Annotated in this window: 35 protein-coding genes and 1 pseudogene; 17 read left to right on the top strand and 19 right to left on the bottom strand. The window is 42.7% G+C overall.

Features of this window, described 5'->3' with window-relative positions; translation table 11 throughout:
• The first annotated feature begins 225 nt into the window (after positions 1-225).
• Positions 226-720: a hypothetical protein gene (locus tag IEY03_RS16475; RefSeq protein ID WP_188843704.1), complete on the top strand. Its 495-nt coding sequence runs from the start codon at positions 226-228 to the stop codon at positions 718-720.
• A gap of 68 nt (positions 721-788) precedes the next feature.
• A pseudogene (locus tag IEY03_RS17110) lies at positions 789-1,124 on the top strand (transposase); the annotation flags it as partial.
• Positions 1,125-1,389: 265 nt separating this feature from the next.
• Here the strand turns inward: IEY03_RS17110 and IEY03_RS16465 are convergent.
• The 7 genes from IEY03_RS16465 to IEY03_RS16435 form a co-directional block, all read right to left on the bottom strand.
• Positions 1,390-4,113, bottom strand: a complete 2,724-nt coding sequence (locus IEY03_RS16465; protein ID WP_188843701.1) for a TonB-dependent receptor domain-containing protein — start codon at positions 4,111-4,113, stop codon at positions 1,390-1,392.
• 86 nt (positions 4,114-4,199) lie between these two features.
• The gene (locus tag IEY03_RS16460) at positions 4,200-7,034 is read right to left on the bottom strand and encodes a beta-helix domain-containing protein (protein ID WP_188843699.1); all 2,835 of its coding nucleotides are present in this window, start codon (positions 7,032-7,034) and stop codon (positions 4,200-4,202) included.
• Between the two features lie 367 nt (positions 7,035-7,401).
• Entirely contained in the window at positions 7,402-10,590 is a 3,189-nt protein-coding gene (locus IEY03_RS16455; protein WP_188843697.1) for an efflux RND transporter permease subunit, read from the bottom strand.
• A gap of 9 nt (positions 10,591-10,599) precedes the next feature.
• Positions 10,600-11,841, bottom strand: coding sequence for an efflux RND transporter periplasmic adaptor subunit (locus IEY03_RS16450; RefSeq protein ID WP_188843695.1), 1,242 nt, complete (start codon positions 11,839-11,841; stop codon positions 10,600-10,602).
• 126 nt (positions 11,842-11,967) lie between these two features.
• Positions 11,968-12,411, bottom strand: a complete 444-nt coding sequence (locus IEY03_RS16445) for a hypothetical protein (RefSeq protein WP_188843693.1) — start codon at positions 12,409-12,411, stop codon at positions 11,968-11,970.
• Positions 12,412-12,432: 21 nt separating this feature from the next.
• A complete protein-coding gene (locus IEY03_RS16440; protein WP_188843691.1) occupies positions 12,433-12,609 on the bottom strand; it encodes a DUF3012 domain-containing protein in 177 nt (58 codons plus the stop codon).
• A 63-nt stretch (positions 12,610-12,672) separates the two neighbouring features.
• On the bottom strand, positions 12,673-13,038 hold the full coding sequence (locus tag IEY03_RS16435) for a SpoIIAA family protein (RefSeq protein ID WP_188843710.1): 366 nt from the start codon (positions 13,036-13,038) through the stop codon (positions 12,673-12,675).
• A 138-nt stretch (positions 13,039-13,176) separates the two neighbouring features.
• Between IEY03_RS16435 and arfB the strand changes: the two genes are divergently transcribed.
• Both arfB and aroQ read left to right on the top strand, forming a co-directional pair.
• Complete coding sequence (gene arfB, locus IEY03_RS16430; protein ID WP_188843689.1) at positions 13,177-13,596, top strand: alternative ribosome rescue aminoacyl-tRNA hydrolase ArfB; 420 nt, start codon at positions 13,177-13,179, stop codon at positions 13,594-13,596.
• Positions 13,597-13,695: 99 nt separating this feature from the next.
• Positions 13,696-14,151, top strand: coding sequence for a type II 3-dehydroquinate dehydratase (aroQ, locus tag IEY03_RS16425; RefSeq protein ID WP_188843687.1), 456 nt, complete (start codon positions 13,696-13,698; stop codon positions 14,149-14,151).
• Between the two features lie 5 nt (positions 14,152-14,156).
• On the opposite strand, the gene IEY03_RS16420 is transcribed toward aroQ, so the two are convergent.
• Together IEY03_RS16420 and IEY03_RS16415 are read right to left on the bottom strand one after the other, a co-directional pair.
• On the bottom strand, positions 14,157-15,110 hold the full coding sequence (locus IEY03_RS16420; RefSeq protein WP_188843685.1) for a LysR family transcriptional regulator: 954 nt from the start codon (positions 15,108-15,110) through the stop codon (positions 14,157-14,159).
• Complete coding sequence (locus tag IEY03_RS16415) at positions 15,097-16,074, bottom strand: LysR family transcriptional regulator (RefSeq protein WP_188843683.1); 978 nt, start codon at positions 16,072-16,074, stop codon at positions 15,097-15,099. The genes IEY03_RS16420 and IEY03_RS16415 overlap by 14 nt, the downstream gene beginning before the upstream one ends.
• Positions 16,075-16,577: 503 nt before the next feature.
• Here IEY03_RS16415 and IEY03_RS16410 point away from each other — a divergent pair.
• Complete coding sequence (locus tag IEY03_RS16410) at positions 16,578-18,755, top strand: OmcA/MtrC family decaheme c-type cytochrome (RefSeq protein ID WP_188843681.1); 2,178 nt, start codon at positions 16,578-16,580, stop codon at positions 18,753-18,755.
• Between the two features lie 201 nt (positions 18,756-18,956).
• On the top strand, positions 18,957-20,012 hold the full coding sequence (locus IEY03_RS16405; protein WP_188843679.1) for a class I SAM-dependent rRNA methyltransferase: 1,056 nt from the start codon (positions 18,957-18,959) through the stop codon (positions 20,010-20,012).
• 76 nt (positions 20,013-20,088) lie between these two features.
• On the opposite strand, the gene IEY03_RS16400 is transcribed toward IEY03_RS16405, so the two are convergent.
• Positions 20,089-21,849, bottom strand: a complete 1,761-nt coding sequence (locus tag IEY03_RS16400) for an alkaline phosphatase D family protein (RefSeq protein ID WP_188843677.1) — start codon at positions 21,847-21,849, stop codon at positions 20,089-20,091.
• 387 nt (positions 21,850-22,236) lie between these two features.
• On the opposite strand from IEY03_RS16400, the gene ohr reads away from it, so the two are divergent.
• Positions 22,237-22,659, top strand: a complete 423-nt coding sequence (ohr, locus tag IEY03_RS16395) for an organic hydroperoxide reductase Ohr (RefSeq protein ID WP_188843674.1) — start codon at positions 22,237-22,239, stop codon at positions 22,657-22,659.
• Between the two features lie 362 nt (positions 22,660-23,021).
• Here the strand turns inward: ohr and IEY03_RS16390 are convergent, their stop codons facing one another.
• Positions 23,022-23,546 carry a DUF3087 family protein gene (locus tag IEY03_RS16390; RefSeq protein WP_188843672.1) on the bottom strand — a complete coding sequence of 175 codons (525 nt, stop codon included), beginning with the start codon at positions 23,544-23,546 and terminating at the stop codon, positions 23,022-23,024.
• 301 nt (positions 23,547-23,847) lie between these two features.
• On the opposite strand from IEY03_RS16390, the gene IEY03_RS16385 reads away from it, so the two are divergent.
• From IEY03_RS16385 to IEY03_RS16370, 4 genes are all read left to right on the top strand, one after another.
• The gene (locus IEY03_RS16385; RefSeq protein ID WP_188843670.1) at positions 23,848-24,270 is read left to right on the top strand and encodes a YeeE/YedE family protein; all 423 of its coding nucleotides are present in this window, start codon (positions 23,848-23,850) and stop codon (positions 24,268-24,270) included.
• A 1-nt stretch (position 24,271) separates the two neighbouring features.
• A complete protein-coding gene (locus IEY03_RS16380; RefSeq protein ID WP_188843669.1) occupies positions 24,272-24,718 on the top strand; it encodes a YeeE/YedE family protein in 447 nt (148 codons plus the stop codon).
• A 165-nt stretch (positions 24,719-24,883) separates the two neighbouring features.
• Positions 24,884-25,420: a hemerythrin domain-containing protein gene (locus IEY03_RS16375; RefSeq protein WP_188843667.1), complete on the top strand. Its 537-nt coding sequence runs from the start codon at positions 24,884-24,886 to the stop codon at positions 25,418-25,420.
• Between the two features lie 91 nt (positions 25,421-25,511).
• Positions 25,512-26,009, top strand: a complete 498-nt coding sequence (locus IEY03_RS16370) for an AlbA family DNA-binding domain-containing protein (protein WP_188843665.1) — start codon at positions 25,512-25,514, stop codon at positions 26,007-26,009.
• 56 nt (positions 26,010-26,065) lie between these two features.
• Here the strand turns inward: IEY03_RS16370 and IEY03_RS16365 are convergent, their stop codons facing one another.
• The 7 genes from IEY03_RS16365 to lptM all read right to left on the bottom strand — a co-directional run bounded on the left by IEY03_RS16365 (position 26,066) and on the right by lptM (position 31,471).
• Positions 26,066-26,557 carry an Sbal_3080 family lipoprotein gene (locus IEY03_RS16365; RefSeq protein WP_188843663.1) on the bottom strand — a complete coding sequence of 164 codons (492 nt, stop codon included), beginning with the start codon at positions 26,555-26,557 and terminating at the stop codon, positions 26,066-26,068.
• Positions 26,558-26,648: 91 nt separating this feature from the next.
• Positions 26,649-27,434 (bottom strand): HAD-IA family hydrolase, encoded by a 786-nt coding sequence (locus IEY03_RS16360; RefSeq protein ID WP_229778373.1) that lies wholly within the window; start codon positions 27,432-27,434, stop codon positions 26,649-26,651.
• On the bottom strand, positions 27,434-28,336 hold the full coding sequence (gene xerC / locus IEY03_RS16355) for a tyrosine recombinase XerC (RefSeq protein WP_188843660.1): 903 nt from the start codon (positions 28,334-28,336) through the stop codon (positions 27,434-27,436). Before xerC ends, IEY03_RS16360 begins: the two co-directional genes overlap by 1 nt.
• Positions 28,337-28,416: 80 nt before the next feature.
• Positions 28,417-29,043: a DUF484 family protein gene (locus IEY03_RS16350; protein WP_229778372.1), complete on the bottom strand. Its 627-nt coding sequence runs from the start codon at positions 29,041-29,043 to the stop codon at positions 28,417-28,419.
• A gap of 126 nt (positions 29,044-29,169) precedes the next feature.
• Positions 29,170-29,997, bottom strand: a complete 828-nt coding sequence (gene dapF / locus IEY03_RS16345; RefSeq protein ID WP_188843656.1) for a diaminopimelate epimerase — start codon at positions 29,995-29,997, stop codon at positions 29,170-29,172.
• 25 nt (positions 29,998-30,022) lie between these two features.
• Entirely contained in the window at positions 30,023-31,267 is a 1,245-nt protein-coding gene (gene lysA / locus IEY03_RS16340; RefSeq protein ID WP_188843654.1) for a diaminopimelate decarboxylase, read from the bottom strand.
• A 15-nt stretch (positions 31,268-31,282) separates the two neighbouring features.
• The gene (gene lptM / locus IEY03_RS16335; RefSeq protein WP_188843652.1) at positions 31,283-31,471 is read right to left on the bottom strand and encodes an LPS translocon maturation chaperone LptM; all 189 of its coding nucleotides are present in this window, start codon (positions 31,469-31,471) and stop codon (positions 31,283-31,285) included.
• 67 nt (positions 31,472-31,538) lie between these two features.
• Between lptM and cyaY the strand changes: the two genes are divergently transcribed.
• Positions 31,539-31,868 carry an iron donor protein CyaY gene (cyaY, locus tag IEY03_RS16330; RefSeq protein ID WP_188843650.1) on the top strand — a complete coding sequence of 110 codons (330 nt, stop codon included), beginning with the start codon at positions 31,539-31,541 and terminating at the stop codon, positions 31,866-31,868.
• A gap of 26 nt (positions 31,869-31,894) precedes the next feature.
• Here cyaY and IEY03_RS16325 read toward each other — a convergent pair whose 3' ends face one another.
• The gene (locus IEY03_RS16325; protein WP_229778371.1) at positions 31,895-34,327 is read right to left on the bottom strand and encodes a class I adenylate cyclase; all 2,433 of its coding nucleotides are present in this window, start codon (positions 34,325-34,327) and stop codon (positions 31,895-31,897) included.
• A gap of 514 nt (positions 34,328-34,841) precedes the next feature.
• Here IEY03_RS16325 and hemC point away from each other — a divergent pair.
• From hemC to IEY03_RS16300, 5 genes are all read left to right on the top strand, one after another.
• On the top strand, positions 34,842-35,771 hold the full coding sequence (gene hemC / locus IEY03_RS16320; RefSeq protein ID WP_188843706.1) for a hydroxymethylbilane synthase: 930 nt from the start codon (positions 34,842-34,844) through the stop codon (positions 35,769-35,771).
• 10 nt (positions 35,772-35,781) lie between these two features.
• Positions 35,782-36,504 (top strand): uroporphyrinogen-III synthase, encoded by a 723-nt coding sequence (locus tag IEY03_RS16315; RefSeq protein ID WP_188843646.1) that lies wholly within the window; start codon positions 35,782-35,784, stop codon positions 36,502-36,504.
• Positions 36,505-36,582: 78 nt separating this feature from the next.
• The gene (locus tag IEY03_RS16310) at positions 36,583-37,776 is read left to right on the top strand and encodes a uroporphyrinogen-III C-methyltransferase (RefSeq protein ID WP_188843644.1); all 1,194 of its coding nucleotides are present in this window, start codon (positions 36,583-36,585) and stop codon (positions 37,774-37,776) included.
• Positions 37,773-38,945 (top strand): heme biosynthesis HemY N-terminal domain-containing protein, encoded by a 1,173-nt coding sequence (locus tag IEY03_RS16305; RefSeq protein WP_188843642.1) that lies wholly within the window; start codon positions 37,773-37,775, stop codon positions 38,943-38,945. The genes IEY03_RS16310 and IEY03_RS16305 overlap by 4 nt, the downstream gene beginning before the upstream one ends.
• Positions 38,946-39,398: 453 nt before the next feature.
• Positions 39,399-41,640: retention module-containing protein (locus tag IEY03_RS16300; protein ID WP_188843640.1), on the top strand; the 2,242-nt coding region annotated here is incomplete at its 3' end.

Below are 41,640 nucleotides of genomic sequence, written 5' to 3'. Positions count from 1 at the left end.
CTAACAGCTCAAGAACTTGCGCTGTTAGATAACACTAATATCGTGTTTGCTTAACCAGATCTGAGGTTAATCACTATGCTGATAAAACATGTTGAATATGTTTGCTACTCCGGTTAATTCCAAATACAAGCCCTAATACGACCAGCAACGCCGCCGCGCAAATAAAACGGTTTACTAGCGCCGTGGGGAGGCGTATATTGTTTTTAAGTTAAAAAAGGAAATGATATGAATAGCCATAAAATAACAATTTCAGGACAGAATATTAACATAGATGAATACATAACCCCTGATTTTGCAAGAAAAATCATATCGTTAATATATTCTGATGAAACGGCAATTTTACCTCCCCCAGAGGAGGGTGTAGCAGTTAGTGTTGTAGCGCCCCAAGAAAAAAAAGTATTAAAAGAATCCAAATTTAAAGTTTTTTGTGAAGAACACGATGTGCGGCGGTATTGTGAAGTTGCTTTAGCTGTAGGTGTTTATTTAGCTAAACAGGGACAGGAATTATTTACGGTAAAGGATTATAGAGCCTTATTTGAAGAGCTTAAGAATGCAAAAGCAACAAATGCACCTTCAAATATAGCGTGGGCTATAAAAAACAATTGGATAAAAGATGTTGGAAATAAGACATATAAAGTAAGACCTGCCGGCAGAAAAGTATTAAAGGAAAAGTTTCCCGATTCAGTTAGGGGATCTACTCGAGGTGATCCTAAAAAGTAGCGAGCTATATTACTGATTGAAACTTATACTATATTTACATAATGACACTCTGAGAAAGTGCTACTGAGTATCGCTGTGGTCGTCAGTTTTCAGCTAATTTAGGGTTTGTCTCGATGGAGTTTTCTCGTGGACGGAAGCAATCGCTAGGAGCCATACCAAAATACAAGGGCAATAAATATTTAAGGCGCTTATTCATTCAAGGGGCTTAGTCGATAATTCGCTATTGTGAGAAATCGGAAGATGCATTAAGTCGCTGGGCTTACGAGGTTGTCCAACGACGAGGCAAACATAAAGCGGCAGTTGCAGTCGCTAACAAACTTGCGAGGCTATGTTGGGCATTGTTAGCGAAGAATGAGGTGTTCATATACGTACTCGCAGCGTGTCACAGCAGTGCTTACACATAAGGTTACTCATTCAATGTGACTTGTTATATTTGACCACATCTTGAAGGATTTTAAAGCGTTAGATGCGTTTGTATTAGGCGGCAATGGCTGAAGCAAACGACAAGCGCAACTGCCAACACGGTGCGAAAATAGTCCCTGACTCGCCAATAAAAAGGCCACTTTCTTGTTCCAAAAAGAAAGTGGCCATGCACCTTTTTAGTCGCAGAAATGATGAGTAAATGCGCCTAAAATTCAGTACTCGTTTTCCCTAACATTAACCCTAATCCTAGTACTCGTAGCTAAATTGCAGGGTGTATTCTGTCCCTGGGTCTTTGGCATACACCTGAATATCCTGTTGATCATATTCAGTGGTTTCTCCGAGTAAGTTTTTCGCCTTTAACTTAATCGCCATACTGGTGGTTGGGAAAAAGCTATAGGTAAAATCCAAACTGTGGAAAGGTTTTTCATACACATCATCTAAACCACCTCGGCCACCGTAAGCGATACGTTCACCAAACACGTTATAAACCAAAGTCGCGCTGTGATAACTGTTTGATGAGTCGTAACTGAGTTGCATGTTTGCCACCCATGCGGAATGACCTGTCATGCGGCGCGTATTATTAGTCGGGTCGATTTCGCCATTGGGGGCGATAGTGATTTCAGAGTCTCCTAGGGTCAGGTTACCGGCAACAAAGAAGTCTTCCCATAGGCTGCCTTCGCTGATGAAGTCTAAGGTTTGTAAAAACTCGGCTTCAAGTCCATATACATAACCCGATTCGGCGTTATAAAACTTCAGCTGACGACCGGCCTCTGATATGCGCTGAATCGGCTCGATAGGTGCATCCACATCTTTATAAAACGCGCCTAAGCTGAAGTTATCACCCGCTTCTGAGTAGTATTCCCAGCGCACATCAAGGTTATAAATATCAGAACTGGTTAACTCTGGATTACCGAAAAAATCAAACCCGGTAACGGGATCTTGAAATCGCACTGGCGACACTTCACGTAAGTCTGGACGCACTATGGTTTTACTGGCACCTAAACGCCATTGGCTAGTGTCGGTTTGCTTCCAGGTGAGTGACATGGATGGGAACCAACCGTCCTCAGCAATGGCATAATCGCTTAGGTCGTAACGGCCGCCCTCGTCTGAAATGTCACCCTCTGGGGTTATCGGCAAGGTGACACGGCGAAAGTTTTCATAACGTATCCCAGCGTAGAAGCGCCAAACGTCATCAAAATCGACATCAACGCTGATAAAGGCGGCATCATTTTTTTCAGCGGCAACATAGTCTTCGGTGTCGGTTGAGGCATCCTTTAACTCAAGACCTAAAGTGTTGTTATTGATATTGTCGTCAGAGAAGATGTTGTTGAACTCTTTTGACAAGATATCGCCATTAGGGTCTGTTGGGCTTAAATCGACATCAAAACCTAGGCGAGTGGCATAGCTTTCGCGGGTGCGCTCGTAGTATTGATAGCCGACTTTCATTTTCATAAGGGCATCATCAAACTGCACCGGATAAGCAAAATCCCAACCGTAGTTTTGGCTGTCGTCCTGTAGATTTGAATACACATATTTGGGGGCATCTTGGGTATTCAGATTACGTGATACAGGTGTGTTGGCCTGATCTAAAATCACGTTATAGGTATAAGACAACTCATTTGGGGCGTTCCGTTCTGAGCTTGCATCAGAAAACATCCAGTTAAATTCGGCATCATTGAATGCTTCAATAAAATGATGTCCCTTTATTTGATTGCTGATTAAGGTTCTTTCTTCGTAATCAATACCATAAACCTGTAACGCATTGGGCTCGCCAAGGGTGTCTATGGTTTCTTCAATTCCTACTGAGACATCATCTGAGGTGTCACGTAAGTAGGTGCTGAAGGTTTCAATTTTATGGTTGTAACCGATTTCTAAGCCCAAATTCAGCATGGCCGACATTTGCACAATTGAATCTGTGCCCATAATGTCTTTTTGGTTTTCTATTTGGGTTTGTTCGCTGTCGCCATCCAGCTCAACTTCATACTTGGTGTAGTTTTCAGCTTGCTGTTTATAGGAATAGGCCGCTAATGCACCAAATACCATGTCGTCTGACATATCCCAGCGATCGCCAATGGCTATATCGCCTCTAAAACCGGGATCGGTATTGGCGGTTTTTACTGCCATATCGCGATACATGTCTAAGGCAAGTTCACGATTCATTTTTTGGGCTGTAGGGTAATTGATCGCACCATTTGATCCGCTGACGATATCAATAGGGCTAATACCGCCATATTGATTAATGGTGTTATCAATACTGGCTGGCATGCCGCGAGTGCCGTCATCTTTGCCGGTCCAATCGTCACCGCCGCCATTGTAAGTGTAGGTATCATTGCTGTCGTTGGTATTGAAGCGCCCGCCAACAGAGGTTTTAAAGAAAAAATTAGCCGGTATCGCTTTAGTGCGAATATCCACATGGCCACCGCCAAATGCGGCAGGTTTTTCAGCTGAAGCCGATTTTTGTACCGATAATGATTCAATTATCGATGCTGGAAACATGTCTAACGGCACCACGTTTCGGGTTGGATCTGGCGATGGCACAATAGCACCGTTTAATGAGGTACTTGAATAACGCTCACCCAGACCACGAACATAAATAAATTTACCGTCTTTTAAGGTTAAACCAGTCACACGGCGTAATGCGGCGGCGGCATCGCTGTCACCCGTTCTAGAAATTTGTTCTGAGCCCATAATATCGGCTACTGCAATTTGTTCGCGACGCTCTTCGGTCGCCGCCGAAGCTGAGGTACGTAGTCGCCCGGTTACAGAAATCACTTCAATGGGTTCTATCGGAAAAGACTCACCGGCGGTTTGAGTTGATGTTTGCGTGCTAGATGTTTGCGTGCTAGATGTGGGCTCATTGAGTGTTTCATCTTGCGCGATTGCCTGAGTAGCGGCCAATGATGTTACTGAAAGCACTGATAGAATCGCGAGCGTTAATTTGTTGGCGGTAAAACTCGGCTTGGTTTTCATACGTGATAAGTCCTGTATGCGGTTCAGAGATAGCCGCCCCATATAACGACGGGGCGACTATAAACTTAGCTACTTAATGGTTTGGTTTACTGTGGAAAATAAGCCCAACCTTGACGCCAATCGTTTTGGCCATCGAACGCACCAATAAAGTTGGTAGATTCGAAGAAGTTGTCGTCTGTACTTAAGTCTTTACCTGTGCCGATTAAAGCTGCATCTGTGGTTGCTGGCATACCGTCAGTTAACGTAACTGCGGTTGTCGCGTTACCTTCTTGACCCATAAACCAAGTTTCAACATTAATAGCATCTGCGGTTGCCGCATTATCTGAGCTGTATTTGAACGGTTCGTTACAGTCAATAATTGAGTGCGACATGGTTAAGCTATTGTCGTTAACGTTGTCAACTAACCCAGCGTAACTGCCATCTAGCTCTAAACACTCGCCAGATTCTGTGGTACTTGTGCTGCCTTTACGGCCTTGCACTAACACGTTATACAGTTCACCTGCTGTGGCTACGCGCAGTAAAATACCCTCGCCTTTATCACCGCTGGCATTTTCAATGTCTGCGCCCGGTAAAATAGTGAAGTTAGCTAATTTAGGCTTAGATACTGGCGTATCTGTGGCGCCTTTATGGCTGTCACCTTCAATACCGCGGTTGGCATTGCCATCTTCATGGGTAATGTAAACAAACTGCGCTTTACCTTGCCAACCGTTAGTCCAGTCTAAGCTGTCGTCGAAGTTGTGGGTAAGGTACACGTACTTCAAGTTCACCGCGCCGCCCCAAAACTCAACACCGTCATCGCCATTAGCATGCACTTGAATGTGGTCTACTTGGGTACCACTGCCTACTGCTGCAAACGAAATGCCATTCATTTCTTGGGTGTCGTTGACTTTAAAGCCAGCATACTTAATCACGACATAGCTGATTTGTCCGCTGTTATCAGTGTTGTCATTACCGCCGTATGGGAAGTCGCCGACTTCAAATGACGCATCACAAGCGTTTTTATCAGGACAAGTATTGGTTAAGCCATTACCTAAAATCACTAGACCGCCCCATTGACCGCGCGCCCCTTCTGCACCAGCAATAACATCTTGTTGCGAGGTCATTTCAATGGGGTGAGTTGCACTGCCCTGAGCCATAATTTTTGAACCACGGCTGATGGCTATGTAGCTATTGTCGGTGGCAAATAACTTAGTGCCCGCTTGAATGGCTAAGGTAGCTGAATTGCTGTTATCGCCGCCAACAACCACAGCACCGCCATCAATCTTGTACATGACATTTTGACCAGCCAATAAGGTGGTATTACTGAGTACGTTACCCTGCAAAGTACACACTAAGGTAACTGCATCATCTTTGTATAAGCCTGCAACCACGGTTTCAGCCGTTGTGCCAACAGGGCAAGAGGTTAATGTAGGTAATGCTGTCGGTGCTGGAGTGGCATCGTCATGAATCGCAGTCGTCCAACCCACTGTCCAGTCATTTGTACCGTCAAATGCGCCAATATATTCGGCATCAACTAAACGGTCATCCAAGTTACTTAAATCTGCTTTACCGGCCGTTAAGGCAACCGATGAAGTGTTAGGCATATAGTCAGTTAAATCAGATGCACCGACTAAGTTGCCTTCTTGGCCGTTAAACCAGGCTGCAACATCTAACGCTAACGTACGGCCTTCTGCGGCATCGGGTTTGGCATTTTTAAATGGCTCAACACAGTCAATTAAACTATTTTCAACGGTTAATTCACCCGTATTGGCGTTATTAACAGTGTTGTCATCGTTTACTTCTAAACATTCGCCCGAGTCCACATCACCTTTTACTAATAGGTTATAGGCCGTAACACCCGTGCCAACGCGGAACAAAATCCCTTCGGCATCGTCGCCACCAGCGTGAGTACCGTTAGCCACTTGCATGGTAATGTTCGCGAGTGTGGGTTTAGACATTGGCGTTGCACTAGCACTTTTATTGCTATCAGCTTCGATACCGCGGTTTGAACCGTTATCAGCTTGGCGAATATACACATGCTGCGCGCTACCCTGCCAACCGTTAGTCCAATCTAACGAGTCATCGAAGTTTTCTGTTAGCACCACGTTAGAAATTGACACGTTACCGCCCCAAAATTCTACGCCGTCATCGTTATTTAAATGCACTTGAATGTGGTCAACCTGAGTGCCGCTACCCACACCCGCAAAGCTGATGCCGTTCATTTCTTGGGTGTCGTTAATTTTAAAACCACCAAATTCAACGCGTACATATTGGATCACACCCGAGTTGTCCTGAGTGTTATCGCCGCCATAATTATAATTACCCACTTCAAATGAGGCATCGCAATTAGCTAAATCTGGACAGGTATTAACCGGTGCATTGCCCAGTAACACTAAGCCGCCCCATTGGCCTGCTTTACCTGCTTGACCTAACGCAGTTTCAGCTGAAGTAAATACGATAGGCGCTGTTGCTGTGCCTTCTGCCATAATTTTTGAACCACGGCTGATCACTAAATATGAGTCACTGCCACCGAGTATTTTAGTGCCAGGAAGAATTGCCAACTCCACTGAATTTTCATTATCGCCACCAGCAACCACGGCACCATTGAGTAACCAAACAACATCATTACCCAATACAATTTTATCGCCGTCTTGGCCGCCTGTAGAAATAGTTGATGCCGCAGTAGACGGAGCTAATGTGCCTTTTAATTCCCAAACTTCTTTACCATCAACGGATGCAAACGTGGTGCTTTTAGTCGCAAAACCACTGTAAGATTTTTGCTGCGCCGATTCTGTTGGGGTTGTTGGTGTCGTAGGTGGAGTTGGCGTAACGGTATCGCTACCTGTATTGATATTGATATCACCACCACAACCAGCAAGGCCTAAAGTTGCAGCTAAAGCGGTAGAAATTGCGGTGAGTTTAAAAAGGTTTTTCAGTTCCATTGTCATCTCCGAAGACGGATTGCATTACAGGTTAGTGAGGTTTTATTGCGTGCCACAGGCAGACGCATTTGCTGGTGCATAAAACTAACGGGTAAAAATGACAAAAAGACTGCGTAAAAATGACATTAACATTTCGACAACATGACGGAATTATGAAAACCCTGTCGCCACGGGCTTTTCAAGGCAATTTTGAGATAATATTTTTATAACAAAAACATTTCAGTTGTATCAATTTGAAAGGACGTTTTGAAAAAGCACTCAGATAGAGCGGCAAAAATAGTATATTACTTTTGGTTTTTGGTTAATGTTCCTCGTTAAAATCATCAAGCCCACAAGGTGGGGCTTGATGATTGATACACGAATTGAATTATTTATTCCGATACAACCACTGGTAAACCGTAGGTAATACCAATAAGGTCAGTGCGGTTGAACTGAATAAACCGCCGATAATCACTACCGCTAACGGCTGCTGAATTTCGCTGCCCACTCCGCTTGATAACAAAATAGGGATCAGGCCTAATGCCGAGGTCAACGCGGTCATTAATACCGGTCGTAAACGGCCAACCGTACCTTCAAACACACTATCATATAGGCTTTCACCCGAGTGATTATCGGCACTGGCTTGCCTGCGTTGATTAATCGAGTCTACCAGCACCACGCCATTTAGGACCGCCACACCAAACAAGGTGATAAACCCAATTGAGCTAGGGACAGACAAATAGGTACCGGTAACGAACAAGGCTACTACGCCACCAATTAAGGCTAACGGCACATTAGCCATAATCAACATCACCTGCTTAATAGACCCAAACGAGAAATACAGCAGCAATCCAATCAACAGGATAGAAATAGGCACCACTAGACTTAAGCGTTTTTGGGCCCGTTGCTGATTTTCATACTGTCCACCCACCACCACGGTATAACCTGCAGGTAAATTAGCTTGTGGCACGATGGCATAAATATCGTTAACCACAGATCCCATATCGCGCCCCGACACGTTCGCTTGAACCACCACACGGCGCTGCACATCATCTCGGCGAATATTCGGCGGCGCCATTTCAACCACTACATCGGCAACTTCACCTAAACGTACCGTGGCGCCATTTATCCCTGTGAGTAATAAATCCCGCAAAGCATCGGGTGAATTGCGCTGTGTTTCAGCCAAGCGCACATTGATATCATATCTGGCATTGCCATCAATCACCTGCCCAGCGCTAACACCACCAATTCCTTGGCTGACGAGGCTCATCACCTGATCAACACTGATCCCATAACGCGCTAACACATCCCGTTTTGGCCGAACAACAAGCTGCGCTTCACCACTGACCTGTTCTAACGACACATCGACAGCACCATCAATCTTTTGTACTAATTCAGTGAGTTGCTGACCTTTAGCCGATAACACAGCTAAATCTGGGCCAAATATTTTAATGGCGAGTTGCGCTTTAACACCTGACAACAGCTCATCTACCCGAGTGGCGATCGGCTGTGAAAAGGTCAGTAATAATCCCGGAAACACATTTAGCTTTTGCTCCATTAAACGCTGTAATTCAAAGCGGTCACTGGCACTTTGCCATTGTTCAAGGGGTTTCAAGCCAATGTAAATTTCAATATTGCTAACAGGTTCTGGATCACCGCCTAACTCTGGCGCACCAATACGGCTAAGGGCGTAGTTAACTTCAGGAAACTCAAGTAATAGCTTCTCAAGCTTGGGGGCAATGTCAGTCGAGGTTAGTAAACTGGCTGTAGGTGCCAGCGTTACCCGTAAATTTAAGGTACCCTCTTCGAGTTCTGGCACAAACTCAGTGCCTAAACGTGGCAACAAAGCCATACTGCTGATAAACATCAATGAAGCAATGGCAATCACGGTTTTAGGCCTTGCCAATGTTGCTTTTAATCCCTGACGATAAACACGTTCCACTGGCATTAGCAGCCAGCTTTTTCTTATCACCACCCCACGCTTAAAGGCATAAACTGCCAGTGCTGGCACAGCAAATAACGCCACAATCAATGCCGCTATCATGGCTAAAATAATGCTCGTTGCCATCGGCTGAAACAATTTACCCTCTACCCCTTCAAGGGCAAACAGCGGGGCAAACACCACTATAATGATGGCGGTGGCAAAGAAGATTGGACGGCACACTTCTTTAGCGGCTAACCATACTTTATGACTAATCGAGTTTGATTCGCCGCAACGTTGAGCCTCGCTATCTTGCCTATTAGGTGAATGAGTCAGACCCTGTGAAGTATCATGCTGAGTGAGATGCTTAAAAATATTTTCAACCATCACCACCGAGCCATCCACCAGCATACCTATGGCAACAGCCAAACCGCCTAATGACATTAAGTTAGCTGACATACCAAAATAAGCCATCACCATTAACGCCAGCCCGATTGAAATCGGTATCGATAACAGCACCAATAAAGTGGCGCGGATATTGACTAAAAACAGTGCCAAAATAACCACAATGAACACAAAGGCCATCAGTAAAGCATCACGCACAGTATCAACGGCCTGCTTAACTAAATCCGCTTGGTCATAAAACACCTCAAACGTCACACCTTGTGGCAAAGCCTGTTCAATTAAGCTGATGCGCCCATTGATATCATCAATGGTTTGCTTGGTATTGGCCCCCATGCGCTTAAGCACCACGCCAGCCACTACCTCGCCCAATGGGTTTGGCTCACCGCTGGCTTCTCTGCGTGTCATGGTGACAGCGCCAACGCGAATTTCACTGCCATAATCGACATTAGCAATGTCCATTACTCTGATGGGCGTACCATTAAACTCAGTCAACGGAATATGCTTAATCGCTGCTAATCCGGCATTACCTGATGGTAATAAACCATATCCCCGTACCACTAACTGCGATTGACCTTGGTCCATAAACCAGCCGCCCGCATTGCGGTTATTGCTTTCAAGTGCGTCAATAACTTGCTCCATTGAAAGTGAATAACTGCGCAGCTTATTCAAGTCAATTTGCACCTGATATTGCAAAACTTCACCACCAAACGACAGCACTTCAGTCACGCCAGCGACTGGCATCAAAATCAGCTTTACCAGGTAATCATTGAGACTGCGAAGCTCGGCAGCGGCCACGCCAGACTCTGGCGTGGCGCGTAAAATGTATTGATATATTTGTCCAAGGCCTGAAGTATTAGGGCCAATTTCAGGTGTGCCAACCCCTGCAGGAATTGACTCTTTCGCAGCTTGTAGCTGCTCAAACACTTGCTGGCGCGCAAAGTAAATATCTGTGCCCTCTGCAAACACCACGGTCACAATTGATAAACCGGTACGCGATAACGATCGCACCTCGGTGACCGCAGGTAAGGCATACATTGCCGACTCAACCGGGTAACTGATCAGTTTCTCCACTTCTTCTGCGGCTAAACCTTCGGCGGCAGTGTTAATCGCCACCTGCACATTGGTAACATCGGGAAACGCATCCAAATTCAACTTGGGTAAAACCGCTATACTGCCAAGCATTGCCGCCAGTAACGCCAATACCACAAGGAGTCGCTGGGTTATCGCCAAGCGAATGAAATTTGCTAACATGCTAAACTCCTAGTGGTTATGAATATCAAAGCCAGATTTAGCCAATTCAGAGGCTAAGAAAAACGCCCCTGACACCACCACTTTTGAACCACTTTCTATGCCGTTGACAAGATTCAACCCACGTTGACTTTGGACGACATCGACTTCAACGGCTTCAAAGCCATCTTGATCTTCAATAAACACTTGCCAGTCACCGTCGCTGCTGCGGGTTAATGCGTCATCAGGCAAAATGATGCCCTGCAAATTACCCATAGTATGGGTATGCCCAGCGGCAGATTGCTTGCTGTCTGGCATGCTTTGCTGAAAATACAACTCGGCAAACTCGCCTGCATGCAACACATGTTGCGGATTAGGCATGCTGATCCACACCTGTTCTGTGCGGGTAATGGCATTTATTTCGTGGGAGCGACCAATGACCACGCCGGTAACGTTTCGCTGCCCAACTCGCACTAAGGCCGATTGACCAATGGCCACACGCTCAGACTGCACAGGTGTTAATTGCGCCTCCACCCATAAGTAAGACTCGTCAGTAAGCTGCATTAATGGTGTTCCTGCATCTAATACTTGCCCTAACATGGCGGCATCTTGCTGCACCCGTCCTGAAATGGGCGCTAATAATTGAAACTGGCCAATCGATTGCGGTGAGGTTGTCAGGGCACTAATTTGCTCTGGCGTCATCATAATGGCATTCAGCACCGCACGTTTAAGTTCGGCGTTAACTTGAGTTCGCATCTTCTCGCTGGCACTAATGGTGCCTTTAGCCATACGACTTACCCGCTGCCACTCTGTAGCCGCATTTATATAATCGGCTTGAGCTTGCGCAATGTCAGTGCCACCTATGGTTAACAACGCTTGCCCTTTTAACACTTGCTGCCCCGGCACCACATGACGCTTTAATACTTGCATGGCTAACTGCGGGGCGATGGTTACGGTTTTATCCTTGTCTACCACCAGCTGGGCTGTGGCGACTGAGGTTAAATCAAAAGGGCTACTATTGAGGGTTTCAACACGAATATTTGCTAGCTCGCGTTGCTCAAGCGTTAACGTTAATGCCTCGTCATGTTGATCCTCATCCTCTTGCAGATGAGCTGCTGACGGCTGTGGTTCATGATCATCACTTGCCATAACCATATTGCTAAAAAGCATTAAGCCAATGCTAATAACGGCTAGCCACACTAATTGTCGAGAGAACAAACTAAACGATGCTAAAAACCGAGTCTTTATCGGCAAATTGATAGCTGGAATTGTCATAAATAAATCCTAGAACTCAAGCATGACCAAGTTGAAATACCTCGATAAGCATTCAATTTAGCCATAAAAATAATTAAGCTTGTCTGTTTTAACAGCAAACCGTTAATGAATGAATTTAAACAGGATTTACACTATCGGGGGGCGGTACGTGGCACCTAAAGCTGGGGCTAAATAAGATTGAGCGATTTGAAGCGGTTGTTGATTAGCTTGATCTACCGTGTAGAGTTCTTCGGGAAACACTATGGCCACTAAACCACCGTGACACTGGCAATCTAGGCACAAATCAACAGTCTTGTTTGTTGGCGCGGGGTGAGAATGATCATCGGATGGCGCATGTTCGCGGGCACCGTCTGCAGCGCAACTGCATTGTATACATTCAGCCAGCTGGTTGAGGGCGGCAATATCTATACTTGGCGTGAATTGAACATGGGCATGATTGCCTTTATCTTCAGCACTATTGCCAAGGTGTAATTGATGGCCACCCAAATTCGCGCCGGCAAATTGCAGCACAATAATCGCGATCAAGCATTTAATGGATCGCATCATTGAAAATGAATGCAGGTGACTCATGTTAATCCGCTAAAACAGCGGTTATTTGAACACGCAGTGTTTCGCATAATCAGCGGCTTCATTAGCAGACCAATCACCGCTTGGTTTATCTTTCATTTGCTTACACCAAGCTTCGCTGCCCACTTCTGGTGCGCATGCTGTTAAACCTAATGTAAAAATACCCACAGCGGTTAGCGCTAAAAGTTTTTTGAATAACATAATACTTCCTTGATTGAGTTAACAATAATCCCTACTTAACCAGCTTGTAGAGGATCATAAATCTTAATGTTGTGATCGCTTAGTGATCCAGTTTATCGCATCTTGTTTTTGTGAAAGCGGAAACCAAGCCACCTCACCTTGCATAAACGGCCCCATTAATCTGACAGAGTTACCTACCCAGTCAGGGCCGCCAACAAACACTAATGCATCAAATGCGGGCAATTGCACTTCGCCACTGCCCGTTAACGAGCCAAACTCCCAGCCCTCTAGCAAAACATCAGCTTCAATATACAAGCACACCTGTCCCCAGTCTTTGCGGTAAGATTTAATCGCTGGCTGTAAACGGCTTCGGTAATCTTGTGCCGATAATCGCCCACTTACAAACAGGCTGATAACCCCTTTGGTGATATCAGTAATTTGGCATAACATAAACAGCTCCGGAGTCATGCTGACTAACCGCTAAAAGTCGATTAGCAACGCATTCACTTCAATGGCGCAAATCATAACAAATATTACCGCCGCCAATATATAACTATTTTTAATCTAAAAAGTGATACCCTTTACACTATGATAAATATTTCCAATAGTGTGACAATCGAAGACAAGGAACTTGAATGGCAATTTGTGCGTTCAAGTGGCGCGGGTGGCCAACACATTAATAAAGTGTCTACCGCTGCGCAGTTGATTTTCGACATCAATCAATCGTCTTTACCAGATTTTTATAAACAAAAATTATTGGCAAAGGCTGATCATCGTATTACCCAAAGCGGTAAAATCATCATCAAGTGCCAGCAATCTCGCAGCCAGGATTTTAATCGTCAACTGGCGTTAGAGCAGTTTATAGAACTGATAAAAAGTGCCACTATTGTGGCCAAAAAGCGCATCGCGACTAAGGCAACTAAAGGCAGTCAAAAACGGCGCATTGACACCAAAAAGCAACGCGGCGCCACCAAAGCATTACGCCAAAGTAAGCCCAAATTTGATTAATGAGAAAATTTAGGTTTACTGAACCACTAACTTGGGTTAAAACCAAGCTAAGTAAAATGCTGAATTAGCGCACTAAGTTGTGATTGCCAAAGGATTATCATGAGCCAAACTGCAAAAATATTATTAGTCAACGGCCCAAATTTAAACTTGCTCGGCCGCCGCGAACCCAGTCATTATGGCACTCAAAATTTGGCGACGATTGTGGCTGAATTACAAAGTGCTGCAAGTTCTGCCGGTGTTGTGCTGGAACATATTCAGTCTAATGCAGAGCATGAAATTATTGATGCCATCCACGCTACTGATGCCCAGTTTATTATTATTAATCCTGCCGCATTTACCCACACCAGTGTGGCAATTCGCGATGCTATCCTGGGTGTGGCCATTCCGTTTATTGAAGTGCATTTATCCAATGTACACGCCCGAGAGCCATTCAGGCATCACTCGTATTTTTCAGATAAAGCCCTTGGGGTCATTTGTGGATTGGGCGCGCAAGGTTATCAGTTTGCATTACAAGCTGCGCTTAAACACGTACAAGATAACAACGCACCCCACTAGGGCCTTTATTGATGTGCTTGAATGATGTAATCCTCTAAACAGCGTTGCAGCCAAAACGGGGTTGTCACTTTGCCGCTGGCATCCAGCTTCAGCCATAAATACACTGTAGGATGGCTGAAGTTTTCTAAGATGGATTGATCTTGTACTGAGTCAATTTTTTGCGCCACTAAGCCATTCACATTATTGAAAAAGTTTACCGCCTCTTTTACCCCTATCACAATGATCGCATCGGACTGAAGCAAGTTACTGGCAGCGGTGCCAAGATCTGGCACTGTGGCATAAAGCTGTAACGATTTACCTAAGCGCTTAGCATAACTGCCCAAGGGGGATTTATTGGCCGGGAACGGCATAGTGATTAACTTGATCAATGGATAATTAATCATGTTATCAATACAGGGATTATCCCAAATAGGATGGTGTTTGCGCGCCACCAAATAACCACCCCGGTGCTGAATGATCGATTTGGATAAAATGGTATGGCTTGGTGCTCGTTCAAAACAAATGGCGGCGTCAATTTCATCATTCAATAATTGCTGTGCTGTACTTACTCCCCATTGCGTGGTTGAAATCATGATATCGGCCGCGGTTAATTCCAATACTGCCTGTTTAACCGTTTGAATTAAATTAATCTGTAATTGCGGCACTGTAGCAACTTCAACCACATCAGCAATAATACCTGCTGGGCCGCGCATCAAACCATCCAGAGTTTGCCGACATTGGATCATGTCGGTGAAAATCGGATATAGGTTATGGGCAACATCTGTGGCCTGAAATTGATTTTCACGGCGTAAAAATAATGGATCATCAAACACGCTTCTTAACGCCCCAAGGGCGCGACTCACTTTGGGCTGAGATAAGTCCAGATGATTTGCCACCTCGATAGCATTTTTCTTGAGGTATACCTGACAGAATATTTCAATCGTTTCTAATGAAATATCGAGTAATTTATCTTTTGGCATCTGTCTTCCCTTCATAATTTAAAATGACATTGCCCTGAATATACGAGGTGATTTCATCTGCTATCCATTGGGGTTTATTAATGCTTTCCCGCAGCATGGTTAGATAGTGTCTATGTCCGTCAGCACGTTGATTAAGCAGTCTATTTTGATCTTCTGGTAATGACATTGCTTGAATATTACCTTTGGTACACAAGAACTCAACCGCATCGCGATAACACACCAAAGTTAAGGCGTTGCTGCGCTCAAGCTGGATCATCAAGTCTGCCAATAAGCTAATTTTAGCTGCTACATCTACCCTATAGTGTTTATCCAGTGCATATAGCAATAGAGGGTCGTGTCCTTGGTCAAATTCATGACCGTTAAAACTGATATAGGGATACTTCATCATGGTATCGATATCGACAAAATCATTACCATGAAATATAGGATGTTCGGCATTGCCTAATAGCACATAGGCATTGGCTTTTGCCACAAAAGTGGAGGCCAAACGCTCCGAGTTGTACGCCTCAAAAGTAATGGCATAGTCAACATCAAAGCGATTTAGCAGCTTGTCGAGATTGTGGCTGCCAGGCTTAATATTAAAGGTTAACGGCTGTTTGAGCTGTGAGGCTTTATCTTGCAAATAGCTAAGTAAATTCAATGACAATGATGGCGGACATGCAATCATGATCTCTTGCTTAATGACAGCACTGTTAGGTTCGGACAAGGCTAAACATTGCTCAGATAAAAGCAGCATTTGTTTCAATTGCGGATAAATTGCCTGCGCAAAGGCTGTCGATTCAAATCCATGTTGTTTACGAATAAATAGCGGCTCATCAAAAGAGTGGCGTAATGCTTTAAGGCTGCGACTAATTTTAGAGGCTGCCACACCTAATTGTTGAGCCACTTCTGAGGAGTTTAAGGTTTCAAATAGTAATACAAAGACTTTGATATTAAATAGCGTATTAGAATTAAGCCTGCTCATGCCTCTCCTTGGTAAACATCATCTTTAGCTGTCTCAATGTGAGTTATGCAATTTCACGCGAGTTGATAATAAACAACTTTGTACAGCGCAAACTTGATAACATTAGTGATGCTTATTTTACATAGACTGCAGCGAGTATTCCTGTGCTTAGTGTATAAGTGTGAAGCCAACAGAGATAATAAAAAGCTAATATAAACATAGTGGTAATTGTATTTATGCAAAAAATTAAAAATGCATGATTGTGATTTGCTGAATATAGATATTAGAGTTTCACTTTGTAGAATTTGACATAAAACACTACTAAAGTACGGTTTCGACAGCAAAATCTTACCCATTCGACCATAACAACCAAAAAATCCCTATAAATCACTTTAAAACCATCAAAATACAGCACAAAAAGTCAGCCAATTTACATTGGTTTGAGTGATGGGCTTCATATCAGAATTCCTACCAATCTTTAACATTTATACCTGTGACACCTAGAGTGAACATTGGAGATAAAGATGATGATAAAAACAAAAACCACCACACTAGCACTGCTTATTGCATCAACCATGATGTTGTCGGCCTGCGGTGATGGCAACGATGGAAAAGACGGTGTAGACGGAAACCCTGGCAGCCCTGGAGATCCTGGTACACCTGGCACTAGCGGTTTACATATTGATATGGCTAATAATGCTATCGCCAATATTACCCAAGCAAGCTATAGCAACGGCATTATTAGCGTTGATTTTGAATTAGAAAACCAACAAGGAGTGGGCTTATTTGGGTTAAGTGGTACTAACCCTTTTCATGATTTCCGTTTTTCATTAGCTCAGCTGCAAACGACTGAAGGCAGTGAATTAAAACAATGGATATCGTTACTTAACGAAACCACCAATGATGCAGGCACAACCTTCGAACAAGGTTTTGAAAAAATTAACAACTGCGTCGAATGCTTAGTCGATCATAATAACGGCACTTATACCTACACCTTCAAAACCGATCTTACGGCAACTGAAGATCCTGCAGGAGTGATTTTTGACCCTGCACTCACTCAACGTATAGCCATTGAAATGCAATTTGAGTACGACTCAGGAAAAGAGTTGGCTGAAAATGCCCATTTTGATTGGATACCAGCAACAAATGCCTCTGAGGGTATTGAAACCCGTGATCTAATGACTTTACAAACCTGCTATACCTGTCATCAGCCAGACAGCCTTAAAGCCCATGGCGGTCGTCGTTTAGACATGGAAAACTGCCAATCTTGTCATAATGGTATTGTGACTGATCCTAATGCAATATCTGTTGAGCTAGGCCATATGGTTCACGCGATTCACATGGGACCTAACCGTGAAGGTAAAGATGAACAAGGCAATATCGTGCCGATGCCATATACCATTGCAGGTTATGGCGGGGATCATGCCTTTGATTACCCTGCATTCCCAACCAAACCCTTTATGGATTGTGCAACCTGTCACGTAGAAGATGAGACCTTAGCCGATAAAGACCTGTGGCTGGCAAATGCCAATGCTAATGCCTGTACTGGTTGTCATACTGATTCACCAGCACAGCATAAGTCGGATAAAAACCCACAACTGACCTGTACTGACTGTCATAGCGCTGCGGTGCATGACAATCACGCTAAGCCCTATAAAGCAGCGAAAGAGTATGGTGTAACTGTCAGTAATGTCGCGATCAGCGCCGCAAATGAAATCAGCTTCGAAATGAAAATTTTGGATGACACTGGCAATACAGTCGCCCAAAATGAAGTGTATAAAAAAGGCTATAGCAAGCCCTATGTGGTGATCAGCTGGGATGTTGAAAAAGACTATCCTGATTTTGACCAATCCCCCTATAGTGAGCGTCGCATCGATATTAAAGATGCCAACAAAGCGACGTGGAATGCGGATAACAGTGTGAGTGTCAAAGTAAGCATGAACTTCCCTGCGGACATTGCTTCTCGCTCTCTTGAAGTATTACCTGTAGTTAAAGTGTGCTTTATCGAAGGAACATCAACCCGCACAAGTTGTGATAACACCGAAGCTTATCCAGCTTATGTACAAACCCCCGCATACCGCACTGTGTTAGCTGACAGTGAAGCCGTCGTTGCTATGCGCCGTGCAATTGTTGATGACCAAACCTGTCATAGCTGTCATAGCTTTGAGTTTTACCATGACTCAAACGGCGTAAACTGTATTGCTTGCCACACCAATGATAAAAAACTCGGTGCGGTTGAAGACGCTAATGGTGATGCCGTGGCATGGGGAGAAATGAAATCAACTAGCTTTATGTACAAAGCCCATAAAGCCAAAGGACATGATAATGGCCACGGTGGTAGTGGCACCATACTCAAAACCGACTGTATGACATGTCATGCTGAAGTAGAGGGATGGGGCGGTAAAGCTTATGGATTTGAGTTAGGTCGCAATGCTGGACAGGCGCATGTTGTACCAAGCTTTATCCCTGGTAAACAAAACGATCCTAGCCTAACACCCGTTGAAACCTGGTACGCATCATCCGATGCAGCATCATGTATTAGCTGCCACCAAAAGTATCTATCAGATGCAGCAATGGCGCATATGCAAAGTAATGGCGCGTACTTTGGCCCAGACAAACAGCAAGCTAAATCGGCTAAAGAAGCCTGTGCGACCTGTCATAGCCCTGAGAAAATTATGGAGCATCACGGTCACAAGCTATAACCCATCGGCGTTAGGTGATGCCTAGCGCCAGTCATTCATTCACCCGCAACAACCCAAGTTAGACCTTTCGGTGCCTTTATTTTATAAAGGCACCTTTTTTAACCTGCCCATACCCAAATCCACGGATGACTTTGACTGCTTCCTGTATAAGACTCTGATATAATGACGAGCTTTCTACCCTAACTCAGCGGCCTTTTTCCTATGACAACCCCAACTTCTTCTTGCATTGCCACACCAGAAAAAGCGGCAATCGATTTTACCCAAGCGCTCGCTGCTGCCATTACCCGACGAGAAAGCTTTTTTGCCTATGCAAAGCAGCACAATACCGACTGTTATCGCGTATTTCATGGCACGGTAGAAGGCGCTAATGGTTTGAACATCGACCGCTATGGCGATGCATGGTTAGTACAATCTTTTCACGAGACATTATCAGAGCAACAGCTTGCACACATTAGCCAAGTATTGATTCAGCATGGCGATTTTCCTGTGGTGTACAACGACCGCTCACAAAAGAATTCCCGCGTAGCAAATAGCTTGTTAAATGAAGCACAAGACTACGCCATGTCTGAACAAGTGATGCATGAAAATGGAATCGCCTTCACAACAAAGCTGCGCCATGAAGGACAAGACCCACTGCTATTTTTAGATATGAGGGTGGGCAGAGAATATGTGCGTCAGCACAGCAATAACAAAACGGTATTGAATTTATTTTCATACACTTGCGGTATTGGTACTGCCGCCGCAGTGGGTGGAGCTAAGCGAGTGATGAATGTCGACTTTTCTTCCTTTGCACTGGCTGCTGGTAAGAAAAATGCTGAGTTAAATCAGGTTGAAAACGTATGTGAATTTGTACAAAGCGATGCGTTTCCGGCATTACGCCAATTAGCAGGTTTACCTGTTGGCGGCCGTCGAAATCAAAAGCTGCCCAAGTATCCTAAACTTGCTAAAACCACCTTTGATCTGGTGTTTTTAGATCCGCCTCGTTTTGCCAAAAGTGTCTTTGGTGTGGTCGATTTAATCAATGATTATCAAGGCTTATTTAAACCCGCCATGCTAACCACAAAAACTGGCGGCACCATTGTTTGCTGTAATAATGTTGCCAAAGTGGAACGCAAAGCTTGGTTAGATAGCTTAGTACGTTGTGTTGAAAAAAATGGCCGTCAGGTCAGCCAAATTGAATGGCTGGATTGTCATGAGGACTTTCCCGCTTTTGATCAAAATCATCCACTGAAAATCGTTGCGTTAACCATAGATTAAACTAGCCATTTATCGTCTCAGACAATGACCTCTTCAGCCAACATCGCCACTAAATATTGGCTGAAGAGTGAGATTATTAACCCATAATAACCTTCGGCTGTTGGACTTTAACGGTTGCAAATGCAGAGCGCTCAACTAATGTCGTGAATGACTTATCTTTAATAGTATTCACATAAAGCCACTCGCTACCTGCCTCTTCGGCATTAAATGTCAGTAACAAGTAACCACGATCTTTCACGTTAGCATATTTTAAGTCATTAATAAGATTAACTATTGCAGCTTCCGTTGCAGGCATTTCAGCATCTGATAAACCAAGATAATATTCCAACCCCGGTGAAGACACTGAGCTGGTTGCAAACTCAACCCCAACCGTATCTCCCTGACTATCAACAAGTTCATTGGCCCAGGCATTGTGAGTGTCACCGGCCACGACCACAAGATTGTGTTGCATCGATTTTGCAGTCGCTAAAATAACTTCACGCTCATAGGCATATCCATCCCAAGCATCTAAATTATAAGGAATTGACGGCAATTGTAGTAAGGCTATCACCTCAGGAGTCAACTGGCTTTGATTTGCTTGTAAATACGCGAGTTCTTGCGCAGACAATGTCGGATCGCCAGCCTGTGCACGCGCAGCTAATTGAGCTAACATCGCTAACTCGGCAAATTGAGGAATGCTCATTTGTTGTGTCGCTATTGCCGCTGGTAGCAACATTTTACCCATCAACACTTGTTGCCCAAGCACCTGCCACTTAGCTGTAGACTCAAGTAATGTTTGCTGCAACCATAATAATTGTGATTGGCCTAACATGGTGCGATTAACATCCGTTACATCACTTGAAAAGGCGGCGCTATTAAATGCCTTTGTTGCAGGGTCCATATAGTCAGCATAGTCGAGCTGTTTGTCTCGTCCCAGCAATCGAGTATCTAGCATATGTAAATCCACTAAATCACCATAGTTAAAGCTACGGTAGATTTCTTGATGGTTACCTTCGCTCCAAGGGCGGATTGGCAGCCATTCAAAATACACTTGCAGTGCGGCTTGCTTACGTAAATCAAAATCCCCTTCATTGTCATTGTGATTTTCAGCACCTTCTCGCCAGGTGTCGTTAGCCACTTCGTGATCGTCCCATACCGTAATAAAAGCAACTTTGGCATGCAGTTTTTGCAAACTCATATCACTACGATATTGAGCGTAACGCGTGCGGTAATCATTAAGTAATAATAATTCCCCCGCAGGCAACACTTCACGGCCTAAAGTCGCTGCATCTTCACTGGCATACCCGCCACGACCATATTCATACAAGTAATCCCCTAGATGAATAACCGCATCTAAATCATCACGCTGAGCCGCTAATGCGTATACATTGAAATAACCTGCAGGATAGTTTGCACATGACATCACTGCCAATTTCACTGAATCAACCGTGCCTTCAGGTAAGGTTTTAGTCATGCCAACTTCTGAAATATATTTACCCGATTTAAAGCGATAAAAGTATCCTTTGCCCGCCTCAAGGCCAACCGCATCAATTTTCACCGTATAGTCACGTTTGGCGTTGGTTTTCATTACGCCGTTAGTGACGATTTGGCTAAAATTAGCATCTAAGGCCACTTCCCATGACACTGTGATATCAGCTTCAACGTCTGGAGTGACTCTGGTCCATAAGATCACAGCATCTTTGGCTGGATCGCCACTGGCAATACCCTGCAAAAATTGGCCAGAGTAGCTGGCTTCATCATCGCTGTTACAGCCCATTAATCCATATGACACAACGACCGCACCAACCCCTTTGGCTGACATAGCTAAAAAATCGCGACGACTTACCCCTATTTTCATTCGATATTCCTTATTAAACTCATGATGATGTCTGCCTATTAATGCCCCCTACAGGTCAGACAAGTGCGGCTATTGTGCTAATACAGAATGACAATCAAATGACAGAATAGTTACATAAAAGCTTTATCATCGAACTTTAGTTAGTGTTGAGCCATAAATGCCATCACTAAGGTTGGTATATGACTATCCACTGGGCTGAGATATCCAACTTGATTGGCCTAAAAATTCACCTTTACCTATGAGGTTATATTAATAAAACTGTTGGATTGATAATTAACACGAAATTAAATTGCGCACAATTTAGTTGCATCATGTGCACATATCATTTACAGTCAACACAATTAAATTGTGTGCAATGTATTTTATTTTCTCTTTGAGGTATTATTAATGTCAACTCTATATACAACATCTGCAACGGCTTTAGCGGGTCGTAATGGTCAAGTCACAACTGATGATAACAAGCTTGATTTAGGATTAAGCTACCCAAAAGAAATGGGCGGCAGTGGCGAACACACTAATCCTGAACAATTATTTGCTGCAGGTTATGCGGCTTGTTTCTCCAATGCTATTTTACATGTGGCTCGTGAAATGAAAGTGGCACTTAAATCTGCGCCAACGACGGCGACAGTCGGTATTGGTCCAAATGATAATAAAGGCTTTGCATTAACCGTAGCTCTGGCCGTTGAATTAGATTTACCTCAGGAAGATGCTGTTAAACTTGTTCAAACCGCTCATCAAGTTTGTCCATACTCCAACGCGGTGCGCGGTAACATAGATGTGAAGTTAACGGTAAATAACGTGGCGATTTAAACACTCGACCATATATACCCAAACAACCTGAAGATGCTCGATTTCAGCAAGAATTTACACGCGTTTAGGCAAGGCATTGATTGCGGGTAATGGTTATTCCCTTTTCAAAATCAATAACGCAGCATAAACGCGTGTAAAACTTGCCCTCAGGGAGTTTCACCGTGTTCCCACTACGTTGTTGCGCTAATTTATAAGGTACCAACATTACCGCATTAACGCGCCTAGTATTGAAAACACGGTGAAGCTCTGAAACACGTATCTTCAAGTTGTTTGGGTATATAGACCCTAATAAAAAACCAGGAAGCATTTATGTTCCTGGTTTTTTCTCTATTGTTTGAACCTAAAATCACTTTAGCTGATGTTTAGAAATGCCCTAACAACTTGATGTCAAATTCACTCACATCACATGATAATTGGTTATCTGAAATTTGTTTCTCTAATGCCGCAATTTGCTTATTCACTTCAGTTATCGTCAGGGTGTTGTTATCTAGTTCGTAAACCAGCGCTAAACTTTGATAATAAAAACATAAAATAACCAAGGCGTCATGGTTATTATCTGCAGCAGACTTTTGCACTGAGTTAAGCTTTCGGTAAATTTTATTTTGCAGCTGCTTAAGCTGAAAAACGTAATACACGTCAGTATATTGTGATTTTACTCGGCCATACTTTACTACTAGCGTGCACAGCATTAAGCCTAAAATCACCCCAGCAAAATTAAAGTAAAAGTTGCCAGTTGGCTGCCCAACTTCTACGGATGCGGACCCCAATAGCGCAATCAATATCTGCCCAAATACCACTGATGAAATAGCTAAAATGGCAATTAATCCAACCTGTACTTGATTAGTCATTTTACGATATTGCGGTTTATCAACGTGTCTTAATCTCATAAATTTGGCTCTAACGATTCAATATTGGCGGCATTATACTCGTTTAATGTGAATCACTCATTAACCACAGCAGCTAAACACATTAACAGAGGCACAATAATCAGCTATCAATCTATCACTCAGTTCCATTCACTAAACCGGCAGTTACGTCGCAATAACAAGGCTACTCGTTATGCTCATACACACTGAGCTGGTTTTTACTCGTTTAAATAGGTAGATAAAAGACATACCTTATCTGAGTTAAGAATTACACTTTGTCCTATGGTAAACTGCGCCGTCTTTTTAATGGTTGATGGTGAATATGACTGAATTTACTCCTTTTAGTGCCCTATTGGGCGGTGTACTGTTAGGTTTAGGTGCATTGTTATTAATACTGCTTAATGGCCGTATTGCGGGGATATCGGGTATTTTAAGTGGTGCCATGCAATTCAAAAATCCTAATGCGAAATGGCGCTGGGCTTTTATTGCCGGTCTGACATTAAGTGGTTTTTTAGCTCCCGCTGTCGGCTTCACTTTACCGACACAGTTAAATACTAGCTGGACACTGACTCTTCTGGGCGGTTTTTTGGTGGGTTTTGGTACTTACTTATGTGCAGGCTGTACCAGTGGCCATGGTATTTGCGGTATTGGCAGAATGTCTAAACGCTCAATTGTTGCCACATTGGTTTTTATGTTGCTGGCAGCTGTGGTGGTATTTTTCACTCGGCATGTTATTGGGGCATAATATGAATCAGCATCCAGATACTTCCTATCGATTACAGGCGTTTGTGGCATTTATTTCAGGCTGTTTATTTGGCTTGGGATTGATCGTCTCGCAAATGGTTGATGCTAATAAAGTGCTTAATTTTCTCGATTTTTTTGGCGATTGGGACCCAAGCCTTGCGTTAGTGATGGCTGCGGGATTAAGCGTATTTAGCTTTGGATATGTGTTTGGGGTAAAACCCAAAAGTAAGCCTTTATTAGATGAACAATTTTTTCTGCCAACTAAAACTAACGTTGATAAAAAATTATTAATCGGCGCGAGTTTATTTGGTTTAGGTTGGGGGCTTGTAGGAATTTGCCCTGGTCCAGCGATGGTGAATTTAGTGACTCTGAATGGTCAATTTATCGGATTTGTCATCGCAATGCTATTAGGTATGTTGGTTGCAAAAAAACTAATAAAAATCACTTAACCATAGCGATAAGCATTTTTCACTACATTACATCCACATTTGCGTTAGTTGGCGTTGTAATTACTGGCCAATTTGTGATTAACCTAGCAAATTAGTCTGGATTACCTTGCCACACAAAAAGATGTATTTAATATTCAGCTTAAATACATCTTCTTTGGAATCGCCATGCCACCTCTTGAATTATTCTCTCCTGCACAACAAGCCCAATTGTCACAACTGGATCAGCTAAGCCTTATTGATCTGCTTAATCACATTGAAGCAAGTCACCATAAATACATTCGTGACACCGCCCCCTTGTTACAAGAGAACTTGCAAAGAATGGTGGTGGCGCATGCAGATGACCATCAAGAAATCCTCCCCTTGTCACATTGCGTTACTGAATTAATTGCAGAACTCATGCCGCACCTTATCAAAGAAGAGCGCATTTTATTTCCAGCAATACGTTCACTCAGCATGGGGCAAGAAGTGAATGGTTGTTTCGGTCACATTGGTAATCCTATTCATGTTATGGAACATGAACATGATAATGCCCATCAGATACTGCTGCAGTTAAGATCAATTACTCGCAACTACCTTGTACCAGAAGGTGCCTGCAACACTTGGCGCACCTGCTATAAAACGCTGGCAGAATTTGATGCCGACCTCCAAATGCACATCCATATTGAGAATAATCTGCTATTCCCTAAGGCTTTGACTTTATAGTTTTATCACCTGAGCATCTTTGACTTTTAACTATCTTTTTCAGTTGATTATTCATAAGCTAACTACAGAATATGAATAATTGACTGATGCTATGCCAAATCATCACTACCCTACTTTTGCCCTAGATGATATTGCCAACCTTCATGAGTCTGCCCAGGTAGAGTTTAAACTGGCTGGAGGGCGTGATGGTAATGGCAAGCTGCCAGAAGGCATGTGGGAAACCTATAGCGCCTTTGCCAATACCTTAGGTGGTGAGATTATTTTAGGTGTGAAAGAAGAACATGGAGAGTTTAGCATTGAGGGCATTGTAAACCCTATGCCTATGCTCAGTGAAATCTGGCAAATCCTCAATAATTCGCAAAAAATTAGCCATAACATTCTATCGCCAACTGACGTACAAATAATAGAAATTATGGGTAAGAAGCTGATCCGAATTCATGTCCCACCAGTGGATCTGAAACTTAGACCGATTTACATAGGCCCAGATCCCTACAGCGGCACCTATTTTCGGGTAGGTGATGCCGATATGCACGCCAGCCGAGAACAGGTTGATCAAATGAATAAGCGCAACGGTTTAAAATTTAAGTAAATAAAAAAGCCAATAAAAACAAATTTATTGGCTTCAAAGTTGGATGATAAATTTATTTATATCGCCACTTGCTGTTCGGTAAAGGAGTGAATAACTCTAAATTGATTGTTAGCTTGCTTTTGCTGTATCAATTGCTCCACCAACTCACGAATTTTAGGCTCTGCATCGATAAATTTATTCATGTTTGCTCCCCCCATTCGCGCATCATAGATAGCTTCACCATCTAGCTTACCTTGATAAAAGACCTTTATTTCTGCATACACCATATATAACGCTAAATCCCATGCCCAGTTCGCAGTGTATGTTGACGTCCACTCACAACCATTTTGAGCATCTAACTCTTGGACGATCCGATATTTAATTTGTTTTTGCTGTAATACTTTTTCAAATTCTTTTAAGAAGCCTTCACGGACATCTTTATTTTCAACAATACAAACTTCTGTCGAACTCGTCACTTCAATAGGGTCAATTTTTTGCTTAATCGAACATGCCGATAAACCTAAAAGAGATAACGCAACGATGAAACACGATCTTAATTTTGCACTCATTTGTCTTCCTTGAATAAATAGGGTTAGAGTTATAACTCAAAAATTAAAACATACAAAAGACTTACACTCAACATTTTAATAACATAATAATTTAATTACAGAAATCTAATAATTTGCTTAAATGTGTAATTTGTATTTGAGGCAACAGACTCGATGATTTTTTATCTCTGTTTTGTTGACAAGGGTTAAGCCAAACGGTCTGGCAGCCAGCCATTTTTGCCCCGACTATGTCTGAGGTTGGGTGATCGCCTATATGCAATAACTCTGAAGGTGAAATCGCTAACTGCTTACAAGCCAAGGTAAACATGTCACTGTGGGGTTTCATTTTTATCCCATAACCTGGATGTAAAACAAATTCCAATACCTGGGTCAATCCAATGCGACTAGCATCGACATTACCATTGGTGATCCCCACTAAGGTAAAATCAACTTTTAATGCCTGCAAAATGGCAATAACATCTTCTGCAACGGTAAAATCACTACGGTGATGCTGGAAATAGGCTAATCCAGCTTGTGCTCCTTGGGTTGCTTGGATTTCATTGTAACCCAGCTGGATTAATCCCTCTCTGAGCATCGCGTATCGAGCTGCTGAAGTATCATGTTTAAGTTCAGGATAAAGAGTTTGCTGTGCCAATTTGCACTTGAGCCAATCATCTGTTGTCCATTGGGTAGACGCGGGATATTCACGGTGTAACAACGCAAACGATTGTTTTACCGCATTGATAATAATCGGCTGGTTATCATATAACGTGTCGTCTAAATCGAAGCTTATTGCCTTGAATGGTTTAAGCCGCTGGTATTGGATGATGCTAGATTGAGACGGAGCTGAGGCAATAGACGCGGTAGCGGATTGACGCTTTGGGTCGAGATTATCCATCATGAACTCCCTTTATTTTTTTTGGCTCGAGGATGAGCACCATCATAAACTTTGGCTAAATGTTGAAAATCGAGACTGGTATAAATTTGGGTCGTAGAAAGGTTAGCATGGCCTAATAACTCCTGCACAGCCCTTAAATCTGCACTGGATTCAAGCATATGAGTTGCAAATGAATGACGCAGTTTATGCGGATGCACTTTGACTGATAATGCTTGTTCTTGCCCCCATTTTTTCATCCGAGCTTGAATGCTGCGGTGTGATAATCGCTTCCCCTGATTACTGACAAACAAAGCATCGTCAGCATCTTGAGTGGGCATATCGGCGCGACACCTAAGCCATGACGTTAATGCTTCCAAGGCGATTTTCCCTACCGGCACAATACGCTGCTTACTGCCTTTACCCATCACTTTCACTTCAGCATTATCTAGCTGAATGTCACCACAATTCAAACCAGCTAGTTCAGCTAAACGTAGGCCGCTTGAATAAAACAGCTCCATAATGGCTTTATCACGAATAGTGAGTGGGTCATCACCATTTATATCCAGTAAATGACTGACGGCATCTACATCCATATTTTTAGGCAAAGGTTTATTTTGTTTGGGAGCACTCAAGGTTTTTGCGGGATTAATTTCTATCAGTTTCTCGGTTAATAGAAACTCAAAAAACTGCTTTTGTGCCGACAAATTTAATGAAATTGACCTTGGACTTAAACCCTGACGATGCAATTTAGCCAACACTTGTTGTAATTGCTCGCGGTTGGCATCTTGTAATAATACCTCGTTCCCCAATATCGATTGGGCCCGTGTCAATTCATATAAATAATTGCGGATAGTGTAAGCCGACAACTGACGTTCTGACGTCAGATATTGACAATACTTGGCTTGCCAATCTGTGTGTGGCATCGTGTTCACTCCGGTTGTTCTTGAGTGAAGCACCTATCGATGATGCTAAGGTGCTCCGAGATCCAGCCACAAATACACGGTTAAAAAGTGGGTAGTAAGTGATCCAATAAGCGACGTAATTGACTGAATAGTAATGAATCCATATCGGGATAAAAATGAGCTGGGTCGCCACTGGCAATAGCAAATATGACCTGACCATTTTCATTTGATAATCGTGTTAATGCCACAGATCCAACCTCACTGCCGAATAAGCGTTTTGATTCAGATTGAGTTAAGCGACCAAAGTAGTAATTATTATGGATTCTATGACGCCATATATTGGCCAGTTCACTGTCGATATCGTGAACTGTGATTAATCGCACATGGGTGAAGCCAAATTCATTTTGTAAACCTTCTGACAAAATTTGTCTCAGTTCACCTAAATCCTCACTCGCTAGCAGTTGAAACGACAGTTCAGTGTTGAATAAAAAAATGCGCTCATTTTGTTTAGCCACATTCATTAAGCTGGTAATTTCTTCTTCCAGTTGAGTCACTTTTTGACGCAGTATCTCTTGCCTGCGCTCAACTAAAGATACCGCACCACGTTCATGGTGACTTAATCTTAACGCAATCAACAGCTCAGGATGACGATTGAAAAAATCAGGATTATCCAACAAATATTCACGAATTAAGTGTTCATCGAGTAATTGATGATCAAAATTTGCCATCATTTCAGCACTTAAATCCTGGCCAATCGCATCAATATTTAATGCGGCGTCTGATGGTATATCTTGATTTGATGCCACATCAGCGGCTGAAGTTAAGTCACTCATAAAAATTAATCTACCTGAATATTACAACTGAATTTGACCATCATATACATGTTCGGCCGGGCCTGTCATCCATAATGATTTACCTTCACCTTCCCAATTAATGGTCAGTGAGCCACCAGGTAAATCAACCCTAACCTGGTTATCTAATTTATCTTGCAACATACCAACAGCCACCGCGGCACATGCGCCTGTGCCGCACGCTAAGGTTTCGGCTGCACCTCGCTCATATACACGTAACTTGATATGGCTTGAGCTAATCACCTGCATAAACCCGACGTTAACCCCTTTAGGAAAACGCTCGTGGTTGGTTAGCATCGCGCCAATTTCCGCCACAGCAGCCTTTTCTACGTCTTCTACTTCTAATACGCAATGTGGGTTGCCCATAGAAATTGCACCACATAAAAAAGTTTGCATCGGCGTTTGCAGTAAATAGGTTTTTTCGCTCTTTTTGGCTTTAAAAGGGATCTGACTTGGGTCAATGATCGGCACACCCATGTTAACGGTCACATGACCATCACGTTCAATTCGTAAAGTGATTTTGCCAGAGCTTGTACTAACACGGATTTTGTTTTTATTAGTTAAGCCTTTATTACGCACAAAACGAGCAAAACAGCGCGCACCATTACCGCACTGCTCCACTTCGCTGCCATCGGCATTAAAAATACGATAATGAAAATCTAAATCAGGATCATAGGGCGGCTCGACCAATAATAATTGATCAAAGCCAATCCCAAAATTTCGATCGGCTAATCGACGTATTTGCTCTGGCGAAAAAAATACATTTTGGGTGACGCCATCAACCACCATAAAGTCGTTGCCTAGCCCATGCATTTTTGTGAATTGAATCAAAGGTGTTTCCTTTTCTATTGACGCATTAAGGCAGTAAGTGCTCACCTTGCCAAAGTTGAGCAACCGTTTCACGTTCACGTACTAATATATCTTGTTCGCCATCAACCATCACCTCTGCCACCCGTGGGCGTGAGTTATAATTAGATGACATTACAAAACCATAAGCACCGCTTGAACGGACGGCAAGTAAATCACCCGCTTTAACAGATAATTGTCGGTCTTTTCCTAAAAAGTCGCCCGTTTCACATACCGGACCAACCACATCATAAGCTTGGGTTGGTGCATCCGTTTTATTAACCGGAATAATATTCTGCCATGCGCTATAAAGCGATGGTCGAATTAAATCATTCATGGCGCCGTCAACAATAGCAAAACGCTTATCGCTATTTTCTTTGAGGAAAAGTACCTCGGTAACAAAAATACCAGCATTGGCAGCAATAGCACGACCTGGTTCAAAAATCAGTTTAATAGGACGTTGACCTAAACGCTCAAGTAAAGCCGCAGCGTAGGCGTCTGGGTGCGGAGGCGTTTCATTGTTATATGGCACACCTAAACCACCGCCAACGTCAAAGTGCTCGATAACTATGTCTTGCCCTGCTAAACGGTCAATCAGCGCTAACATACGATCCATTGCATCTAAAAAGGGCTTAATTTCAGTGAGCTGTGAACCAATATGACAATCTACCCCTTTAACATGTAAATGAGGCAATGCTGCTGCACGGGCAAAAACCTGTTCAGCCTCGTCCATAGCGATACCAAATTTATTTTCTTTTAATCCGGTTGAAATATAAGGGTGGGTTCCTGCATCAACATCTGGATTAACCCGCAAAGACACTGGTGCAATATAACCCAAACGACCCGCGACTTCATTCAGCAGTTCCAGCTCTGCGCTTGATTCAACATTAAAACAGTAAATGCCAACCTTAAGCGCCTGCTCCATTTCTGGTACGGTTTTACCTACACCTGAAAAAACCACTTTTTTAGGGTCGCCGCCGGCTTGTAATACGCGCGACAGCTCGCCGCCCGATACAATGTCAAAACCACTGCCTAAACGGGCTAAGGTATTCAGTACACCAAGGTTAGAGTTTGCTTTAACGGCATAGCACACTAAATGTGGATGATCAGCAACAGCCTTATCAAAAGCATGCCAATGGCGTTCTAGGGTCGCTCGAGAATAAATATAAAGCGGGGTACCATGTTTTTTAGCTAACGCACTTACATCGCAACCTTCGGCAAATAACTTACTGTCTTGATAAGTAAAAAAATCCACAATGCGTTTCCTATTTTATGGCTGTTTTTCAGCGGTTGAGTCCAATTCTACTGGTGTTATTTTGGTGTCAGCAACTACGGGCACTACGGCTGTTTGGTTATCTTCCAACGCAGGAGTTTTATATAACGGCCCTTTCTGACCACAGGCAGTAAGCAATAGGCTAGCAAGCAAAAGTAATAAAAGCAGTCTCATTTTTCTCAACATCTGTGCATCTGATCAATTATGGCCTTATAATCGCATTCATAACGCAGAAAGCAAAGGATAGAAATGCATGGCAATGACAGATACTGAGTTTCACCAATTGGCTGATGAAATATTCAGCGCAATTGATAGCGCCATTGAAACCGCTATTGATGAACAAGATGCGGATGTGGATATCGATTACAGCGGTAATGTAGTGCAGCTGAGTTTTGAAGATGGCTCGCAAATTGTTATCAACAAACAAGAGCCATTACATGAGATTTGGCTTGCTACCAAAACAGGTGGATATCACTTTACCTATCAAGACGGTAAGTGGTTAGACACCCGAAACAACATTGATTTTGTGCCTTTTGTACTAGAGTCAATTGCCAAGCAAGGCGGGATTGTGATCAGCATCTGATCACCATTTTGCAATAATAGGCTCAGTTAGAACGCTGAGCCCATTTCATCTTCGGTTACCCCAAAAGGCTCAACCAGCAAGACACCATCCTTTCGTACTAAATGGAAAAATTGCGGCATATTAAAAAATGCTTGCTGATCTTGATGACTGTTTTTTACAAAGTGCATACTTTGCTGGCTCACTAACTGGGTGATCGTCATTTTATCTAGCACGGTATGACTGAGCTTATTGTGTTCATCAACTAAAATCACTTCGAGCTTCTGTTTCAGTTGTCGTAAAAAGAATTGTTTTGCACCATGTGATATGTACCGCTGAATAATGGTGGGTACAGTTGCAAAAGGCTCATTATTTAGCTCAGGTCTGGGTAAATGGGTCACTAAACGGGGACGGTTATAATGAAACACTGTCTTGTGAGCGATTAATGGTTTGTAAACCATGCCTAATGAATTGAAGTGTAAACCATACTTTTTATCTGCCAGATTTAGTTCAATCAACAATGTTTGGCTATCTGTTACGCCTTGAATTGTTTGGTAACATAAATCTAGTAACTGACTGAGTTGATCACTTATTTGCTTGGATAATTTAGCTGAGCATGACACGACTGAAATGCGGCTTTGTTCGTTAGCTCGCTTCAAGCCTAATACTAAAAATGATATTGCATCGAGTAGTGCCACCTCGCCTTCAAATCGATGACAATGCCATTCTCCCCAACTATTTAAACTGATGATATCGATACTCGACAACATGTTTTGTTTATCTCTGCCTAAGGATAAAATATCGCCATTCATGTAATCAACCATGATTTCTTGGCCATTCCAGACCAAGGTTGGGTCATCATCCATATTAGCAACCAAAATCACTTGCTGATAAAACCAAGACTGACATAAGTGGCGTTTTGTGACTTCAAAACTTAGGTTAATTTGCGGTATTAAAGCACTGGCAAGCTGGGCCAATTTACCTGCATAGGCTTTGCTTTGTTCAATACCAAACCAACGAGTTTTGTGGGTGACAAGCCCATTCATTACCGCCCATGCCACAACATCAACCACGGTTTTACCAATAAACAACGCTTGCTGTCCTATCAATTGCTTGGTTGAAGTGATCTCTCGAAACAAATGATATTGTGATTTTTTTTTCGAGTACCATACAGCTAACACGGGCTCATTCACACCTTGGCTCCACAACGGATTCAGTGCGGGTAATGTATGAGGATCATCATTAAAAAATCCGTGCAGCTTACGTGCTAACAGCCCTAACTCTTCTACCCGCATTCGATCACTTAATTCATATTTAGAAGCAAATTGAAGTAAATTTTTATAGCTGGTCAGTAACAGTTCATTTAATTGTTGGTTAAACCATTGTAATTGGCCTGAGTGCCAATTGCCTGCATTATCTAACGTTGACAATAAGCTGCTTGGCCAATTCCAATCCATAGTTAACTGGGTTAGCTTTTGCGAGCGCCAATCATTTTGCACCTGTTGCGAAGCGGATAAAGCAATACCGCACTTAAGATAAAAACACCGTCTGACAATTTCGAGCCGTCTGACTTCTCGTCTTGATAATAAATACGCTTCTATTCTTTGATACAAAATAAGATAAGCATCGTTATCTTCAGAAAAGTTATCTGCTAAACAATATTGCCAAATGGTATCGGTTATCATGTGTTTTTGTGGGTAATCACTGGCGTAGACTTCGAGCAATAACACTTTTAACAACGCTTTATGCGGTTTATTTAACCCTTTATAAAGCTGCCACAATGAAGCGCCAAAGTATTCGCTAGCCGGGATATTATCTAATGCTCCTAAAAACAGTAAATCATCCCCCTGTGCATCGGGCCACCAAGCCACAGACTTGCCCGCCAAGCGAATATGAGTGCGATAAAACTCTTCTAATAAAAGCCAATGCTGGGCTGAGCCACTGTGCTCTTCTCCCAAAGGTTGGCAATTATCATACAAACTGCATTCTTGAAATTGGTTTGGATGAATAAGGTAAAAATTGACTTCAAAATCAAATTGCGCAAACCAAGCGGTTAACCGAGTCGTTTTATGCGTTATCAGTTTTAGATCGGCTGCATTTAATGATCTATGGTAAACCAGCCAAATATCCACGTCACTATTCAGATTTTGCCCAAAGCTGGACGAGCTGCCCATTGCATAGACACCCTCAAATGCGTAGGGTTGTTCTGATATCAAAGGAAAGTATTCAATATCAGCAATTTGGCATGCGTGTTTTATTGCTGCATTAAATGAAAAACCACAGATCCCTGAGGGAGTTGCAGGGTCACTATAACCGGGTATCTGATTGTGATTAATCTGAAGTAAATAAGGGATAAGTAAGAAGAGTTGGTACTGATGTTCAGGTAGAGTTAGTTGAACACGCTGTAATCGCAACGTATTTAATTTTTCAGCGCAAATAATCGCACTGTCATGTCCAACATGTTCATGCTGAATAATTGGCAAAGACTCCATCCTTAAATCACCCACATCCACTGATATTACAGCTCAACAACTCAGATTAGCTTTACAGACTATTAATGTGATCTATATCAAAAAAACAAGCAACACGTGATAAGGTTAACACTAAATTAGATTTTCGCAATCTAGCCAAAAGTCTTGTTGTAAAAAATAATTTGTGTCAATTTGCACAACACGACTCTAAAACGTCAATATTTCAACTAAGTGAAGCCCAGAGCTTGCACAATATGCGCTTAGCACCCTCGAAGCTAAACTAACAATAGTGCAGACTGTCATTCCAAAAGGAACAACAGCTTAATTCCCACTGACTAAGCGCCCATTGAAAAATATTCGCAACATCAACATTATTAACCTTCATCATTAAACTTATTTGGCAAATTTGTGGCGAAATTAAGAAATCATGGTGCGACTTCAAACAATTTCAACACAGTTATGACAAATGCCTAAAGCCAATGTTAGCATTAGCGCAATTACTGTTAGTAGATGGATAAATATGGCTATGTCTGAAAACACTATTCGTATCGCAACGCGTAAAAGTCCACTGGCAATGTGGCAAGCTGAGTTTGTAAAAGCAGAATTAGAGCGCATTCACCCAGGGTTAATCGTTGAACTGCTTCCAATGAGCACCAAAGGTGATGTTATTTTAGACACCCCATTAGCTAAAGTGGGTGGCAAAGGCTTATTTGTTAAAGAACTTGAAGTTGCCATGTTGGAAGACCGTGCTGATATCGCAGTGCATTCAATGAAAGATGTGCCAGTAGATTTTCCTGAAGGACTAGGCTTACAAGTCATTTGTGAGCGTGAAGATCCCCGCGATGCATTTGTGTCAAATAGTTATAAAAGCATCAGCGAATTACCACAAGGTGCAGTAGTAGGAACATCAAGTCTTCGTCGCCAATGTCAAATTCGTGCGTCTCGCCCAGATCTTGTTATCAAAGATTTACGTGGCAACGTTGGCACCCGTTTAGCTAAGCTAGACAGCGGTGATTATGACGCAATTATTCTTGCCGCTGCTGGCCTAATTCGTCTTAAGTTAGAGCAACGTATTGCTAGCTTTATTTCTGCCGAAGAGTCATTACCTGCTAACGGCCAAGGTGCGGTAGGCATTGAATGTCGTACCAATGATGAGCGCGTTAAAAGTTTACTTGCTCCCCTTGAACATTTAGAAACGCGTTATCGCGTATTGGCTGAGCGAGCTATGAACACACGCCTAGAAGGCGGTTGTCAGGTACCTATCGGTGCATATGCTGAAATCATTGGCGACACATTAACCTTACGCGGTTTAGTGGGTAACCCAGATGGCAGTCAGGTGATAACCGGACAAGTTGCAGGTGATAAAACCCAAGCAATTGAACTAGGACAAGCTTTGGCTAACGATCTACTCAGTCGCGGTGCTAAAACCATCCTAGACGCCGTTTACACTAAGTAACGATTTGACCATGAAAGTCTTGCTAACGCGGCCTGAAGGTCGTAATCAAGATATGATTGAGCAACTTGAAAAGCTTCAAGTTGCTCATTTGGTTACTCCGCTTTTAGCGGTTGAAGCCACTCAACAAGCAGTACCCAGACATTTTTTTGATGCAAATAACCTTATTTTCATCAGCACCAATGCCGTTAAATTTACAGCTGAAAAACTCCAGAATAAATTCCCTCCACAATGCCGATACTTTGCCGTAGGACAAGCCACTGCAGATGCGCTAAAACGTTTTAATTTAAGTGTTTTTACCGCGCCAGAAGAAAGCCAGGATAGCGAAGGATTATTATCTTTACCTGAACTGCAAGATGTGAATAAACAATCATTTATCATCTGCAGAGGATCTGGCGGCCGAGAAACGATTGCTGAAGCACTCCTACTACGAGGCGCCACAGTATGTTATTGGGATGTCTATCAACGCACCTCACCTCAATTCCATGAACAACCGATATATCAACAATGGACCGAATTTGGTATCGATACTATTGTGGTAACCAGCGGTGAGATATTAACCAATTTAATTACGGTAATTCCAAAAGAATTATTTGCATGGCTACATTCATGTCATATCATAGTGCCAAGTAATCGTGTGGAATTACAGGCAAATGCATTAGGATTACACCGAGTAACCAATGCAAATGGAGCAAATACTCAAGCTGTGCTTGCTGCTTTAGGTCTGTCTGCGTAATTTACACTTCATCACATGGTTGAATGATGGTGAGTTTTTCACGATCAAATTGTCGTATTTTGCTTTCAAGGACTGTTCATGGATAACAACAAACCCGAAACCACTGACGTTGACACTAACGAAACAGTGTTAAAACCTCAGGCAAAGGACGACTCATCTCAAGCGACTAAAACGGCCCCAACGTTAAAACGCGCCCCAGGACCATCAAGTCGCCATCGTAAATTAGGTAGCTCATGGTGGGTTAGATTAAGTATTCTTATCAGCTGGTTAGCTGCCGGCACTGCGATTGCAGGATGTTACTGGTTATATTTGCAACTCAATAACCAGCAAATTCAACAACAAAAATTAGTGACTGACTTCTCTTCTGTTGAAGTAGGTAATCAGCAACTTAAACAAGAATTAAAGCAATCACTATCAACGCCAAATCAGCGTATTGCACTGTTAGAGCAGCAACAAAGTGATGATGCTAAAGCCTATCAGCAGCTTGTCTCATTGCAAAAAGCACATAAACAACTTCAAGAACGAGTGGCTATTGTTGCGCAGCGCAGTCCTAATCACTGGATGGCCTCAGAAGCAGAATACCTTGTGCGCATGGCCAGTCGTAAAATTTGGCTTGAGAAAGATCCTCAAACCGCAGCAAGTTTATTACAAGCCGCAGATAACCGAATTGAAGCGATGAAAGATCCCGCTTTACATCAACTTCGTAAAGCCCTAGCCCATGATATTGCTGCGACTCAAGCGATTAAAACGACCGACATAGCAGGTTCAGTCTATGCTATTGACGCCGTAATAGATCAAATCGCTAACTTACCGTTAAATAGAATCAACACAGAGATATCAGCTGACCCTTTAACCGAGCCACTGACAGATTCAATTGACGATTGGCAGACCAATTTATCTAAATCATTTAAACAGTTTGTTGAAGGCTTTATCACTATTAGACAACGCACCACAGATTTAGAACCGCTATTGCCCATAGAGCAACAGTGGTATTTAGTTGAAAATGTGCGCCTTAAGTTATTACAAGCTCAATTTTCGCTGCATAACTATGATGAGCAAGGCTATAAAAGTGCCATCGATTATGCCCAGCGATGGGTAAAACAATATTTTGATATGAGTGACCGCAATACACTCAACGTTTTAGCCCAGCTTGAAAAATTATCAGGTCTAACGATAGAGTCGATTAACACTAAACAATTTCAGTCCACACCTTTATTACAAGAGTTAATCACTTATGGACAAATGATGCCAGAAGAGGAGCCAACGCTATGATCAAACTGTTAGCGTATGTGCTTATCATTGTCTTAGGCTTATGCCTAACGCCTTATCTTTTAGCCACTAAAGGCTATATCTATATTGCAATTTGGGATTATCAAATTGAAACCAGCTTAGCCTTTGGACTACTGGTACTTTTTGCTATTTTTGTTTCATTTGAAGTGATTAAAAAAGCTTTAGTTTTTGTATTAACCCTAGTGCTCAATAGTCGTTTTTTACCTGAACGTTGGCGGATAAAGAAAGCCAAAAAGCAAACCTTAATAGGTGCTTTAGCATTGGCGGAAGAAGATTGGCCTGCTGCGGAAAAAGCCATGGCTAAAGGTGCTGAAAATGGTGAATTACCTGCATTAAACTATTTTGCAGCGGCTCGTGCGGCGCAACACCAACATAAAATAGCTGAGCGAGATCGCTATCTCAGCCAGGCTCAAGCAGAACCTTTAGCAAAAGCTGCAGCCCTAACAACTCGCACCCGTTATTTACTTCAGCAAGGTGAGTTAACTCAAGCACGTACTTTACTTGATGAACTTGAACCAACCAGTAAAAGTAAAAATCCAATTTTAAAAATTGCAGCAGATTTATATCTCGCCCAGCAAGATTGGCCAGCGCTAAAATCGCTATTACCCATCTTAGCCAAGCGCCATATTTACCCTGAAGAACAGTTGCAAAAAATCTCGGTGCAAACGAATGTACAGCTCGTTAATAAAGCCGCTGAACAGTCGTCAAACGATTTAGATAAATGCTGGAGTTGGTTTAGCAAATCTGAAAAAAATCAAACTGACACTTTTATTGCTTACTTATACGGGCTATGTAAATTACAACGTAAGGACGAAGCACTTAAATTGTTATCTAAACAGTTAAAATCCAATCCAAAGGCAGCTTTATTTGATGCGACCGCAGTAATCGCAACCGCCCATGATCAAGACATCAGAAAGTCATTAGCTAAGCTTGAACACACCCATGAAAATGTGGTGAATTACCAAGAGTGTCAAGCAAAACTTGCTTTGCAAACACGGGATTTCAAACAAGCAAAAATGCATTTTAATAATGCCTGCCACATTGAGCCCACTCGCACTAGATGGTTAGCACTTGCACAAGTGCAAGAACAACTGGGTGACAATATGATGGCTTTACAAAGCTATCGAAACGCAGCACACCTCAACGATTAACCGCTATTAATAAATGAAAATCTGCAGTGACTAGTGCAGATTTTCATTTTAAACTTACCTGTTAAATTATGTTCTTTTATTCACCACAATCACAAATTCCCACATTGTTTTTTATCCATTCCTCCTTGATATTTTTTACAAAATACAGTCTAAACTTACAGCATCAGTACTTACAAAAAAGATAACAAAAAAAATACTTAAAAATATATGAATTGAAGACCTTGATTTTAATGCTTTAGTATTGTTTTTGGCTTTTTTATAAAAATATTTAAGACAGTTATGATACTTGATGGCAATGTCAAAAAATTGACTGTGTTAAAGTTTTGAAATATAATTGTATGTTCTAATACAAATATTGAAAGTGTGTCTAGAGACCCCTCTACGCACGCTCAATATAAGTTAATAATTTGTTAGGCATTTCTGGTTTTATTATAGCTGTTGGGAGCTAAAGATATGGGTACGTTAACAACTTCAAAAACGGGCACGTTGGCTGAAACGCAAAGTAATATCAGTTTATCTGCAGACAATAAATTAACATCTGTTCAATTAGGACAAATAATTCCTTCTGAAAGTGTGTTAGTTTTTGATGATAATGCACGTTTTGTTATCACATTTGATGACGGTACTGTTTATTCAACAGACGGAGACACTCTCCCCCAATCAGCTTCAAGTGCAGAAATAGCTAACTTAGATGCGCTAGATGAAATTGAAGCTCTTCAAGCTTTAATCGCTTCCGGTGAAGATCCAACTGCCGAACTACCTGAAACCGCCGCTGGAACACCTACTGGCAATCAAGGTGATTCTGGCTTTGTATCTTTAGCGCGTACTGGTGATGAAACCATTGCTAATGCTGGATTTAATACTGCAGCCCAACCTGCAGCAGCTCCATTAGCACAAGACGATACCCCAATTACTCTTAATGACATTCCCTCTATATTAGTGAATGACAGCCAAACTATCGCCGAAGATACAGTTGCTGCTGGAAATGTCCTCGATAATGACAGTGATGTAGATTCAGACCTAGCCGTAGTCAGCTTTGAAGTAGAAGGTCAATCCTATGCCGCTGGCAGTGAAGTCACCTTAGAAAATGGCTTGCTAGTCCTAAACGCGGATGGTTCATATACCTTTACGCCAAATGATAACTGGAATGGTCAAGTTCCGGTTATCACCTACACCACCAATACAGGTTTAACCGCAACTTTAATCATTGAAGTGACACCTGTTGATGATGCCTCTGTATTGGTGAATGACAACCAAACTATCGCCGAAGATACAGTTGCTACTGGTAACGTATTAGATAACGACAGTGATGTAGATTCAGACTTAGCCGTTGTCAGCTTTGAAGTAGAAGGTCAATCTTATGCCGCTGGCACCGAAGTCACGTTAGAAAATGGTGTACTAGTCCTAAACGCCGATGGTTCATATACCTTCACCCCAAATGAAAACTGGAATGGACAAGTTCCGGTTATCACCTACACCACTAACACAGGCTTAACCGCAACATTAACCATCGAAGTGACACCCGTTGATGATGCTTCTGTATTAGTTAATGACAGCCAAACTATCGCCGAAGATACAGTTGCTACTGGTAACGTATTAGATAATGACAGTGATATAGATTCAGACTTAGCCGTTGTCAGCTTTGAAGTAGAAGGCCAATCCTATGCCGCTGGCAGTGAAGTCACCTTAGAAAATGGCATGCTTGTTCTAAACGCGGATGGTTCATATACCTTTACCCCAAATGAAAACTGGAATGGTCAAGTTCCAGTTATCACCTACACCACCAATACTGGTGTTACCGCAACATTAACCATTGAAGTGACACCCGTTGATGATGCTTCTGTATTAGTGAATGACAGCCAAACTATCGCCGAAGATACAGTTGCTACTGGTAACGTATTAGATAATGACAGTGATGTAGATTCAGACTTAGCCGTTGTCAGCTTTGAAGTAGAAGGTCAATCCTATGCTGCTGGCACCGAAGTCACGTTAGAAAATGGCGTGCTTGTTATCAACGCTGATGGCACATATACCTTTACCCCTAATGACAACTGGAACGGCAGCGTTCCGGTGATCACCTACACCACCAATACAGGCATAACCGCAACATTAATCATTGAAGTAACACCCGTTGATGATCCAACAGTTGCGCAAAATGACACAGCTACCACAGCTGAAGACACACAAGTGTCTGGCAACGTGTTAGATAACGACAGCGATCCTGATTCTGATTTAGCAGTTGTTTCTTTTGAAGTAAACGGTGAGACCTACACAGCAGGCAGTGAAGTCGAGCTTGAAGGCGGCGTTCTTGTTATCAACGCTGATGGCACATATACCTTTACCCCAAATGAAAACTGGAATGGTCAAGTTCCGGTTATCACCTACACCACCAATACCGGTACAACAGCTACGTTAACCATTGAAGTGACACCTGTCGATGATGCGCCAACCATTGATGTGGTGGCCAATAACTTTACTGAAAACAGTGCTGTCGCTGGCGACGTAGCCGCCACCTACACCACCTTTGATGAAGACGGGGATGTTCTGACGGTAGACTTCACCCCAGGCACTAACAATGACGGCTATTACGCCCTTGTGAATGGTGTTGTCGTACTCACCCAAGCCGGCGCTGACTTGGTTAACAACGGTGGTACCTTACCGGCTATCAACTTGACCGTATCCGATGGCAACTTAA

Source organism: Shewanella aestuarii, assembly GCF_014647215.1.
In the GTDB taxonomy this organism is placed as follows: Bacteria; Pseudomonadota; Gammaproteobacteria; order Enterobacterales; family Shewanellaceae; genus Shewanella; species Shewanella aestuarii.
The sequence above is the reverse complement of the archived record's forward strand: the minus strand, read 5'-3'. Positions and strand labels throughout refer to the sequence as shown.

Excerpts from the sequence above, each read along its gene's own strand:
- xerC (WP_188843660.1), bottom strand. The coding sequence starts at position 28,336 with ATGCCACACACAGATTGGCAAGCCAAGTATTGTCAATATCTGACGTCA.
- arfB (WP_188843689.1), top strand. The coding sequence starts at position 13,177 with ATGATAAATATTTCCAATAGTGTGACAATCGAAGACAAGGAACTTGAA.
- hemC (WP_188843706.1), top strand. The coding sequence starts at position 34,842 with ATGTCTGAAAACACTATTCGTATCGCAACGCGTAAAAGTCCACTGGCA.
- IEY03_RS16350 (WP_229778372.1), bottom strand. The coding sequence starts at position 29,043 with ATGGCAAATTTTGATCATCAATTACTCGATGAACACTTAATTCGTGAA.
- IEY03_RS16370 (WP_188843665.1), top strand. The coding sequence starts at position 25,512 with ATGCCAAATCATCACTACCCTACTTTTGCCCTAGATGATATTGCCAAC.
- IEY03_RS16440 (WP_188843691.1), bottom strand. The coding sequence starts at position 12,609 with ATGTTATTCAAAAAACTTTTAGCGCTAACCGCTGTGGGTATTTTTACA.
- ohr (WP_188843674.1), top strand. The coding sequence starts at position 22,237 with ATGTCAACTCTATATACAACATCTGCAACGGCTTTAGCGGGTCGTAAT.
- IEY03_RS16400 (WP_188843677.1), bottom strand. The coding sequence starts at position 21,849 with ATGAAAATAGGGGTAAGTCGTCGCGATTTTTTAGCTATGTCAGCCAAA.
- IEY03_RS16410 (WP_188843681.1), top strand. The coding sequence starts at position 16,578 with ATGATGATAAAAACAAAAACCACCACACTAGCACTGCTTATTGCATCA.
- IEY03_RS16460 (WP_188843699.1), bottom strand. The coding sequence starts at position 7,034 with ATGGAACTGAAAAACCTTTTTAAACTCACCGCAATTTCTACCGCTTTA.
- IEY03_RS16445 (WP_188843693.1), bottom strand. The coding sequence starts at position 12,411 with ATGAGTCACCTGCATTCATTTTCAATGATGCGATCCATTAAATGCTTG.
- IEY03_RS16455 (WP_188843697.1), bottom strand. The coding sequence starts at position 10,590 with ATGTTAGCAAATTTCATTCGCTTGGCGATAACCCAGCGACTCCTTGTG.
- IEY03_RS16465 (WP_188843701.1), bottom strand. The coding sequence starts at position 4,113 with ATGAAAACCAAGCCGAGTTTTACCGCCAACAAATTAACGCTCGCGATT.
- IEY03_RS16360 (WP_229778373.1), bottom strand. The coding sequence starts at position 27,434 with ATGGATAATCTCGACCCAAAGCGTCAATCCGCTACCGCGTCTATTGCC.
- aroQ (WP_188843687.1), top strand. The coding sequence starts at position 13,696 with ATGAGCCAAACTGCAAAAATATTATTAGTCAACGGCCCAAATTTAAAC.
- IEY03_RS16365 (WP_188843663.1), bottom strand. The coding sequence starts at position 26,557 with ATGAGTGCAAAATTAAGATCGTGTTTCATCGTTGCGTTATCTCTTTTA.
- IEY03_RS16380 (WP_188843669.1), top strand. The coding sequence starts at position 24,272 with ATGAATCAGCATCCAGATACTTCCTATCGATTACAGGCGTTTGTGGCA.
- IEY03_RS16305 (WP_188843642.1), top strand. The coding sequence starts at position 37,773 with ATGATCAAACTGTTAGCGTATGTGCTTATCATTGTCTTAGGCTTATGC.
- IEY03_RS16315 (WP_188843646.1), top strand. The coding sequence starts at position 35,782 with ATGAAAGTCTTGCTAACGCGGCCTGAAGGTCGTAATCAAGATATGATT.
- IEY03_RS16475 (WP_188843704.1), top strand. The coding sequence starts at position 226 with ATGAATAGCCATAAAATAACAATTTCAGGACAGAATATTAACATAGAT.
- lptM (WP_188843652.1), bottom strand. The coding sequence starts at position 31,471 with ATGTTGAGAAAAATGAGACTGCTTTTATTACTTTTGCTTGCTAGCCTA.
- IEY03_RS16310 (WP_188843644.1), top strand. The coding sequence starts at position 36,583 with ATGGATAACAACAAACCCGAAACCACTGACGTTGACACTAACGAAACA.
- IEY03_RS16450 (WP_188843695.1), bottom strand. The coding sequence starts at position 11,841 with ATGACAATTCCAGCTATCAATTTGCCGATAAAGACTCGGTTTTTAGCA.
- IEY03_RS16415 (WP_188843683.1), bottom strand. The coding sequence starts at position 16,074 with ATGAGCAGGCTTAATTCTAATACGCTATTTAATATCAAAGTCTTTGTA.
- IEY03_RS16405 (WP_188843679.1), top strand. The coding sequence starts at position 18,957 with ATGACAACCCCAACTTCTTCTTGCATTGCCACACCAGAAAAAGCGGCA.
- IEY03_RS16385 (WP_188843670.1), top strand. The coding sequence starts at position 23,848 with ATGACTGAATTTACTCCTTTTAGTGCCCTATTGGGCGGTGTACTGTTA.
- IEY03_RS16420 (WP_188843685.1), bottom strand. The coding sequence starts at position 15,110 with ATGCCAAAAGATAAATTACTCGATATTTCATTAGAAACGATTGAAATA.
- cyaY (WP_188843650.1), top strand. The coding sequence starts at position 31,539 with ATGGCAATGACAGATACTGAGTTTCACCAATTGGCTGATGAAATATTC.
- IEY03_RS16390 (WP_188843672.1), bottom strand. The coding sequence starts at position 23,546 with ATGAGATTAAGACACGTTGATAAACCGCAATATCGTAAAATGACTAAT.
- IEY03_RS16435 (WP_188843710.1), bottom strand. The coding sequence starts at position 13,038 with ATGTTATGCCAAATTACTGATATCACCAAAGGGGTTATCAGCCTGTTT.
- IEY03_RS16375 (WP_188843667.1), top strand. The coding sequence starts at position 24,884 with ATGCCACCTCTTGAATTATTCTCTCCTGCACAACAAGCCCAATTGTCA.